This window comes from Achromobacter sp. 10T422 (assembly GCF_056394065.1).
Genome location: NZ_JBFTHD010000010.1, coordinates 1 through 56,748 on the forward strand (window position 1 = coordinate 1; position 56,748 = coordinate 56,748).

Below are 56,748 nucleotides of genomic sequence, written 5' to 3' on the forward strand. Positions count from 1 at the left end.
GACCCTGACGGTCACGATCACCGGCACGAACGACACCCCGACGCTGACCCCGGGCGTGACGCTCGACGATCAAAACAGCAACGACGGCCAAGCCATCACCCCGGTCGACATCTCTGGTCAATTCACGGATGTCGACACCGGCGATGTGCTGACGTACTCGGCAACGGGCCTGCCGCCCGGCCTGACCATCGACCCTGTCACCGRCATCATCACCGGCACGCTGGACCGCTCGGCGTCGCAAGGCGGTACGGATGGTGTCTACTCCGTCACGATTACGGCTACCGACAAGAGCGGTGCTTCGGTCACGCAAGACTTCTCGTGGGACGTCAAGAACCCGGCACCGACCGCTGTCAACGACGAAGGCGATACGGAGCAGGGCGCATCGTTGTCGGTTGACGCCGCGAACGGCGTACTGACCAACGACACCGATCCGGACGGCGACACGCTGACGGTCTCGCAAGTGAACGGCAATGCGGCCAACGTCGGCACCGCCATCACCGGTTCCAACGGCGGCACGTTCACGTTGAACGCCGACGGCTCCTACACGTTCAACCCGGGTTCCGCGTTCAACTCGCTGGGCGTTGATCAAACTGCAACGTCGTCGATCACCTACACCGTTTCCGACGGTGAAGGCGGCACGTCGACCGCGACCCTGACGGTCACGATCACCGGCACCAACGACACCCCGACGCTGACCCCGGGCGTGACGCTCGACGATCAAAACAGCAACGACGGCCAAGCCATCACCCCGGTCGATATCTCTGGTCAATTCACGGATGTCGACACCGGCGATGTGCTGACCTACTCGGCAACCGGCCTGCCGCCGGGCCTGACCATCGACCCGGCTACCGGCATCATCACCGGCACGCTGGACCGCTCGGCCTCGCAAGGCGGTACTGACGGCGTGTACACCGTCACCATCACCGCGACCGACAAGGCTGGCGCCTCGGTCACGCAAGACTTCTCGTGGGACGTGAAGAACCCGGCACCGACTGCCGTCAATGACGAAGGCGATACCGATCAAGGTGCATCGCTGAACGTTGACGCCGCCAACGGCGTACTCACGAACGACACCGATCCTGACGGCGACAATCTGACGGTCTCGCAAGTGAACGGCAACGCCGCGAATGTCGGCACGGCCATCACCGGCTCCAACGGCGGCACGTTCACGCTGAACGCTGACGGTTCCTACACGTTCAACCCGGGTTCGACGTTTAACTCGCTGGGCGTTGATCAAACCGCAACGTCGTCGATCACCTACACCGTTTCCGACGGTGAAGGCGGCACGTCGACCGCGACCCTGACGGTCACGATCACCGGCACGAACGACACCCCGACGCTGACCCCGGGCGTGACGCTCGACGATCAAAACAGCAACGACGGCCAAGCCATCACCCCGGTCGACATCTCCGGGCAATTCACGGATGTCGACACCGGCGATGTGCTGACGTACTCGGCAACGGGCCTGCCGCCCGGCCTGTCGATTGATCCTGCCACTGGCATCATTACCGGCACGCTGGACCGCTCGGCCTCGCAAGGTGGTACGGACGGCGTCTACACCGTCACCATCACCGCGACCGACAAGGCTGGCGCCTCGGTCACGCAAGACTTCTCGTGGGACGTGAAGAACCCGGCACCGACTGCCGTCAATGACGAAGGCGATACCGACCAAGGTGCATCGCTGAACGTTGACGCAGCCAATGGCGTGTTGACCAACGACACCGATCCGGACGGCGACACGCTGACCGTCTCGCAAGTGAACGGCAACGCTGCCAACGTCGGCACGGCTATCGTCGGCTCCAACGGCGGCACGTTCACGTTGAACGCTGACGGCTCCTATACGTTCAACCCGGGTTCCGCGTTCAACTCGCTGGGCCTTGATCAAACTGCAACATCTTCGATCACCTACACCGTTTCCGACGGTGAAGGCGGCACCTCGACGGCAACGCTGACCGTCACGATCACCGGCACGAACGACACGCCGACGCTGACCCCGGGCGTGACGCTCGACGACCAGAACAGCAACGACGGCCAGGCCATCACCCCGGTCGACATCTCCGGCCAGTTCACTGACGTGGACACCGGCGACGTGCTGACGTACTCCGCCACGGGCCTGCCGCCCGGCCTGACGATCGACCCGGCTACCGGCATCATCACCGGCACGCTGGACCGCTCGGCGTCGCAAGGTGGTACCGACGGCGTCTACACCGTCACCATCACCGCGACCGACAAGGCTGGCGCTTCGGTTACGCAAGACTTCTCGTGGGACGTGAAGAACCCGGCACCGACCGCGGTCAACGACGAAGGCGATACGGAGCAGGGTGCTTCGCTGAACGTTGACGCCGCTAATGGCGTATTGACCAACGACACCGATCCGGACGGCGACACGCTGACCGTCTCGCAAGTCAACGGCAACGCCGCGAATGTCGGCACGGCCATTACGGGTTCCAACGGCGGCACGTTCACGCTGAACGCCGACGGCTCCTACACGTTCAACCCGGGTTCGACATTCAACTCGCTGGGCGTTGATCAAACCGCGACGTCGTCCATCACCTACACCGTCTCCGACGGCGAAGGCGGCACGTCGACCGCGACCCTGACGGTCACGATCACCGGCACGAACGACACCCCCACGCTGACCCCGGGCGTGACGCTCGACGACCAGAACAGCAACGACGGCCAGGCCATCACCCCGGTCGACATCTCCGGCCAGTTCACGGATGTCGACACCGGCGACGTGCTGACCTACTCGGCAACCGGCCTGCCGCCCGGCCTGACCATCGACCCGGCTACCGGCATCATCACCGGCACGCTGGACCGTTCGGCGTCGCAAGGCGGTACGGACGGTGTCTACACCGTCACCATCACCGCGACCGACAAGGCTGGCGCCTCGGTTACGCAAGACTTCTCGTGGGACGTCAAGAACCCGGCTCCGACGGCGCTTGATGACGAAGGCAATACCAAGCAAAGCGCCACCCTGTCGGTTGACGCCGACCATGGCGTGCTGGTCAACGACACCGACCCGGACGGCGACACGCTGACGGTCTCGCAAGTCAACGGCAACGCGGCAAATGTCGGCACGGCCATCGCCGGTTCCAACGGCGGCACGTTCACGCTGAACGCTGACGGCTCCTACTCGTTCAACCCCGGCAGCGCCTTCCAGAATTTGGCGAACGGCGCGACGGCGACGACGTCGATTACCTACACCGTGTCGGACGGTGAGGGCGGCACGTCGTCGGCCACGTTGACGGTGACGGTCACGGGCACCAACACGGGTCCCACGTCCACCGCAATCGCCAACCAGAACGGCGAAGATTCGCAAACGGTCGTCAGCGTGGATGTGTCGAGCCACTTCAACGACGCCGACCTGGCGACGGGCGACAAGCTGACGTTCACCGCCACCGGCCTGCCGGCGGGGCTGAGCATCGAGCCGGAAACCGGCGTCATCAGCGGCAAGATCGACCATTCGGCGTCCCAGTTTGGCGGCACCGGCGTGCATACGATCACTGTGACGGCGACGGACTCGGCGGGCGCATCGACCGAGCAAACGTTCAAGTGGAACATCACCAACCCGGCGCCTGAAGCCGTGAATGATCAGGCCAATACGGACGAAGACACGTCCATCCAGGTCACCGATGTGACCAAGGGCGTGCTGGCCAACGACGTGGACCCGGACGGCGACGCGCTGCACGTGTCGGCGGTGGGCGGCGATGGGAACAAGGTGGGCCAGGCGGTTGCCGGCCTGCAAGGCGGCACGTTCATCATCTACGCCGATGGCACGTATTCCTTCGACCCGGGCGCTGACTTCCAGTCCCTGCCGGAAGGCCAGTCTGGCCAGACCTCGGTCTGGTACACCGTGTCCGATGGCGAGGGCGGCACCAGCCAGGCCTTGCTGACGGTCACCGTCATGGGCAAGAACGACGCGGCGACGATCACTGGATCGGGCGCCGACACCGTGTACGAAGACTCTGCCGTCTTCGCCAGCGGCAAGCTGACCGTGTCTGACCCTGACGCCAACCAGAGCTTCATGCAGGCGCAGTCCGGCGTGCCGGGTCTGTATGGCACGTTCACGGTGGACGCGAACGGCAACTGGACGTACCAGCTGAACAACGCGCTGGCCGCCGTGCAAAACCTGAAGGCCGGCCAAACGCTGTCGGAAAGCTTCAGTGTGGCGTCGCAAGACGGCACCGCGTCCAGCCCGGTCACGGTCACCATCGTTGGCACGAACGACGCCCCGGTCTCGGGCGATGCATCGGCGCACGTCAACATCAGCAGCAGCTACGTGTTGAAGGTTGGCGACTTCCCGTTCAACGACGGCGTCGAGAACGACAGCTTCCAAAGCGTCGTCATCACCCGCACGCCGGGCGCAGGCGAGGGCACGCTGACGTTCAACGGCCAGCCGGTTACCGCCGGCCAGGTCATCACCGTGGCGGATATCCAGTCGGGCAAGCTTGTCTTCACGGCGGGCAGCAATGGCGGCGATTCGTCGTTTGGCTTCTCGGTGCGTGATGCGGGCGGCACGGAACACGGCGGCAAGGACACCTCGGCCGAGCACACGTTCACGTTGTCGACCGACAAGCTGGTCTTGGGCAACAACAACGGCAACACGGATTTGAACGGCGGTGGTGGCAACGACATCATCGTTGGCGACCGCGGCGGTTCCGTGACGGCGGTGGAGCCCGGCAAGAACTACAACATCTCGTTGATTGTCGACGTGTCCGGCAGCATGAAGGACAAGATCGGCAACACCAACATGACGCGTATCGACTTGCTGAAGGCGTCGTTGACGTCGCTGGCCAACCAGTTGGCCCAGCACGACGGCATTGTCAACGTGCGCCTGATTCCGTTCGCGGACACGGCCAAGACGGGTGTCACGATCAACAACCTGAGCGCATCCAACGTCAAGCAACTGCTTGACGCCATCGACGCCCTGAGCGCCAGCGGGAATACGAACTACGAAGACGCCTTCAACAAGGCGGTCAGCTGGTTCAACTCGCAGGTGAACGGCGGCAAGGACGCAGCGCACAACTATCAGAACCTGACCTTCTTCCTGACGGATGGCGATCCCACCCGCTATGGCAGCAATGGCCAGTCGGGCAACATGAAGGAAGTGCTGCAGAGTTCCATCGACGCGGCCAAGCCGCTGGTGGACGGCTCTGGCGTGCTGGTGGGCGGCAACAAGGTGGTCATGTACGGTATTGGCATGGGTGCGGGCGTCAATAGCGACTACCTGCGCTTCTTTGACAACACCAATGCCACCGGCACCGGTTCGCAAGGGGTCGAGGTGAGCAGCGGTTGCAGCACCTCTACGCAGTACGTGACCGGCACGGTGGGCCAGCCGCAGATCGTCAACAACGCCAACGAACTGAATGCGGCGCTGCAAGGCGGCCATTCGTCGACGGAGCTGGCCGCGGTGGGCAGCGACACGATTCACGGTGGCGACGGCAACGACATCATGTTCGGTGACACCATCAACACGGATCACCTGTCATGGGCCGGCCACGCTCAAGGCACGCACGACGGCCAGGGCTGGCAGGGGCTGGTGGATTACCTGACGGCGCAGAAGGGCGGCGTGGCGCCGACCACGGCGGATCTGTTCTCGTACTTGCAGCAGAACCATGCTGAATTCGATAAAGCCAACGACACGCGCGGCGGCGACGACTTCCTGTATGGCGGCAAGGGTGACGACATCCTCTACGGCCAGGGTGGCAATGACTACCTGAACGGCGGCGAGGGCAACGACATTCTTTACGGCGGCACGGGCAACGACGTCCTGGTCGGCGGCAAGGGTAACGACATCCTGGTGGGCGGTTCCGGTAGCGATACCTTCAAGTGGGAACTCAACGACCAGGGTACGTCGGCAGCGCCTGCCGTTGACCGCATCAAGGACTTCTCCAACGCCACCATCGCCAATCAGGGCGACGTGCTGGACTTGCGTGATCTCTTGCAGGGCGAGCACACGGGCACCTTGTCGCAGTTCCTGGAGTTCAAGAAGCAGGGCAACGATACGGTGATCAACGTCAGCACCAACGGCGATTTGCAGCACAACGTGAACCAGAAGATCGTGCTGGAGAACGTGGACTTGACCAACAACGGGGCGCTGTCCAGCGCGCAGGTCATCAACGACTTGCTGACCAAGGGTAAACTGATCGTCGATCAATAAGCCTGCCCTTTCCCCCCACGCGATCCGGCCCAGCGGGCCGGATCGCTGCTATTTGAATTCATCCCATGCCCAAGCATTTTTTCGAGCGTGAACAGCTGCTGACCTGGTTCAAGGGGAACGCGGCTGCGGCGGACTACGTCGACATGGTGTGCCGCATCRCGCACTTGTGGGACGACCTGATCGACCGCGACAAGGACGTTCCTGATGACGACATCAACCACGGTTTCTTTGAAGCGCTGATACGGCTGCCGCGCAATACCTTCTACCGTGCGCACTTCGACCACCTGAACGCGGTGCTGATCAATGCCGTGTCGAATTGGCAGATCGCCACCAAGCTTGAACGCGAGGGGGGCAATTACGAGAAGAGCATCGCCTTTGTGTTGCGGTCGTCGTATGCCGACCTGATCACGCAATCGGCGCTGATCATCGGCGGCGAGAAGTGGGCGTGCCAGGTCGGTGAAGAAGTGCGCAAGGCGACGCACGGTGAAACCTACGAGGGCTACATCAAGAACCTGGCCCAGGAAGCCGCAGACCGCAGCAAGCAAAAGCTGGCGCGGCAAGCCAAGAGCTGATTGCCGAGGCCAGCCGGGTCAGGTTGCCGTCATTCACGTGGCGGCGCGTCGTTGCGCAGCGGGTGGATGGCCAGCGGATCAAAGCGCCAGTAATGGTCATACTGATCCGCGCAGCGCACGACGGTGTAGACGGGGTTGTCGGTGTAATGCCGGGGTCCGCCGCGCACCGTGCGCAAGCCTAATTCCCCGCCGCAAATCGGGCAATCGCCGCCAAGCTGCGTGATGAACACGTCACCTGACTCATTGGCTTCCAGGCAGGTGCTGCGCCACACACGGCCAAAGCGCACGCGGCGCAGGTCGTTGGCCGGTTTGAAGACCAGGCCAAAGACAAACAGCAGCGCAAACCAGAAATACCCCGAGCCTTGCCCCCACGCGTTGATGAAACCCAGCACCGCCAGCAAGCAGGCGGCAAGGCTCGGCCAATATAGCCAGTCGACCTTGACCTGGCGCCCTCGGATGACAAAGGGCTTGATGTCCACCCGGGTGAGATAAGGCGTGGACTGCGCCTTGTCGGTTTCTTCGCTGCGGCCAAACTGGCGTGCAAGCGAGGCGCCGCACTGGCCGCAATAACGATCTTCGCGCTCGCAGCCCGATCCGCACTTCATGCAAAGCATTCATTGACTCCAGAAATTGCAGTCTGACAGCATAAACGAAGGGCAAAACTCCCCCTGGCCGCTTCCCGCAGCCCAGGCGTATGATTTCAGGCTGAGGATCAGTCCCGGCCTGGCGCTGGGTGCTTAGCCCGCGCGCCAGTTTTGCATGTCACTGCTTCGCATTGCTCGCTCCGCTTGCCGCGCGGAGGGGCGTGGAGGCGTCGCGCCATGGACCATCTACCGCTTGCTGCCTACCCGGATTTCCCTGGCAGTGACGGCGCCGGGATTGCATCCCGATCACCGGCGGGTGATCACGATTTCCAGGTATTCACTGGGCACCACCATACCGGCGTCGCCAGAGCGATTGAACCGGTCTATCTGCGCTATGAGATCGCTTTCCAGAGCCGCTTGCCCGGCAGGGTCCAGCGCGGAAAACGCCTTGAGAAGCGGCCCGTAATAGGTTTTGAACACTTGCAGCCAATGCGCTGGCGAGCGGTAACGGAAGACGAAATGGCGCGGTTCCGCCTGGATTGCCGAAGCGTGCGCGCCGAACATCTCGTCGATGCGCGCCCGGGTACCCCACAGCGCGGGCGATTTTGCCCCGGCCGGCGGAGGCAAATATTTTCCAATGGTCTTGAAGATCTGGCCGATGAAGCCTTCCGGCGTCCAATTGGCCATGCCGATCTTGCCGCCTGCGCGGCACACGCGGATGAGTTCGGCGGCTGCCTTGTCCTGGTCGGCCGTGAACATCACGCCGAAGGTGGACATGACGGCGTCAAAGCTGGCTGGCGCAAAGGGCAGGGCTTCGGCATCGGCCTCCTGGAATTCGATTTTCAGCCGTTCGGCGGCGGCGCGCTCGCGGGCGCGGCTGAGCAATGCGGGGACATAGTCGGTGGCGACGACCTCGCACCACCGACGTGCGGCGGCCAGCGAGGCGTTGCCGTTACCCGCTGCGACATCAAGGACTTTTTGCCCGGCGCGGACATCAAGCGATTCGCAGAGTTGTTCGCCGACGATCTGAAGCGTGGTGCCGACAACGGCGTAGTCGCCGGACGACCAGGTGGCTTGCTGGCGGGCCTTCAGGGCGGCAAGGTCGGGCGGCGCGGGAGTCTGCGCTTGAGGGGCTGCGGTGGCGGAAATGGACATGGTCTGTCTCCATTAAGACGGGGGAAATGCGCTGGCGGGCATTGCCGGCGCGGCGTGGATGCACAGGCAGGGACGGAAGGGTTTCCGCACTTCCTGCGACCCGACCTCAACCGTAAGTCAGGCGCGTGGAGGCGAGCGTGGTAGCGGGCGTGGAATCTGCCGCAGCCGGGAATTCGGGTTTGCCCGAAGAGGCTGGCGCCATTCGTATTCGAATGCTGGGGGCCATGACGATCAGCCGGGCGGGCGCCACCGTGGCATTGCCGCCGTCACGCAAGTTACGTGCGCTGATCGCGTATCTTGCGCTTGCCCCGCACGCGGTCTCGCGCGCGCATCTGTGCGAGTTGCTTTGGGACATTCCGAATGACCCGCGCGGTGAACTTCGCTGGTGTCTCAGCAAGGCGCGAGCGTTGCTAGACGGGCCGGGCCTGCGCCGTGTCCAAGCCTTCCAAGAGACGCTGAGCCTCGACCTGCACGATTGCCAGGTCGATGCTGTCGAGGTTGAACAGGCAATGCAGCAGGGCATCAGCAGCGTAGGCGGCGAGCGGTTGCAAGCGCTCGCCGCGTTGTTCGCAGGCGATTTTCTGGACGGCCTGCAACTCAAATCCTGTCCCATGTTTGACAGTTGGCTGGTGGCGCAACGGCGCCGGTTCAGAGCCTGCCAGACGGCGATTATGGAACACCTGGCCGCGACGTTGCCGGCCGGTTCCGAAGCACGCTATGGCTGCCTGGACCAGTGGTTGCGGCTGGCGCCCTTCGACCGGCGTGCGCACGCATTGATGCTGCAATCACTGAACGACCGCGGGCAATTTCGCGAAGGCGATGAGCACCTGGCCGCCGCGATTCGCGCGTTTGAAGACGAGGGGCTGGATTGGCATCCCTTGCGGGATGCGTGGCGGCAACTGCGGCAGGCGCCGGCCGATCCGCCTGAAGCGGGGGCAAGGACCGGAGAGGCAGCGCTTGGCGCGCCATCGGAAGGGGGCAGGGAGCGGACCGGGCGTGCGTCGATTGCGGTCATGCCATTCACGGACGCGTCGGCGCGCAGCGGGGTGCGGGGCGGGCTGGGGGACGGCTTGGCTTACGACATCATCACCCGGCTGGCGAAGCTGCGCAGCCTGTTCATCATTGCGCAGGGAACCGTCTTCGCGCTGGACCAGCGCAGCGTGGGCCCAGAGGAGGCCGGCCGCACGCTGAATGTGGACTTCGTGGTCAGCGGTTCGTTGCGCCGGCACGCCAAGCGGATCATCGTGGACGTGGCCCTGGTTGAGTCGCGCACCGCGCGCATCGTGTGGGCGGAAACCTTCGACCACGCGATCGATGACGCCTTCGTGGCGCTGGATGAAATCGGCAACCGGATTGTCGCGTCGATCGACATCGAGATTGAATCTACCGAACGCAACCGGGCCATTCTCACGCCACCGAATTCGTTGGACGCGTGGTCGGCCCATCATCGCGGCCTGTGGCACATGTATCGCTTTAACCAAGCGGACAATTTGCAGGCACGGCACTTCTTCGAGATGGCGGTGCGGTTGGACCCCACCTATTCGCGGGCGTACGCGGGTCTGTCGTTCACGCATTGGCAGGACGCGTTCCAGCGGTGGGGCGAACAGAAACCGTCGATGGACCTGGCGCAACAAGCCGCGAGCCAGAGCCTGGCGGCCGACGACCGGGACCCCGCGGCGCATTGGGCGATGGGGCGGGCACTGTGGCTACGCGGCAACCAGGAATCGTCGCTGGCGGAATTGCAGCGCGCCGTGGACCTCAGCCCGAATTTTGCGCTGGGCCACTACACGTTGGGGTTCGTCCATTGCCAGTCAGGCGATGCGCAGGCCGCGATCGGTTCGGCCGACCATTCACGCCATCTGAGCCCCTTCGACCCCTTGATGTTCGGCATGCTGGCCGTGCGCGCATTGGCGCTGGTCCGGTTGGGGCGGATCGAGGAAGCCGCCGACTGGGCGGTCAAGGCGGCGATGCGTCCTAACGCCCATGTCCACATCCTGGCGATTGCCGCCTATTGCCTGGCCATTGCGGACCGAGTGGACGAGGCGCGCGGCTTTCTGGCGTTGATCCGCAAGTCGCATCCCGCCTACCGCGTCGGCGATTTCCTGGCGGCATTTCACCTGACCGACGACGCGCAAGCCTTGTTCAGGAAAGGGGCGCGGCGAATCGGGGTGGAGTGATGTCCGCCACAGGCCAGCTGCGAGGATAATGTCTGCTTTCTGACGTTTGCATACCCTTCGTGGAACGGATCGCTTGGGCAACAACCATTCTCCCGCCACTCCTGCGCTGACCGTCTCAACCGCGTTGACCCAGGCCTACGCGCATTGGCACGCCGGCCAGGCCGCGCATGCCGAACAGCTTTGCCTGCGGGTGCTGGAGACCGTGCCCGATCAGCCCGGCGCGCGTCATCTGCTGGGCCTGATAGCGCATGCCTACGGACACCAAGACATGGCGATCGAGCACCTTCGCGCCGCGTGCCGGTCGCCGCTTGCGCCCGCCATGTACCACAGCAATCTGGCGGAAATGTGCCGCCAGAAGGGCTGGCTGGGCGACGCGGAAAGCGCGGCCCGGCGTGCGGTGGCATTGGAACCCCAACTGGCCGAAGGCTGGAACAACCTGGGCATCATCCTGCAAGAGGCGGGGCAACTGGCCGCCAGCCTGGAATGCTTGCAGCGCGTGGCGGTGTTGTTGCCCGACAGCCCGGAAACGCATAACAACCTGGGCAACACCTGCCTGCTGCTGGGCGATACCGCACAGGCGCTTTTGCACTATGGGCGCGCGCTGGCGTTGAACCCCGATCACGCGCAAACGCTGTGTAATCAATCACTTGCCTTGAGCAACCAAGGCCGTCATGACGAGGCCCTGTCCGCAATCCGCCGCGCCATCGCCATCGACCCTTTGACCCCGCTTGCTCACCAGAACCTGGCACGCATTGAACAAGCACGCGCCGCCAAGGGTGCGGCTGGGGCGGGAGAAGTGAGCGCCACGGCGGCCACTGCCCACGCGGTAAGTGTGCAGGCGCATGCGCTTCGTACACAGGGCCACGTTGACGAGGCGCGCAAGCTCCTGGAACGCGCGGTGCGCGATACGCCCAGTGATACGAGCCTGCGCTTCGACCTGGCCGAGCTGTTGCTGCTGCAAGGCGACTTCGATGCGGGGTGGCGGGAATACCGTTTCCGTTACCGGATGGCGCATACCGCGATGCAGGCGCGCCATGTGCAGAAACCGCGTTGGGAAGGGCAACCCATCGCGGGCCAGACCTTGCTGATCCATGACGAGCAAGGGTTCGGCGACACCTTTCAGTTCTTGCGGCTGGTAGCGTGGGCGCGCGAGCGCAGCGGGGCGCGCATCATTCTCGACGTCAATGCCGACTGCCACGCCTTGGCCGAACGCAGCGGCGGTTTTGACCAGATCATTCGTGCCGGCACGATACCGCCGCCGTTCGACGTCCATTGCGAACTGATGAGCCTGCCGATGGCGCTGGGGTTGCGACTGGGCGACTTGCCGGTTCGCACGTCGTACCTGCACGCCGATCCGCAGCGCGTCGAGCAATGGCGCAAACGTCTGGCGCACCTGCCGCGGCCGTGGGTCGGGCTGGTGTGGGCGGGGCGGCCCAGCCATCCGAACGACGCGCAGCGGTCGTTGGCGCTGGCCGATCTGGCGCCCCTCGCGCAAGCGGGCGTGAGCTTCATCGGGCTGCAAAAGGGCGCCGCCGCCGACCCAGCCGCCACGCCGCCGGCGGGCATGACGATGCTGTCGCTGGGCCATGACCTCGGCAGCTTCGACGACACCGCCGCGCTCATCACGCTGCTTGATGTGCTGGTGTCGGTGGATTCATCTCCCGCGCATCTGGCCGGCGCGCTGGGCTGCCCGGTCTGGGTCCTGCTGCCGTTTGCGCCTGACTGGCGCTGGCTGCTGGGCCGCAACGACTCGCCGTGGTATCCGTCGATGCGGCTATTTCGCCAACCCGCCCCGGGGCAGTGGGGGCCGGTGCTTACGGATGTGGCTGCGGCGTTGTCAGCGCTGGCGCCGCGATAAGCGCCAGTCCCGCGCAGAAAGCCACGTGGGCAGGCGTGTATCAGCCGGATCGGACGGTCGGGGTAGGCGGACTGAGCATGGGCTGCGCTGCTAAGTAACGGCAACGCCACTGGCCGGCACGTTGCGGCGGCGGGAAAAGTCGCAGACTTCGGCGGCGCGCCGGGCGATGTATTCGTTGCGGCCGTCCAGCGTGCCTTGGTGGAAAACGGCGTTGTAGACCATCGGCGGGGGCATGGGAACGCTGTGCACAATTCTCAGCAGGCCCGCATCCAGCTCCGGCCGGAAATACGCCGGGCATAGCTGGCTGATCCCGAAGCCGTCGATGGTCAATTCCCCCAGCACTGCCAGGCTGTTGCTGGCGAAGACGCGGTTGAACCGAAAGCCGTGTTCTTCCAGCCAGGGCCGGTAAAACAGGCTCTTGCTGGAATCGTGGGACTGTTCCAGAAAGGGGTAAAGCGCGAAATCCGCCGGCTTCAAGGCGCCTTGCGGCACGCCCAGCGCAGGGCTGGCCATCCAGACGTTTTCAACGACGCCTACCGGCACCAGTTGAAACTCTTCGCCCCAGTACGTGCCTGGCACAATCGCCAGGTCCAGCTCATGTTGACGCAGTTGGTCGATCAGTTGCAGGCCGGGCGCCACGCTGGGCTCCAAGGTCAAGCCGGGGCTTTCCTTGACCACGGTGCTGATCAACAGCCCCAGCCAGCTGAGCGCCGTCAGTTCGGTCACGCCAATACGGACCCTGCCTTCCAGCGGCGCCGCGCCGCCCGCGGCTTCTGCCATGCGCAAGCGCAGGCGCAGCGCCTCTTCGGCCATGGGAAAAATGCGTTCGCCATCGGGGGTCAGCACAATGCCCGTTACGCCGCGGTGGAGCAGGCGCTTGCCCAATTCGGCTTCAAGGTCGCTTACGCGCTTGGAGATGGCGGATTGCGTCGCGTGCAACGTCGTTGCGGCGGCGCTCAGGCTGCCCAGCTTGGCGCTGTGATAGAACGCCTCGAGTTGTTTGAAGGTTGGATTCATTGCGACGGATGGCCTGGGTTCCGTGATGACCTGGAAGCCCATGCCAATCTGGAATGACGGGGTATGCCGATTACTCGCTACCCCTTGGAAACCGATCGTATCCATAATCGATCCACTGTTCAATAGACTCCTGGATCACCCATGCAAACCGCCGCAAGACTTCAGCGTATCAAGCCTTCTCCCAGTTCAATGGCGGGCCAGCATGCCCGCATGCTGCGCGCGCAGGGCAGGGACATCGTGAGCCTGACGTCGGGTGAACCGGATTTTGATACGCCCGCACATATCCGGGATGCCGCTTATCGCGCCATGAACGACGGTCAAACGCGCTACACCGATGTGGGCGGCACCGCGGTGTTACGCGAAGCCATCCGCGCCAAGTTCGCCCGCGACAACGGGCTGGACTATGGCCTGGATGAAATCATCGTCAGCACCGGGGCCAAGCAGATCATTTTCAACGCCATCATGGCTACCGTCGATACCGGCGACGAAGTGATCGTGCCGGCGCCGTACTGGGTGTCCTATCCCGACATCACCTTGCTGGCCAACGGCACGCCCGTGATCGTCAACACGCGCTCGGAAAACGGATTCCGTTTGCAGGCGGAAGAGCTCGAACGTGCCATCACGCCTCGCACGCGGTGGCTGATTCTGAATGGCCCGAACAATCCCAGCGGCGCCAATTTCACGAAGGCCGACCTGCAAGCGCTGGCGGATGTCTTGCGCAAGCACCCGCACGTCTGGATCTTGACCGACGACATCTACGAACACCTGCTGTACGACGGCCGCGTGTTCTACACGCTGGCGCAAGTGGCGCCCGACCTGAAGGACCGCACGCTGACGTTGAATGGCGTGTCGAAGGCCTACGCCATGACCGGATGGCGTATCGGTTATGCCGGCGCGCCGGTGGCGTTGATCAAGGCGATGACGAAGCTGCAATCGCAAAGCACGTCCAACCCTAGTTCGGTGAGCCAGGCGGCCGCGTTGGCGGCCTTGACCGGTCCGCAAGACTTCGTGGCGCAAAGCCGCGAACGCTTTCAGGCGCGGCGCGATCAGATCGTGCAGGCCTTGAACGCCATTGACGGCATCCAGTGCGCCAGCCCGGAAGGCGCGTTCTACGTCTTCCCGCAGTGTTCGGACCTGTTCGGCGCGACCTTGCCCGATGGCAGCAAATTGCAAAACAGCGAGCAATGGGTGCTGCATCTGCTGAACGCGCAGAACCTGGCGGTGCTGCAAGGCTCGGCCTATGGCGTGGACACCCATTTCCGAATTTCATTTGCCGCCAGCGACGCCGTGCTGGAGGAAGGTTGCCGTCGTATCGCGCAGGCACGGGCGCAGTTGGCCTGACCTGCCGCACTTTAAAAAATCACAAGGGGAAAATCATGATTAAAAAACACGTTCTGAAGCGGGGCATCACCCAAACCGTTGCCGTTGCCGTTGCGTTGATTGCGTGCGCGCCGCTGGCGCACGCCGCGGATTACCCGAACAAGCCCGTGCGCTTGATCGTCGGCTTTGCGCCGGGCGGCTCCAACGACATCATCGCGCGCTTGCTGGCGCCCAAGCTGGAAGCGGTGTTGAAGCAGTCGGTCGTGGTCGAGAACCGCCCCGGCGCAGCAGGCAACATCGCGGCGGACGCGGCCATCAAGGCGGCCGCCGACGGGCACACAGTGTTCATGTGTACGACGGGCACGTTGTCCATCCAACCGTTCCTGCCGCAACGCATGCCGTTTGACGTCGATACCATCACCCCCGTCACGCAGATTGGCAACACGCCTTATCTGATGCTGGTCAGCAAGGATCTGCCGGTGTCGACGGTCAGTGAATTCTTGGAGTACGCGCGCGAGAACCCCGGCAAGGTCAACTACGCGTCGTCCGGCAACGGCACCACCGCGCACCTGGCGGGCGAAATGCTGCGCGCCAACGCCAAGATCGACATCGTGCACGTGCCGTACAAAGGCGCGGGCCAGGCCATGGTCGACTTGAACAGCGGGCGCGTATCGCTGATGTTCGACCAGGCAGTCAGCTCGCTGTCGTACATCCAATCGGGTTCGTTGAAAGCGCTGGCGGTCGCGAATAGCCATCGCCTGCCGGGCTTGCCGAATCTGCCGACCACCGACGAAGCCGGCTTGAAGGACTTCAACCCCACACCGTGGACCGGACTGTGCGCGGGCCCGGGCATTCCGCCCGAGGCCGTGAAAGCCTTGCAACAGGCCACCGCGCAAGCCTTGGCCGACCCCGAAATACGCGAACGTTTTCAGCGTGACGGCATTGAACCGGTGGGCAGCACACCCGAGGAATTCGCCGCATTCCTGAAGGCCGACCGCGCCAAGTGGGGCGGCCTGGTCAAAAACGCGGATGTGCAGCTCTGATCATCAGGTCTGCATTTGCCCTGCATTTGCTCCGCATTGACCTTATTGCCACCAGGAATGCTTCGACCATGAGTTCTCCGTCTTCAGCCATTCAATGGCCGGCGGGTTACAGCATCAACCCGCGCCAGCAGGGCGCGGATGCTGACACCATCGCCGCTTTTTCTTCACTGCCCGTCGCCGCCATCGGCGACGCCATGAGCCGCCACATCGGTGCGATCGGACTACGCCAATACCACGCGGATCTGACCACCGTGCTCTGCGGCAACGCCTTCACGGTGCGCGTGCGGCCGGGCGACAACCTGATGATTCACAAAGCGCTCACCATGGTGCAGCCCGGCGACGTGCTGGTTATCGACGGTGGTGGGGATCTGACCCAGGCGCTGGTCGGCGGGCTGATGCGCACCACCTGCATCGCGCAAGGCTTGGCCGGCCTGGTCATCGACGGCGCCGTCCGCGACGTGGTGGAGTGGGCCGAGGGCGGCATGCCGCTCTTTGCCAAAGGCCACACGCATCGCGGTCCCACCAAGGAGGGCCCGGGCGACATCAACGTGCCTATCGCGTGCGCGGGCTTGCATGTGGCGCCGGGGGACGTGATTGTTGGCGACGCGGATGGCGTCATCGCCATTCCCGCCGCACAAGCCCGCGACATCTTGCAGCGCACGCATCGTCATCTGGAAAAAGAGGCAAGGATTCGTGAAGAAAACCGTTCGGGTACGTCCGACCCGGAACGGTTCGATTCGATTCTGCGGGCGAAGGGTTTGCCGGTTTGAGGAATTAGGTGTCAGACTGCAATTCTCGAACGATATTGCAGTCTGACACCTAATTTAAGGGCTGGCGCCCAGCGCATCCCCGGCGTTTTGAACAGGAGATCATCGCTTATGCAGACCTATCAAGGATCATGTCATTGCGGCGCGTGCCGCTTTGAAGTCGACATGGATCTGGACCACGTCCGAAGCTGTAACTGTTCGATCTGTAAGCGGCGCGGTGCGCTGATTCACCGCGTTCCGAAATCTGCGTTGCGCCTGTTCACGCCGCTGGAAGCGTTGAGCGTTTACGCGTGGCACTCGAAGACGGCAAAGGATTATTTTTGCCCGCACTGCGGCATCTTGCCGTTCCGGATACCCAGCGATCCCACGCCCGAAGAGCGCGCCGAAGGCAAACTGCCATTCGTGGGATGGGCGGTCAACGTCCGTTGCCTGGAAGGCGTGCAGCTGGAAAATATTCCTGTCGTCACCATCAACGGCGCGGCGCTGAGCTAGGCGTTGGGCGGGTTCGTGCCCTTAGTCCGGCTTGCCGTCATGGTCGCCCAGCGGTCTGGCAGGCCAGTCCACCCAGCGGTTCTTGCGAGTCCGTTCGTAGCCTTCGTTCAGCGGAAAGCGAACCCGATTGTCAGCGCGCGTTGGTTCACCCACCACCATTAAGCGCACGTCGTCCTGCGTATTGTTGATGAAGGTGTGGCAGATGCCGGTGCCTGCGGGAAACGCTACCGAATCGCCTTCGGCCAGGGGATGCAGCACGCCGTCAATCCAGACATCGGGCGTGCCGTCCAGCACGTAGACATATTCCTGCTCGGTGCTTTCAGCGTGCGGATACGACGTGCGTCTGCCAGGCAGCAGCCTGACGTGATGGATGCCGATACGTGTAATGCCCAGGGCGGCTGAAAGCGGTGCGTCCAGCGCCATGGGCTCGGTATCGCCCTGATAGGTCTGCGCATCCGTGGCTTCGAGTTCAGTCCAATGCTTGATGAAATGCGGCCGGCTCATCGGCTGTTCTCCTTTATCGCTATGGCTGTTCCAGCGGCCACACCTCAACAACGCCGTGTGCGACCGCGCATGGGGTGCGCGACACCATGTCAATTGCCTCGTCCAGATTGGCGGCCTCGATGATGGCAAAGCCTGCCACGGGCAAGGGCGATGTCATATACGGGCCGTTCGTCGTTTCGACCTGAGCGGTCTCAGGGTTACGGACCTGCACAGGCGCGCCCGCAATGCCCATCAAGACGCCGCGCCGTTGCAGCGCGGCGTCGTGCGCGTGGGCGGCATCGCGCAGCGTTGCCGGCGTGCGGTCGTAACCGGCTTGATCTCCGTATCCTATCGTCAAGAATTTGGGCATTGGGGGGCTCCTGACATCAGGCGTCTTCGTCCGCGCCTGGGTGTGGGGCGCGGGAAGGCCGCGCCAACCGTCTTCAATGAACCTGGTCTGAACCTTCAGGCTGCAACTGAGCCAAGCCATTCCACTCGGGGTCCTTGAACACGCGCAGTTGTAGCGGGTAGACGGGATGCCCCGCCAGACACGCATTGAACGCGTCCATGAAAGCGTCGACGTCATGGGTGTAGAAGCGCCACTCCTTCAGATGGTTGCCCGTCAGGCAAACCACCTGTACGCCAACATCGGAGTTCTCGAAGGCTTGCTCGATGGCCTCTTCAACGCGATTGGTGCTCGCCTTGTCTTCGTCATTGGGCATGCCGGACTCGATGCCCGTATACGGCCAGGAGATAATGATCAGGTTTTCGTTTGCCTGACGAACCGTCACCGGCGGAAGCCCGGTACGAAAACGAACAATGACCGACAGACCGTTGATGCGGGTTTCTCCCACCGCCCACAGATCCCCTGGAAAAATGCTGCTCATTAAATCAATTCCTCTGTAAAAGCCGAACCCACGGGTTCGGCGGCCGTTAAGTCTATCTTCAAATTCACCGGCTTTTGGCAATTACACTGCTCATGTACTGGTTCAAATCCCGAAAATCCCGGACCGTCCAGGTGTGCGGCGGGATCTTGACACCATTCTCTCGCAACGTTCTCGGGATCAGGTCTCCGTTGGGACGCAGAATCACCGACGACACAATCACGCCCGGATAATCATTGAGCCTTTTCTTAAAGGCCGCGGTCGTCAGGTCGGGGGTGGGAGGATTGCTTTTCTTGGCCAATGGCCCCGTACCTTTGATGTCCGCACCGTGGCACATGGCGCAGCGCTGCGTGAAGAGATTTTTTCCATTGATATTCTGAGCGACGGACAGGGGTGCTTGAGTCAGCAGCACAGCGCCCAACGAAGCCACGCACAAGGCTCTTACTTTCATTTTGTGTTGTTGTAGGAATTAAATAACGTGTTGGAGAGAAACCCGGGGAGCACACCCGGGAGAAAACTCGGAAGCACACCTGGAAGCGCACCTGGAAGAACATCTGGAAGCAAACGCGGGACAACTCCCGGAAGCAAACGCGGGAAGCGGCCGGCGCGCCGGGGGCGGTCAAGGCAGGGCAGAGCCACGCTATCACCGGCAACCTCCACAGCGAAAAATGGGAGCCGCTGGCTCCCACTGACTGCGCGCGGGGGCGTGCGTGGTGTCATGGCATGTGCGCTTCTGCCCAGACAACTTGCGACAGGCGGAGCGTCGACAAGTCGCTTGCGCCGCGCCTAAGGGTCAGCCGTGCTTGCCGAAGCCGCCGCTGGCCCACTCTGATGCGCGCTGCACGGTCAGCTTGTACGTCGGCGCAACCTGGGTTTGCGCCAGCTGTTCACCCAATTCATCGTAGGCGCTAAGCACGGCATAGGGCTCGTCTTCGTCGGGAACGATATCCAGCTTGATGGTCAGGCGGCCCGCGGCAGCGTCGATCTTCACGCTCTTGTGCAACGTCGCGTGCAATTGCTGTTCGTGGCGGCGCAGCACTTCGTTGGCGGTTTTGACCAGGGTCGAAAAGGCGGAAGAATCGAGCGGCTTGGGGTTCTTTTTGTCACGCCCCATGGTCCAAGGCCCGACCAGCGCCGGTTCGGCTTGCCCGTCCAGCGTCATTTCCACGGCCCAGCCGTCGTCGTCTTCGTTCTTGATGACGCGCGCGGTCCAGCCGTCATCGCGCCACAGCCTGGGCTCTTGTTCCTTTCTGTCTTCGGCGATGTCGGTGTCCGGTGTGTGGGTGTCATTCACTGCTGGTCTACTCCTGAATTCATTTGCTCGCAGCCTTGCCGCTGCGGCGCCATCAGCACTGTAGCCGAATGGTCGCGGGTCGCGCTTGCTGGCGGCCATGGGCGGCCATGGGTGGCCATGGGTGGCCGGCTTATCGAAGGATGAATGGTTAAATCGATAAATATTGTTGCATTTTATTGGGGACGGTATAAAGCGGCCTGCGGATAATCCCGGCACCATTTGCAAAGGATGTTTATTTTGAAGTTGAAAGCCGCTCTCCTGATTTCCGCACTCAATGCCTTGGCGCTTGCCCCCGCGCACGCAGCAGCCCCACGGTCGGTCGATGCCCGGACCTTCGATATCGCCGGGGTCAAGACGGGCATGGACTATGACGAGGCGGTTGCCGCCGCCGCCAAGAATTTCAATGTCAGCAAGAGCGAAATCAAAGCGGGATACGCAACGGTAGACCCCGTCACGAACACGAAGACGCCGAAAGATTTCAGCTATAGGAAGGACGGCGTCGAGCTGGTCGTTCACTTCGAACCGCGTGTGCCCGTCGATAAGCAACGGCCGCTGGTGGTGTCGCAGATCAACTACGAAATGCCGTGGACCCCGGCCAACAAAGACGCCATGGCGCAGGCGGTGGTGCAGAAGTACGGAAGGCAGTCGAACTACCCGAACGACCTGAGTTTGGAATGGTGCACCAAGCCGAGCTCGAATCCGGGAATGGGCTGCTCGACCGATATGACCCAAGCCGTTTTGAAGTACTCCGGCGTGACGGTCCATCTCTATGATCCGGCGTGGACCAACGCGCGGATGGAATTCATGAATCAATCGAACGCCAGGAAGCCCAGCTTTTGATTCGGCGGCAGCGCAAACTGCAAATGCCCGAAGCGCAGTGGGCGGCAGTTGCCGGGCAACGGTCACATTGATGGGCGCAAACCGCTGACGCCGGCCCCCTACAGCGAGTAAGGTACGCGGTATAGGCCTTGATTGCCCGGCACTTCGGCCTGTGCCGCCAGCGGGAAGCAGAACATCATGAGAATTTTTCGTTTAGCACTGCGGTCAGTCCTGGCCGCAGTGGCGTGCGCGTCAATTGCCGCCTGCGCGAATAATCCACCCCAGCAAACCGATATGGAATATCGGACCCGGTCATCTGAAAAGGCAAAGCCTGCGGCCAGCGCCCCGGGTTCCTCGGGCCAACGCTTGACCATACAGTCCGGCGAGGGGGAAAAGTTGAATCTTCCGTGGTTCATCCAGGACACCCAGAACTGGATCAACAGCAACTGACCGCGGACCGCTACGCAATGCAATAGCCGTGCGCGCGCCGCGTCGTGCTGTTGCGCGCATCTGAAAAAATGTCAGCGATCCATTTTTGTTTACGGGATGGCTGTCTGACACACCCCAGGGAACCATCATGTCGGTATTTCAGATCAAGCATTTGGATCATGTCGTCCTCAGGGTTCGGGACATGGAGCGCAGCGTGGACTTTTATACGAACGTCCTGGGTTGCTCGATCAGAAAGAAGAACGAAAAGTTAGCGATGATCCACTTGGGCGCGGGCGGGTCCATGATTGATCTGGTGAATGTGCAAGGCCCCCTGGGCGCCGCGGGCGGGCAAGCCCCTGGCAAAGAGGGGCACAATGTCGACCACTTCTGTCTGCGCGTCGATCCGTTCGATGAAACGGCCATTCTCAAGCATCTGCAGGCGTTCGGCGTTGCGGCGGACAAGGCCGTGATGCGATACGGCGCAGAAGGCGAAGGGCTGTCGATCTATTGCCTGGACCCAGACGGAAACCAAATCGAACTGAAAGGGCCGGCGATCTAGCGCGCATCCCTTTTTCAACCCAGCCCGTTTTTGCCCAGCCAGACCATGACGCTTCTGAACGAATTGCCCCCGCCCGATGCGCTGCTCATCAAGTCAAAGGCGCTTGCCATTCTGGACGCCATCTATTGCCAAGATTGGACCATGCGTTATTTCAGTCATAACGCCAGATGGGCCGATGATCAGCAGATGAGCTCGATGCGCAACGGTGAGGGCGATGATTACTTCGTCATTCACGCGCCCTATGGTTGCGCCGTCAAAGGCTGTTTTTCGGATAGCAGGGCGGCGGCAGGCGGCGCTTTTCTTGACAGCGTGGCGCAGAAAATTCCCTCGCGCTTTGCTGAATTCATGGCCGAACCCGCGTTCTCCATGGAGCAAGCGACCTTCGTGCTGTGGTTCGATGATGACGCGGCGGGTTGGCGTGCCGTGTCGTCGCGCGATGCCGACGAAGGCGGCCAAGCGGCGCTGCTCAAGTGGCTTTGCAATGGGCCGGAGCTTTACCGGTCTTGGGCGCAGGAGTACTACGAGGTGGACGTAGACCCGACATTGGTGAGTCATGCGTTCAACCACCAAGTGCTATCAATCGGCGCCATCGAATCGCTAGGCATTCCGATTGACCGCGACGCCCTTATCGCTGACTTCGAAGAGATCGGCTATCCCTGGGTTGCCTAGTGCGAGGAGGGATCGGGGCCGTTTGGGAAGTCGGGCAATCAGACTGCATTTTCTGAAGTCGGGCAATCAGACTGCATTTTCTAAGAAGTAGGGCAGTCACGGAGATATTGCAGTCTGACTGCTTATTTCTGCACAATCACCATCTTTCATTCAATGCTCTGGAAACCATGAACGTACAACGTCCCGGCAAGCTGGAAGTCAGACGGTTAGCGCCGCTTGAATGGCGTGATGCCTATCCGGTTATTGCGCAGCTTCGAACGCTTGATGAAGCGGAATTTCTGGCCCGCGTTCGCCGGCAATCGCATTCAGGTTACGAGCTGGCCGCCGCCTTTCTGGATGGAAAGATGATCGGTGTGCTGGGCATGAGACCCGTCCACACCTTGGCGCGCGGCGCGCACCTGCATGTGGACGACCTTGTTGTGGACGCGGCGGTGCGAGGCAGTGGGGCGGGCCGATCGTTGTTGGAATTTGCGGAAAACGATGCGCGTGCGCGGGGCATGACGGCCGTGTTCCTGGATGCACGACCGGATGCAGTGCCGTTCTATGAACGAGCGGATTACCGGCTGCATCCCGCCCCATCAATGAAGAAGGTGCTGGAGGCCTGACGGGGGCATACGCTGTGCTTGCTTTCTGGAAGTGCAGTCTGAATGCAATTTGCTTTAGTCCTGCAGTCTGACTGCAATTTATCCTCCGTATCGCCTAGTCGCGCAGGTGATGAAACTCCGCGTCTGACGCACTTCGCCACGCCGCGTCTCATTATTCCTATCGATCTGTCTCATCTGCCCGGCGATTACCGCTTGTCCTAAAGGCACCGGTGTAAATTCGCCAACGGTTTCACATCGAAGACGGCTTGCAACGTTCAAGCGTCCGCACGTGAAGCGTTCAGAACTCAGATGGACAGTGAAGATCGTATGCTTTTAAAGACTCGCGGTAAGGCAGCCAGCGTTTTCCTTGTTGTGCTTGGCATGACCCATGCGATGTCGTACGCGGCGGGCAATGCCGATGGCCCTGCGGTCACCGATCCGCACTTTGAACTGGCGCCTGGCTATATCCCTAAAGATCGCTTGCCCAATAGCCTTGAGCTGCTCGGGCCGCCGCCTGCTGCCGCCAGCGCCGCATACGCGCGCGATGAAGAGGCAAGGGCTGCAACGGTGCCATTGCGGGGTTCCGCGCGCGCCACGCAGGCGCGTCTGGATGCTGATTTGCAGTTTCCGCAACCTGCCAAGAATTTTTCGTGCGCGATGGGTGTCGATATCACCGAGGCGCAAACTCCGCACCTGTATCGCTTGATGCAGAAGGTGCTGACCGATGCCGGGCTGTCTACTTACGGCGTCAAGAACACCTATAACCGCGTGCGCCCGTTCGTGGTCCACAACGAAGGGACGTGTTTCCCCGAGCAAGAGTCTTTGCTGCGCACGGATGGTTCCTACCCGTCGGGCCATACGGCGGCAGGGTGGGCGTGGGCGCTGATCCTGGCTGAAATCAATCCTGATCGCGCCAACGCGCTCTTGCGGCGCGGCCTGGAGTTTGGACAAAGCCGAGTCGTCTGCAACGCGCATTGGCAAAGTGATGTGGATGCCGGCCGCACGATGGGCGCGGCAACCGTGGCCCTATTGCAAAACTACGCCGAGTTTCGTGCGGATGTGGACGCGGCGCGTCAGGAAGTGCAGGCAGCCAAGGCAAAGCCGCAGGCAGTGGGGCTGGACTGCGGGGCAGAGGCACTGGCGCTTAAGCCATAGCGATTGCGCCGCCCGTTCTCTTGCCCAGTTCTACGACGCCGCATCTTCGAGTATTCATGAAACGCTTTTCTGCTTCGCTGGTTTTTTCTTGCCTGCTGTTTACCGCAAGCCACTCGGCCTGGGCCGACAACATGCTGCCGGTCAGCCCTCTTTTGAAGAACGAAGGCGGCAGTTCCGATGCTTGGAGTGTGAGTGTCAGCCCCTATATTTGGGCGTCCGGCATCCGAGGCAAGGTGGGGCAGTTCGGGCAGCCGCCGGCCAGGCTCAATTCCAGTTTCAGCGACGTCATGAGCGAGCTGGACCTGGCCTTCATGGGCGCGGTCGAAGCGCGCCACGGGCGCTTCAGCCTGTTGGGCGACGTGATGTACAGTCAGCTGTCCGCCGACGGCAGTACGGATTACGGCATTCTGAGCCGCAGCGTCGAGGTCAAGTCGAAGTCATTCTCTGGCTTTTTTGGCGCGGGATACACCGTGCTGGAAAGCGATAACGGGCATCTTGACGTCATCGGCGGCGGACGGCTCTGGTACGCCAGCACGGAAATCGCCTTGAAGGGCGGGGCGCTTGGCGGAAGAAGCCGAACCGACAGCGCAACCTGGGTGGATGCTGTGGCCGGATTGCGCGGGCAATACGCCTTGAACGAGCACTGGTATCTGACCGGCTGGGGCGTTGTCGGCGCAGGGCAAGCCAAGCTTGACTGGGACGCCACGGCGGCGCTTGGCTATCAGTTCAAGTCCAACCTGTCGGCGATGCTCGGTTACCGCGCGCTTGGCGTCAATTTCAATCGCAACGGCTTTGTGTACAACGTCATCCAGCAGGGTCCGATTCTAGGATTCGCTTACCGGTTCTGACACGTCCGGCCGACACGCTCGGCTGACACGCCCGGTCGACACGCTCGGCCGACACGCTCGGCCGACACACCCGGCCGACACACCCGGCCGACACACCCGGCCCATCATGGCGCCCGTGCCGTTCGCTCTGTTTACGCCGCCCGCAACCCCGGGCGGTGCGCGGCAAAATGCCGGGATAGCACATCGTTGCTGTCCACCGGCGGCGAGACGTTTCGGGCCCATTCACTGGCGTCTTCGGGCGCTACGCCAAAGCGTGCCACGAACGCCTTGCGAAAGCGTTGCACATCACGAATGCCGAAATCCGCGGCGATCTGGCTGACAGGGCGCGGTGCGCTCCTTGGGTCGACAAGGCGGGCGTAAGCGGCGTCAAGGCGCCGATTCTTGATGGCATGGGTGACGCCGCCAAGGTCCGAAAAGATGCGATAAAGATGGGCCCGTGACACCCTGAATCGCTGCATGAGCAGATCCGGGCCCAGCGCGGGATCAGAGAGATGATCATCAATATAGGCAAGCGCACGCGCGCGCAGCGCCTGGCCCAACACGGATTTCGGCTCGTCTTGCATGGGCGCGGCGTCTGACAGACCCGCTGACAGCAGGGTGACCAGCGCGTCTTGCACCGCGACGTCTTCGCTTGCGGAAAGTTGCCCCGCCACCGCGTGAAAACCGCACAGGTAATCCACCAGCAGGCGCGTCATTGGATGACCGGCCTGAAGTACGAACCCGTGAAGGTCGCGCTGGCCCAGCAGCTTGTCGATGCCGGCGCGTGGAATGGTCATGGCCAATCGTTCGCCGGCATCCACCTTGCATTCGTAAGGCCGGGCCAGATCAATGATGCATATGCCGCCCTGAGCCGCCATGACGTTGCGGCGGTCGAAGTCGCCGTGGATGGTGCCGGCGGTCAAGACATGGACCAGATAGTGATCGAGCCCGCTGCGGGCAATGGTGGGCTTGTCGCGTTTGTAGCGTTGCGCGTTGAAGGTGGTTGAACCCAGCGTCAAGCCGCCAAGATGACGCAGCCGCATGCTGCCTTCCAGCGTGGCCGTGCCGTCCGTCGAAGCGGGGGAGGTCTCGCAAAAGGGCCGCGTGACCTCGCGCCAGTATTCGTCACGCAAGGCAGGCTCGATTGCGTCGGTGGAAATGAACGTTTCTGGGCAGCTCATGGTGACGTCTTACCTTGCTTCGCGTGGTGTGCAACGATAACCGACGGCTACGGCTGGGCCTGCGGCTGCGGAAAGCGCCATTGACCATTCAGGATGCTGGCGTCCGGCTGATACAGCCTGACCGTATAGTTCCAACCCGGCGTGATGGGCAGGCAATTGGCGATTTTGCCATCGCAGCCGCCGAACTGAATGGTAATGGAACCGTCCTGGCTCTTCTTGGCGGTCAGGTTATTGATCGAATAGGCGTCGTACGCATTCTTCTGGAAGTAGCCGTCTGCGTTGTAGACGCTGACCGACCAGAAGCTCTTGACCGGCACTTGGCCCACGTGCAGCCGATACACGGTCTTGCCATCATTCTGGGGAATCGCGCCGCTAAGGTAGGTGGCGTCTTTGCTGGGATTGCCGCCCCAGCCCGTGGCGGTGCCGAGCAAATGCTGAATCGGGTCCACCGCGTCTTTCGTGCCAAACGCCAGGTTGTAGTCGGGAAGCGTCGAACCCAGAACGAGCAGGGCGTCGCGCATTTTTTTCTGGCTGGCCTGATCCCATTTCGGCACCACGAATTCCCCGGGCTTGGCCTGGGTGACCTTCATGGCGTCTTGCAGCTGGTGAACCTGCTTCAGGTCTTTGGGATCGGTGGGATCGACAAGCGTGCGGATCGCCACAAACACATAGCGCGTGCCGATGTCCTGTTTGGTCAGCGTATGGCTGCCGGCGCCGTAATACACGGCGGGCACATAGTGGTTCTCGTCAACGACCTGCATCGACATGAATCGCTGGCCGGCCTGCGGCAGCTCGACCGTGACAGGCCCGGCATCCAGATCAAATACGGCCGACGAGTACAAGGTGTCACGGTTCATGCGGATGACGTTCTGCGCGTCAATGGGCACCGGTTCGCGGCTATGAACAAACTTGCCCAGGCCACCGTCGGCCACCATCTTGCCCATGTAGAGATCGGATTCGGCACGGACGAAATTATTGACGCCCACGGGCACTGCCGCATCGGGGGCGGGCTGGGCGTGTACGTTTGCAAAGGTGGCCAGCGTCAGGGTGGCGATGCTGGACGCGGATAGATAACGCATGTGAATCCTTGTTGAGGTAAGTCTGTTCCATTGCACGGCGGCTGGCGTCTCGTGTGCGTAGCGCGGCACGTTGCGCCGGCAGGACACGGCGTCGGATGCGCCGGACTCTACTGGACGGCGGCGTGGCTGGCTTGCCTTTCGATGCCAAAACCAACGGGCTACGCGGCCGCGGCGCGAAATTGTGTTGGGGTATTCCCCGTCCAGCGCTTGAACGCGCGCGTGAAGTGGGCGGGGTCGCTGTAGCCGACCATGTAGGCGATTTCGGTGGCCGAATATCTGCGCAGGGCAATCAACCGCAGCGCCTCGCTGCGACGCGTCTCGTCGCGCAATGCCTCGAAGTCGACGCCGGTGGATTTCAGGCGCCGCTGTAGCGTCCGGGCAGACGTGCCGATCTCTTTGGCCACCGATCCGAGCTTGATTTCAACCTGGTCCGACATGCGGTCGACAAGCAGGCTTGCGGTAGCGATCGTCGATTGCAACGCCTGCGTGATCGTTCGTGCGTCGTCCGTCAAATGCTTCAGCGGGCGCTCCAGCAGGTCCCGGTCGAACTCGATCATGTCGTATTCGGCGCCGGTTTCGATGTTCGGGCCCAGGGCGGCTTCAAGCGCGTCATCGCCCCGGGTTCGTGCCGTCTTTAAATGCACGCGTATCGCGGACGGTTCACCCGCCATGAGCGGCACCTTGCGCAGCACGGCCAGGCTTCCATAGATGAATTGGCGGGGATCGGCCTCTAGCTGCCCGGTAAATTGGTGAATCAGCCGGGTCTTGCGGCCTTCGGTGACGATGTGGACGTGTCCGCCTTGATGCAGCATTTCTGAGTTGGCCGCAGCCCGGGCGCATGCCTGCGCCACATTTTCCGAGCGCAGCACCAGATGCCCCCATGCGCCCAATGAAGGCAGCGCCATCAAGCGGCCCACGTGGGCCCCCGCGAACGGGTCCTGCGAAATAGCCGCCATCTCGTTGGCAATGCGAAAGCACATCGCGCGGGGAAACCAGGTATCGGGCGTCTGGAAAATGTTCGGCGACACGCCCACGCGCTGGAAGAACTCAAGCGGGGAAACGCCCCGGCTCGCCAGGTAGGGAGCCATGTGCAAAAAGCTTCGAAGCTTGATCAAGGGGGCGGGATTCTGCATGGCATTCAGCGATACCGGCAGTCAACTCGCGGGCCGATTCACCCCCAGAAACCTGCGCTGCCCGATGTCGTTTGTGATTGAAATCGTTGCCGAATTTACACCGCGGCCCGAGGAAGGATGCGCAAGAATCGGCGGGCTGAGACAGATCGGCATGAATAATGAGACATTTTTCGCTTTGGCCTCGTCGGTGGCGTTGGGGCCAAGGCGCGCCGCATCGGAAACACCGATATCCCCATCAGACATTCCTGGTGGCACCCAGCAGGGCGTCGCGCCACCATCGCTCATTCCAAACACCTATTCAAGGGAATGAGCATGGGCAACAGTCTTGCAGGACAACGCGTTGTGGTCGTGGGCGGTAGCTCTGGCATGGGGCTGGCGGTCAGCGCGCAGCTGCTGCGGCGGCATTGCGACGTGCTGATCGTGGGCCGGTCGCGCGACAAGCTTGACGCGGCGCGCGAGCAGTTAGGTGCGTTTGGTGACCCGCACCTGCATCAAGTGGATGTGACGAGCGAGGTGCAAGTGCAGCGTTTTTTTGAAGCAGCCGGCCCGGTGGACCATGTGGTGTGCACCGCAGCCGACATACGCGGGGCGTACGAGTTGCTGCCGGAATTGTCCTTGGACGCGCTGGACCGCGCCATCCGCTCGAAGGTCGTCGCGCCGATCTTGCTGGCCAAACATGGGGCCGCGCGTATGGCCGCGCACGGCTCCATGACGTTGACGTCCGGTATCGCCGCCTACCGGCCCCGGCCGAAGGGCGTTGCCGTGGCGGCGATCAATGCCGCGCTGGAAGGGGTGGTGCGGGCCATGGCCATCGAGCTTGCGCCGTTGCGGGTCAACGCCGTATCGCCGGGGTGGGTACGCACGCCAATCTGGAATGACGTGGCCGGCGCTGACAGTGAAACGCTCTTGGCATCGATGGCCGAACGGCTTCCGGTGGGCAGAGTCGGCACCGGCGACGATATCGCCGACGCCATCGTCTTCTTACTTGGCAACGGCTATACGACCGGCACCGTGCTGCACGTGGATGGCGGGCATCGGCTGGTCTGAGCGTGTTGCCGCCAGCCGGAGCATGTCAATAAACGCGGCTACATGACGCGTGGGCGTTTGCTGCACGGTAAGCAGGCAGATGGGAAGGCCGTCTCCGCTTGTCAGCAGCGGCCGCCACGCGACGCGCGCCGCCGTCGCGGCGGGCTCCATGGCCATCTGCGGCAAGATCGACACCCCAAGGCCCGCTGCCACCATCTGCATCAAGGCGGGCACGCTGTCTGCAACGCCGCGAATGTTGGGCCTGACGGGCGCTTCCTGCAACAGGGCCTCCAGGTATTCGCGATACCGGCAGCCTTCCATCGTGACAATCAGTGGAAACGCCGCAAGCGATTCTGGGCTGATTTCATCTGCCTGGCTGAGGGGATGGCCCGGGGGCAGCACGACCACCGGCAGGTCTCGCGCGATGACTTCCACGCGCAGCTTGGCGTCGTTCGCCGGCCAGCCGTGTACCAGCCCCAGATCGGCCGTTCCATCGAGCACGGCCTGGGCCGTCGCCATGGAGTTTCGTTCCTGCACGGCGACCTGCGTGTCGGGATACTTGCCCGCAAAATGCAGCAGTTGCGGCACCAGCACGCTGGTGCACAAGGTCTGCGGTGCGGCGACTCTTATCGCGCCGGGGGTGTCGCCTACGGCGTCGCGCACCTCGCGCAAGGCATCATCGGCCAGGGCAAGCAGCTCGCGCGCGCGAATGGCCAATTGCTGTCCGGCCGGGGTGAGTTGCAGGCGGTTGTTCTGGCGGTTGAACAGCGTCTGGCCGACGCTTTCTTCCAGCGCCCGAATCTGCTCCGTCACGCTGGGTTGCGACAGGTGTACCCGTTTGGCGGCCTGGGTGAAGCTCAACGTTTCCACTGCCGCGATGAAGATCTTCAGTTGCCGTAGTTGAAACATGTGAAACCCCCACAGACCGATGGTGATGGGATCAGTGCACCGCGAACCAGTCGCGCGCCAGGCTGCCGTTCATGCCGCAGAAGGGCGGGCCGAAACCGTCTTCTTCGACACCAGCGGGCGGCGTTACGGTGGTCACCAGCACGGCGCCACGACGCTTCAGCGACAGGACCCAGGGTGGGCCGTCTTGATAGGTGACTTTGAGGGTGTCGCCGGAAGCCACCGCGTTGCCGCTCAGGTCGCAGACCCAGCGGCCGGTGTAGGGCCGCGACGAGTTGGCCTCCACAAACAGCTTGCCATCGGCGGCTTGCGTGATCTTGATTTCACCTTCGATGTTTTTCCACGACCCGACAAAGCCGGCTGGCGGCTGCGGATTGATCGACTTTAGAAAATCCAGCCGATGCCGCATGCTTGTGCTGATCTCTTTGAACGGCGTGCTTCCGGTGTAGGGTTCGGCATAGATGTCGTCACGCACGCCCAGGTAATAACGCTGGTCAGCCGTTAGCGATTTGGCCGCCTCGGCGTCAAGCTTGCCCCGCACTGCCTTGTATTGCTGCGCCATGGCCGCGTCTTGGTCGCCCAGGACCAAATTGCCGCATAGGGATTTTTCGACCGGAGTCGTCGCCTTGGCGCAGTTGAAGGAGGGGGCAGCCGCAGCGCTGCCTGCCACGGCCAGCGATGCAGCAAAGACCAGACGACGAATCATGGTGGGTAGCTCTCAGGATGATGTGCGCGTTCAGCCAGCCCGTCCGCGCCGAGATAATCGCGCAGTTTACCGGCCTGATCTGCATTCATCCAGAGCAGGGTTTGGATTGGAATCAGCCCTTACCCGTTTTACGCGTCGTATAGATTGCTGAGCGACGCTTTGAGAAAGCCGCCGTCCACCACGATGTCTTGCCCGTTAACGTATAGAGACGCGTCGCTGGCAAGAAAGGCTACCGCTTGCGCGATGTCTGCGGGAAGGCCGATACGCCGTGCGGGGATGCGTGAAACGCGCTTTTGCAGCACGGATTCATCGCGGTAGTGCCGTTCGGATAGCGGCGTGCGGATCATCCCGGGGCTGATGGCGTTGGCGCGGATGCCGCGCGGGCCCCATTCGACGGCCATTTGGCGAGTCAGGGCCTGTAACGCCGCCTTGGTCGTGCCGTAGGCGCCGAGCCGGGTTGGCGACTGGGCCGATATCGACGCCACGTTGATGATGCTGCCCGCCTGTTGATCCCGCATCAAGGGAAACACGGCTTGCGCGCACAGCAGGGCGCCGCGCAGATTGACGCGGAAGATGCGGTCCCACAACTCGATCGAGAATTCCTCCAGGCCGACCGGCGCCGCGCTGATGGCCGCATTGTTGACAAGCACGTCGCACCGGCCGAAGCGCGCGCGAACCTGCCTGGCCATGTCGGCAACCGAGTCGGGGTTGGAGATATCGCAGCGCACATTCAGCACGCCATCCGTGTCGGCAGGGGTGTCGGGCGCATTGATATCCACCTGCGCCACGGCCGCGCCCATCGTGCGCAACTGCTGGCATATGGCCAGCCCGATGCCGCCGGTGGCGCCCGTGACCACGGCCACGCGGCCCTGCAAAGCGTGGTGAGAAAAAGGGAGAGCAGAGGAGGGCATGTCCATACGTTTTACCTGATGAAAAGAGGGGGCAACGGAGTGTGCGCAGGCCTACTTGTTCTTCAGGTCAGCCACGTTTGCCAGCCCTTGCCAGATGACGGCGTCGCGCTTGATGGAAGACGCGAACTCTTGCGCTGACAGGTTTGCAGGCACGATCATGTTCTGGCCTTCGATTTTTTCGCGGACGTCTGGGGCGTGCTGCGCGCGGTAGATCTCGGCGTTGAGCCGGTCGATGATCTCGGGCGGCGTTCCCGCCGGGGCAAACACGCCATACCAGCCGTCCGCTTCAAAGGTGTAGCCTTGCTCGGCCAGGGTCGGCACGTCCATCGTGGCGGGCCAGCGCCGCGAACCCGTCTGCCCCAGCGCAACCAGCTTGCCGCTGCGCATGAACGGAATCGGCGAAGCAATATCCATGAAGCCGACGCTGATGGTGTTGGCGATCAGGTCGGTGCTTTCAGTGACCAATTGCTTGTAGGGAATATGGGGCATGTCCAGACCGTAATGGGCCTTGATGCCTTCCATGGCCAGGTTGCCGGATGAGCCGGTGCCCCACGACCCGTAGGCGAGCTTGCCGGGGTTGGCCTTGGCATAGGCGACCATGTCCGCCAGGTTCTTGAAGCCGGTGCTGGGGTTGGCGACCAGCAAAATCCCCGCCGCTCCGACTTGAGCGATGGGGAGCAAATCCTTTTCCGTGTCGTAGGGTATCGACGGGAGCACAACGGGGTTCAGCAGGATGGCGGACGAGGGCGCGAACAGCAGCGTGTAGCCATCGGCTGCGGCCTTGGCCACCGTGTCGCACGCGATCATGCCGTTGGCGCCCGGCTTCGATTCCACAACCACCGGTTGCTTCAGGGCCTTGGACAGGAACGGGGAGATCAGGCGGGCAAAAATGTCTCCGCCGGCGCCGGGCGATCCGGCGACGACAAGCCGAATAGGGCGCTCGGGCCAGTTGCTGGGGGCGGCAAAGGCGTTGACACCCAAGCCCATCAGCACGCCGCCAAGCAGCACGGCGCGCCGCGTCAGAAATGAGGGGTTCATTTCATTGTCTCCAGAATTTTTGAATTATTAGGAAGCTCTAAATTCTAGGTAGCGCGACCAGATTGCCTATAGCTGAAACCGCAGATCAGAACTGCACGAAGCGACAGAGTCATGGATACGGCCGTGGCTGATGGCGCGTGCCGTGTGCTGCATTTTTTGCAGGAGACTTCTTCAGGATGTGGGGGGAATTGGTGAGCGGGCGATCGATACACTTTCGGCGAGACAACTGAAAAAGAGCAAAACATGCCATTCGCCATTCGCCGCCGCGCGTGCTCTGGTCGTGCAGGATTCGGTGTTGCAGCATTCGGTCGCGCAGGATTCCGTCGTGCAGGATTCAGTCGCGCAGGATTCGGTGTTGCAGCATTCGGTATTGCCGCATTCGCCAGCGCATTGAGCGCACTGTTCCCGGTTGCCGCTGTCGCCGAAACGAACTATCCGTCCAAACCCATCCGGCTCGTCGTTCCGTATCCCCCAGGCGCCGCCACCGATGCAATTTCGCGCGCATTCGCCCAACAGTTGGGGTCGATCATGGGGCAGACCGTGGTGGTAGAGAACCGGCCCGGCGCCGGTTCGGCCATTGGCATTCAGGCTGTCAAAAGCCGGCCCGCCGACGGGTACACCTTGCTGGTCCATGCCGAAGGTTTCTACAGCGCCAAGTTCACAACGCCCGGCGCGGGCTACGAGTTCTCGGACTTTGAAATTCTTGCGCCGCTGGCCCAGAGCAGCTACGCCTTCATCGTGCCCGCCGACCGGGGCTGGAACCGGCTTGACGACCTGAAGGGCTTGAAGCGGGAATTGGATATCGGCACCGCCGATCTCGGCGTGGGCACCTATTCCACGCTGGCGGCAAGGCTGGCTTCCGGGCTGGGCGCGACGTATCGCGCCATTCCCTTCAAGGGCGGCGCGGAAGGGCTTACGGCAATTCTTGGCGGCCAGATTGATGGCTACTTCACCACGATTGGAACCACGCAGAGCGTCAAGGACAATCCGCATGTGAAAGTGCTGGCCTACACGGGCCGGCCGGGAAGCACCAGCCATCTGCCCGGCGTCAAAACGTTCGCCGAACTCGGGGTGCCCGACATGGTGTTTCACAGCAGCTACAGCGTGGCCGTGCGCACCGGCATCCCCGAGCCTGTGAGACAGCAGCTGGCGAATTTCGTCCGGCAGGCCGCAACGTCTGAAGCGATGGACAAGGCGCGGCGGGATCTTTATCTGGATGCCTACCGCGGCAGTCTGGAAGACTACAAGCAAGAGCTGATGCGCTTGGCCCATGATTTTGAAGCAAGCGCAAAAGAGCGGAAAAACGAATGACGGGTTAGCGCACCGGCAGCAGATACGTCAGACCTTGCATGAAGCCACGCGGCGCGACAGTGAGATGGTCTTCATTGTTCAGGACCTCTGACTTCAGCTTCAAGCTGGGATACCGCCGGGTCTGCAACGCCTTCTCAAGCGCCAGGTTGTCGGCGACCATATCTACGGTTTGGTTATAGCGCTTGTCCCCTTTGCGCAGCGCCTCATACTCGCCGACATACAGATAGATATTCGCCGCCAGGTCCTGATGCTGCTTGGCGTAGCGCGCCTCAAGCTTCAAGGCGTGCCGCTTGTCATACCAAAGAGACGGACTGCCAAGAATATAGCTGTTGAACAGGCCCGGCTCGGTGAAAAGGATTTGTGTGGCAAGCAGGGCGCCGTAGGAATGGCCGTAGAAAATGGCGTTGGCCGGATCGGTGCGATATCGCTCAGTGACGAAGGGCTTTACCTGATCGCGCAGATAGTCTTGATAGGCGCGCGCTTGGCCATGGACGGCATTGGCAGGCGCGGTACTTGGGCCGTTCGGGGTTGGCGTGTAGTCACGTTGACGGCTGACCCCGCCGTCCTCACCCTTTGCATAAGACAGGCCGACAAGAATGAACTCCTCAATCCGTGGCCCTTCAACGTTCAGGCGGCGCGCCAACTGCCGGATGATCGGGAACGCATAGTCGGCATCGGTCACATACAGCACCGGGTAGCGCCGTTGCGGCGATTTCGCATACGACGGCGGCAACGCCACAAACACCTGGTAGCCGCGCCCCGACACCGGGTCGGGCACATCCCATACTTCGCTATCGGCGATCTCGTAGGGCCGGCCTTCGCCCGGCTGCACCTTGGGGGGCGGCCGGGTTTGGGCTTGCGTTGGAGCGACGGGGAGACTGACGCTGGCGATCAGGGCAATCAGTAAGGCGTTCAGGAAACGTGGTCGCATGTGAAGGTGAKGGCGTCGCCGGCGAAGGGGAGAGATAATAATTATGGCATTCAGACTGCAATATCACCGTTGAATTGCAGTCTGAATGCACGCCTCAGCGCCATTGAGCCGGATGATCAGGTCAACATCAGCGCGCCTCGCTCGCGCGGCATGGTCGCATCATTGCGCCGTGTGGCGTCCTCGCTCAACCGGAAAACCCCAACCGCTTTCACCAATGCGTGGGCTTGATCCTGCATGGAGCCCGCCGCCGCGGCGGCCTCTTCAACCAGCGCGGCGTTTTGCTGGGTTACCTCGTCCATCTGCGAGACGGCGCGGTTAACCTGCTCGATACCGCTCGCCTGTTCTTGGGATGCCGCAGCGATCTCGCCCATGATGTCCGTCACACGCTTCACTGAAGCAACCACTTCCTGCATCGTGCTGCCTGCGTTTTCCGCGTGTTCCGCACCCTCGGCCACTTTGCCCACGGACGCTTCGATCAACACCTTGACCTCGCGAGCGGCCTGCGCACTGCGTTGCGCCAACGACCGCACCTCGCCCGCGACGACCGCAAAGCCCTTGCCCTGTTCGCCCGCCCTGGCCGCTTCAACGGCGGCGTTCAGCGCCAGGATGTTGGTTTGGAATGCAATCCCATCAATGACCGAAACAATCTCGGAAATCTTGCGCGAACTGGCAGAAATATCCCCCATCGTGCTCACCACTGCCGACACGACGGCGCCGCCCCGCTGGGCGATTTCGGAAGCGCTTGCCGCCAATTGATTGGCCTGACGCGCGTTGTCAGCATTTTGTTTGACCGTCGACGCCAGTTCTTCCATCGATGCTGCGGTTTCTTCCAGCGACGCGGCTTGCTCTTCCGTCCGGCTGGACAAGTCTGTGTTGCCGGCTGCGATTTGCCCCGAAGCGCTGGAAATGGTTTCGGACCCCGCGCGAATAATCCGAACAGCGCCGGCCAGCTTCTCCTGCATGTCATGCAGCGCGCGCATCAGCCGGCCGGTTTCATCCAGGGTGTTGGCGTGGATGGGCTGGCCCAGGTCGCCACGCGCCACGGTTTCCGCCACGGTGACGGCTTGAGCCAGCGGCACGGTAATCGACTTGCTTACCTTCCACGCAAAAAATCCACCCAGCACGACGGCCAGGCCCGACAGCATCAGATTCATGCGACCCGCGCCTTCGATGACCTGCTGGCTGGCGGCGCCAGCGTCCGCCATCTCGATAGATTGAATCCGGGAAATCTCGATAATGCGGTCTTGCAGGCTGTCCAGAATCGGCAGGGTTTCCTCCAGCAAGCGCTGGCGAGCGGCATCGCGCTCACCACCCTTGAGCAGTGCACCCACTCCCTGGAATGACTTCACATAGCGGCCGCGCACCTCTTCCAACAACCGCAACTTCTGGCGTTCATCGTCGGTATCGAACAACGGCCGCATCGTGGCAAGCGCCTGATCAATGACTTTCCGATTCGTGTCGATGCGGGCCAGCAACGGTTCGGCGGCGCGGGGGTCCGTGTTGACGATGAGTTCGAGATTCGTGCGCGCATTGGCGCGCGTCGTGACATCAATGGTGTTGATGGCATTCGCTTTGGCCCACGTCTCTTGCGTGATCGCCCGGTTGATGCCGCCGATGTGAGTCAGCTCGTACTGAGACAGGCCAGTCAGCGCCAGTAATAGCGCGAGTACGACGCCAAATCCCAGCGTCAGCCGGGTTCCGATGGATAGATTGCCAATAGTGAAGCGCGAGAGCATGAATTTGTATTACGTCTAAGGGAAAACCCGAGTATAAAATTCATGACACATTAAGCAACGAATTTGTAATGAAAGTTTGCGATTGCACAATAGGACGAAAGATAGCCTGGCTGCCTGAGCCTTCTCGAAATCCTGGAACGCTTGAAAGGGGTGAAATTTCCCAAGTCGTCGGGAGCCTGCGCCTGCGCATGGGTCAACATCCGTGGCGGCTGACCCTGAGCAACGTAAAATGTCGGGTCTTCAGCCTTTACATGCTTTCCTAATGAACCTTGACCGACTGCGTCGCGAATTTCCCGACTACGACATCACAACCCTGCCGACCATACCCGAAGGGTATGTCGACGCGTCGAGCTACATCGATGCGGCTCCTTCATTCGAGAACGCGGAGCGCGGTTTGAAAGTGTTTGTTGACTACGCCAACTATGCCGACCGCGAATCCGGCCGTAGCCAGCGCTTCTGCGTTTCGCGCTACGACGAGGAAGCTGGCGACTACGAGGACGTTGACCTGTCGACCAACGATTGGGACGAAGTCATTCGCTTCCTGAGCGCCTGAACGCTGGTGCGATAACGGATGCAATAGAAGTCACTGCACCGGCATAACCCCCCGCGCGTTACGCGCTTAGGTGCGTCGTGGGGAACCATGCCGTCGCCGGGGTCGAAGCGCTCGGCTCGGTTTGGCCGGGCTCGCCGATTGCGTGGCGGATCGGATGGCCTGCGGCCGCCCGATCCGGTCCACGCAATGCAAACGCCGCGTTAGTTCCCCGACGGCATTGGCAGATTGAACCCTTCTTTGGCCAGACCGTCCCGTATGTGCTGGAAGCGCTCGTACTGCGAGAGGGTGATCGGCCCGTCATAGACCTCGCTTTGCGCCTTGCGCGGGGGGTACTTCACATACGTCTTCATCAGGTCGGCGGCGGCCGCGTTCATCGAGACGATTGTCCATGTGCGTTCCGTGACATTGCTCATGAAGATGTCGTAGCGCTCTTGGGGGTCCGCCCACAAGTCAAATACCTGCGGAACGGCCGCGACATATGACTCAGCTCCTTTCCAGCCCAGGTTGGTGTCAACGGCCAGGCCTCCCGTTTTCACGCCGTCGTCGCCTCGAAGATTGAATACCGCCTTGTAGTTGCCAACGCGAATGGCGCCCGGAGACAACTCGTTTTCCGTGAAATAGAACCACGACTTCCGTTCAGATTTGCCCGTGCCGAACAGCACCGGCGACATGTCGTAGCTATCGAACACAATAGGCTTTTCCGCCCGATCGTTAACGGGCAGTTTGATGCCCGCCATCGACGCGAAGGTTGCCATCAAGTCAAGGCCGCCCAAGATGCTGTGGTCCGTCGACGCGGGCGCGATCTTGCCCGGCATCCAGGCGATGGCGGGAACGCGATTGCCACCTTCGCGAACGGTGCCCTTGGTACCGCGGAAGGGGGTGTAGCCCGCATCGGGGTAGACGTCCTGCCACGCGCCGTTGTCGGTGGTGTAGAAGACCAATGTGTTCTTGTCCAGGCCCAACTCTCGAACTTTGTCCATGATCCGCCCGATCCGCGCATCCAGCTCTACGACCGAATCTGCATACTTGCTCTTGGACATCGACTTACCCTTGTAGTCGGGGTCCGGCATATTGGGCTGGTGGACCTTCATGAAATTGATGTTCATGAAGAACGGCTGCTCGGATTTAGCGTTGCGGTCCAGATACTCGAGCGAGGCCTTTTCAACGTAGCGGTCGAAGAAGGGGATACCAACCACGCCTTCCTTGCCGTTCACGACGGGCGTATCGACGTACTGGCCATTGATCTTGAATTCTTCGCGCGCCGTTTCACCGGCGTTGCCCGACAGGGCGCCGCGTGTCACCTTCTGGAACATCGCGCGGAGTTCAGGGTCCATATCCGGGAACCAAGTTGGATCCGCATAGGTATAGGCATTGAGATGGTATAAGCCGGCGTATTTCATCTCGTCGTAGCCTTGGGCGTTTGGCAACGAGTAGTCCGCTTCGCCCAGGTGCCATTTTCCGCTGAAGAAGGTCTTGTAGCCGCCCGTCTTCAGCACTGACGCCAATGTCCATTCCTCCTTAGGCAAGCCTCCGCCTTGTCCTTGGAACGCGACCGTCGTCATGCCGCTGCGATTTGGGATGCGGCCGGTTTGCATGGCAGCGCGCCCTGGCGTGCAACTGGGCTGCGCATAGAACGAGAAGAAGGTCATCCCCTCTTTGGCAAGCCGGTCGATATTAGGAGTTGGCATTCCGCGTCCTACACCGCCACCGTAGGGGCCGAGGTCACCGTAGCCCGTGTCGTCCGATACGATCAGAATGATGTTTGGTTTGCGCGGTTCCTGCGCTATCGAGGGTGTAGAGAAAACCGCTGTGGCTATAAAAAGCGCAGCAGCACCCGAAGAAAATGCTCGTTTGGTCGTCATCTTCAACTCTCCGCTGAAAGATAATTTGATCGACCGCACGAAGCTTCAAACCGCGCGGCGCACATGGCATACGGGTTTACTTTGGCATACGTACTGGAGTTCAAAGGCAGGCACTATCGCGCCCTTGAGTCGGACTTATTTTCACCTTCTCTAAAGCGCTGTCAATCGGGATATGCCGCTGGAATGCGGATCGTGCGAGCCATTTGATCCGTCCGCACCGGCGTGATCGCACTACACCTCGAACCCACGCCGTGCCATGTGACGCGATGCCCGACGTCACGAAGTGCTGGCATGGGACCCGACGCGTTTGGACGAACGCCTGCGTCCCTACGCTTGGAAGAATCGATGGGGACGGCAGGGTTCAAGGGCGCGTGATTGCTTGCCTTCCAGGATTTCCTCGCTGGCAAGACGGCCCACGATTGCCGCCAGCGTAACGCCGGGGTGCATGGCGCAAACGTATACGCCGGCGATTTTGGGTAAAAAACCAATGATAGGGACGCCATCGGCAGGTATGGGTCTGTACCCCACGCAGGCCACTTCCGGAGCAAGTTCAGCAACGCCATGGAGTTCGTTCTGAATCGCCTTGGCCGTTCGTCGCGCGATCGCTGCGGGCTGGTTTTCCACGGTGTCGTCCACGTAATCTTCCGCCGCCAGCAACGCGCCGTCTGAACTTTGCCTGACTTCCATTTCCGAGTTGGAGATCAAGGTTTGGACAAGGTTGCCGGGTGACTGATAGCGAATGAAAATCGCAGGAGACGCTTCTATCGGAAGCGGCACTTCAAGCATCTCGGTCAGCTTCGTGATGCCTGTCCCGGCTGCTAGTACGACAATATCGGCCTCGATGATGCCGTTGGAGGTGTTCACTCCCGTCACCGCATCCTGGTGTGCAAAGCCGAGTACGCGTGTGTGAGTCAGAACCTTGGCCCCATGCGCCTGGGCGCCTGCGATCAACGCATGCGTGGCTTGCACCGCGTCCAGCGCCCCTTCGTCGGCAGCGTACGAAGCAGATTCCGGAGGATGCTTGAGGTTCGGCTCCAGGTCGATAATCTGCGACCGGGAAACCCCATTTTTCGAAGCCGGGTTACCCGATTCCGGCAACGCTTCTGTGGAGCTCGCGCGGTAGGACAAAGCCCCTGTCCATCGGACTTTCAGGCCAGGCAGCTGCGTTTCAAGGTGACGGTATTCGGCAATGGCAGCACCGCGCAATGGCGCGATGGGGTCGGCTTCGCCATGTGTGGCGTTGATCCATGCGAACGAGGTTCCGGTTACGCCTGAGGCGACACCGTCCGCCTCAACCACGGTGACCTTCGCGCCTTTACGAGCCAGGTGATACGCCAGTGACGCGCCCACGATGCCAGCACCGATGACGACGACGCGTTTGTCCAGATCGTTTCCCACTGCAACCTCTGTTCTATGAATCAGGGGTGGATGGTACACAGCGGGGATGTTTTATGACATGAGCACCAGACGGTTCGATGACGCTGTTGAGCGACGACTCGTTAAAGTGGCCGCGCGTCGGAAGAGGGCTCCCAACCACCGCCCAGCGCTTTGAATGCGGCGATTGCCGCGCGCGCCGCGCCTGTCTGCGCCTGAACGCGATTATCGGAGGCGCGAAGCAAGCTGTCGTCGGCTTGAAGGACTTCAATAAGGCTCACCACGCCTTTCTCGTACGCCGCAAACGAAGCCGTGCGCGCTCGCGTCAGAGAATCCACCCCACGGGCAAGCACGCTGGCTTGGTCCTCGCGTTTGACCAGCGCCGACAGGGCGTTTTCCACGTCCTCGGTCGCATGCAGTACGGCGACCCGATAGGCAGCCAGCATTTCCGCTTCTTGCCCCTTGGCCAATTCGATCTGTGCGTTGATGCGTCCGAAGTCGAAAAGACGCCAGCGCAAGCCCATGACGCCGGCAGATTGGCTGGCGCCACTGGTGAACACGTTGCCGCCCGAAAGGGACGTCGCGCTGCCGATCAATCCACTGAGAGAAAACTTGGGGTAGTACTCGGCAATGGCGATACCGATACGAGCATTCGACGCGGCCAGCCTGCGTTCAGCCACGATCAGGTCAGGCCGGCGTCTTAGCAAATCTCCGGGCGAACCCATGGCGCCGATTTGCGGGGGCGTGGGAATGCCTGGTGCGGATGCCAACTCCGTGCGATGGGTGCCGGGTACCGCTCCAAGTATTACGTCGAGCGCGTTCATGGCCGCGTTCAACCCGTCTTCAAGCACCGGCAGGGATGCCTGAACTTGAGCTAAAGCGCCCTCGGCTTGCTGAACTTGAAGCTCCGCCGCCAAGCCCTTGCCGTAAAGCAGCTTGATCGTTGAAAGCAATTTTTCCTGCGTTTGCACCTGGCGACGGGCCACGTCAATGCGAGTTTGCAGCCCGCGGATGCTGATGTAGATGTCAGCGGTCTGGGCGGCGACGGCCAACCGTGTTGCGGTGGCGGCGGCTTCCGAGGCCTGGTATTCGGCCAGCGCCGCTTCTTGTCCACGGCGCAGCCCGCCGAACACATCGATCTCCCAGCTTGCATTGAGATTCGCCTCATAGGCATTGCCGTAGCGGTCAAAATCCGGCGTCGAGTTCAATACTTGCCCGAGAGGCGTGTCAACTGACTGGTAGGTTCTGGCAGCCTGGCCACTGACGCCGCCCGAGGGCAGAAGGGCGGCGTTGGCCGCGCCGAGCCCCGCGCGCGCCTGTCTGACGCGGGCCGCCGCTTGCGCCAAGTCCAGGTTCTGATCCAACGCCAGCTCGACATAGTGCGCCAGCTGGGGATCGCCGAACGCCGTCCACCAAGTGGCAACGTCGGCCCTGGCGTCGGCGTGCCGCTGGTCCACCGCAGGCTGACCGAGGTACGCGGCAGGCAGGGACGTGTCTGGCCGGACGTAGTCGGGGCCGACAGCACAACCCGCCAAGGTGATGGCGGTGGTCAGAATGGCGAGCGAACGAGTAGGAAGCATGGACTTCTTCTGAGGCAGAAGGAACGAAAGAGAGGTGACTATAATACTAAACAGTCACTCGTTGTCGACTTTTTAGCAGGGGGGTAAGCTTCATCCCATGAACAAGACCACCTCTTATCCCGTTTCCGCCCGCGGCCCGGCGGACCATGATGTGCGCGATCAGATCGTGACGGCGGCCACTGAGCATTTCAGTCTGTACGGGTATGAAAAAACGACCGTATCCGACCTTGCCAAGGCCATTGGCATTTCCAAGGCCTACATCTATAAGTTCTTCGTTTCCAAGCAAGCCATTGGCGAGATGATTTGCGCCAACTGCTTGCGCGAAATTGAGGCAGAGGTCAGGGCGGCAGTGGAAGAAGCCGACCGGCCCCCCGAGAAGCTTCGCCGCATGTTTAAGGCCATTGTGGAGGCGAGCCTGCGGCTGTTTTTCCGGGATCGCAAGCTCTACGAGATTGCAGCGTCCGCAGCCACCGAGAACTGGCAGTCGGCCGTCGCCTATGAAGGCCGCATCCGGAAGCTGCTTCAAGACATCTTGCAGGAAGGGCGCCAGTCTGGGGATTTCGAGCGCAAAACGCCGCTGGACGAAACGTCGACGGCGATCTTCCTGGTCATGCGGCCGTACCTCAATCCGCTGATCTTGCAGCACAGCTTCGACTACACCGATGAAGCGCCTGCTCAACTGTCCAGCCTGATCCTTCGTAGCCTGTCCCCGTAAGAAAATTGTATTGTGACCGTTGACTAAAATAGTCACTAGAACCAAAATGGGAGCCCTGTTCATTTCGTCGATGGGACTCCCATGCTCCGGCGCCTTTCTATTTCCACCGCCATCTGCTCGTTGCCGCTTGTGCTGGCCGCGTGCGGTGACACCTCTCAAACCGATCCGCGCACGGAAGCGCCGTTAGTACGGGTAGCCGTCGTTCAAGGGGCGGGGGCTGTGGAGCGCTCGTTCACGGGGGCCGTGGCGGCCCGGGTGCAAAGTGATTTGGGGTTTCGTGTTTCGGGCAAGGTGCTCGAACGGCTGGTCGACACGGGTCAAACCGTCAAAAGGGGTCAGCCGCTGATGCGCATCGACCCTGTCGACTTGAAACTGGCCGCGCAAGCGCAGCAAGAAGCCGTGACGGCGGCGCGGGCGCGCGCGCAGCAAACCGCACAGGACGAACTTCGTTATCGCGATCTGCGGGGAACGGGCGCCATATCGGCCTCTGCCTACGACCAGATCAAAGCCGCGTCCGATTCCGCCAGCGCTCAGCTCAAAGTGGCGCAGGCGCAGGCAGAAGTCGCCCGCAACGCGATGCGGTACACGGAGCTGTTGGCCGATGCGGACGGCGTCATCATCGACACGCTGGCTGAACCTGGCCAGGTGGTCAGTACCGGGCAGGTGGTGGTTCGTTTGGCGCATGCAGGCAGCCGCGAAGCCATTGTCCAGTTGCCGGAAACCCTGCGCCCCGAAGTGGGCTCCACCGGCCAAGCGACGCTTTTTGGCAAGGAGGGGGTGACGGCGCCGACGACGCTTCGGCAACTTTCTGACGCCGCAGACCGCCTGACCCGCACGTTCGAAGCCCGATATGTGCTTGAAGGGGCACTTGCCAATGCCCCGTTGGGAACGACCGTCACGATCCAGATCTCGAATGGCGCTTCCTCGGCGCTTAGCGCGGTGCAGGTGCCCATGGGTTCCTTGTTCGATGCGGGCGCCAGCCCGGGGGTGTGGGTCATCAAAGGCGAGCCAGCCAAAGTCACCTGGCAGCCGGTCACGGTTCAACGGCTGGAGGACGATAGCGCCCGGGTGACCGGGGAGCTCAAGCCGGGAGACAAGATCGTCGCGCTTGGCGCCCATCTGTTGCGCGAAGGCGAATTGGTGCGGGTCGGGGGCCAGGCCACTGCCGCCGCCGCGGGAGCGCGTCCGTGAGCGAAGGCCGTTTCAACTTATCCGCGCTCGCCGTACGTGAACGCTCTGTCACCCTGTTTCTGATTTGCCTGATATCGCTGGCGGGGCTCATTTCTTTCTTCAAGCTGGGCCGTGCCGAAGACCCTGCGTTTACGGTCAAGGTGATGACCATCGTCACGGCCTGGCCGGGCGCCACCGCGCAAGAAATGCAGGATCAAGTCGCCGAGAAGATCGAAAAGCGCATGCAGGAATTGCGCTGGTATGAGCGCACCGAAACCTATACCCGACCTGGGCTGGCGTTCACGACGCTAACCCTGCTTGACAGCACGCCGCCATCGGAAGTGCAGGAGCAGTTCTATCAGGCCCGCAAGAAGGTAGGGGACGAGGCCGCCAGCCTACCCCCTGGCGTGATCGGCCCCATGGTCAACGATGAATATGCCGACGTCACGTTTGCGCTGTTTGCGCTCAAGGCCAAGGGCGAGCCGCAACGCATGTTGGTACGCGAGGCCGAGACGATGCGCCAGCGGCTGCTGCACGTGGCCGGTGTGAAGAAAGTCAACATCATTGGCGAGCAGGCCGAACGCATCTATGTCGAGTTCTCGCATGAGCGGCTGGCCACGCTGGGCCTCAGTCCGCAAGATGTGTTTGCTGCGCTCAATAGCCAGAATGCCTTGACGCCCGCGGGCTCGGTGGAAACCAAAGGCCCGCAGATATTCATTCGGCTTGATGGCGCCTTCGACGAGCTGCAGAAGATCCGCGATACGCCGGTGATGGCCAATGGCCGCACGCTGAAACTGTCGGATATCGCTAACGTCGAACGCGGATATGAAGACCCGTCGACGTTCATGATTCGCAACGGCGGTGAACCCGCTTTGCTGTTGGGCATTGTCATGCGCGACGGTTGGAACGGATTGGATCTGGGCAAGGCGCTTGACCGTGAGGTAGGCGCCATCAATGCCGAAATGCCGTTGGGAATGAGCCTCTCGAAGGTGACAGACCAAGCCGTGAACATCAGTTCGGCGGTCGACGAATTCATGATCAAGTTCTTCGCCGCGCTGCTCGTGGTGATGCTGGTGTGCTTTGTCAGCATGGGGTGGCGCGTGGGGATCGTCGTTGCGGCCGCCGTGCCGCTGACGCTGGCGGCCGTCTTCATTGTGATGGCGGCAACGGGCAAGAATTTTGACCGCATTACGTTGGGCTCACTGATCCTGGCGCTAGGGTTGCTCGTGGACGACGCCATCATCGCCATTGAAATGATGGTCGTGAAAATGGAAGAGGGCTTCAGCCGTCTGGCGGCCTCGGCCTATGCGTGGAGCCATACCGCGGCGCCCATGCTGTCTGGCACGCTGGTCACCGCCGTGGGCTTCATGCCCAATGGCTTTGCGCCGTCTACCGCCGGGGAATACACCAGCAATATGTTCTGGATCGTCGGCATTGCGCTGATCGCATCCTGGGTGGTCGCGGTGGTGTTCACGCCGTACTTGGGGGTCAAGCTGCTGCCCGAGATGAAAAAAGTGCAGGGCGGTCACGATGCGCTCTACAACACGCCGCGATACAACCGCTTTCGTCGGGTGCTTGCGCGCGTCATCGCCCGCAAGTGGCTGGTCGCCGGGGCGGTGGTTGGCCTTTTCGTTTTATCGGTGCTTGGCATGGGCGTGGTGAAGAAGCAGTTCTTCCCGATTTCTGACCGCCCCGAAGTGCTGGTCGAAGTGCAGATGCCCTATGGCACATCCATCGCTCAGACCAGTGCCGCGACCGCCAAGGTGGAAGCGTGGCTGGCCCAACAGGAAGAATCGAAAATCGTCACCGCCTACGTCGGCCAGGGGGCGCCGCGTTTCTATCTGGCCATGGGGCCGGAGCTGCCGGATCCCTCGTTCGCCAAGATCGTGATCCGTACAGATAGCCAAGACGCGCGGGACGCATTGAAGATGCGCTTGCGCCAGGCCATAGCGGGGGGGCTCGCATCCGAGGCCCGAGTGCGTGTCACTCAACTCGTATTCGGTCCATATTCGCCATTCCCGGTGGCCTATCGGGTTACCGGTCCTGACGTCAATACGCTGCGTGGCATTGCGGCTGACGTGCAGCAGGTGTTGGCGGCCAGCCCGATGATGCGTACCGTTAACGCTGATTGGGGCACGCGCACCCCAACCATGCACTTCACCTTGCAGCAAGATCGTTTGCAGGCGTTGGGCCTGACGTCCAGCGCGGTGGCGCAGCAGCTGCAATTCTTGCTAAGCGGGGTGACGGTCACCGCGGTTCGTGAAGACATCCGCTCGGTGCAGGTGGTGGCTCGCGCTGCCGGCGGCATCCGGCTTGACCCGGCCAAGATTGCGGACTTCACCTTGGCGGGCGCCAATGGGCAGCGCATCCCGCTGTCGCAAGTGGGCGTGGTGGATGTGCGCATGGAAGAACCGATCATGCGCCGCCGCGATCGCACGCCTACGATTACCGTGCGCGGCGATATTGCCGATGGCCTGCAACCGCCGGATGTGTCCGCCGCCATCACCCAGCAGCTACAGCCCATCGTGGACAAACTGCCAAGCGGCTACCGCATTGATCAGGCCGGGTCGATTGAAGAGTCAGGCAAAGCGACCAAAGCCATGCTGCCGCTATTTCCCATCATGCTTGCGATCACCCTGATCATCATCATCTTTCAGGTGCGGTCGATCTCGGCAATGGTCATGGTGTTTCTGACCAGCCCGCTTGGTTTGATTGGCGTGGTGCCAACGTTGATTCTCTTTCAGCAGCCCTTCGGCATCAACGCGCTGGTCGGCTTGGTGGCACTGTCAGGCATTCTGATGCGCAACACCTTGATCCTGATTGGGCAGATCCACCATAACGAGCAAGAGGGCCTGGACCCGTTCCATGCGGTCGTCGAAGCGACGGTGCAGCGAGCGCGCCCGGTTGTCTTGACGGCGCTGGCGGCCATTCTGGCGTTTATTCCGCTGACCCATTCCGTCTTCTGGGGAACGCTGGCTTACACGCTGATTGGCGGCACGCTGGCGGGAACCGTTCTGACATTGGTATTCCTGCCAGCCATGTACTCCATCTGGTTCAAGATCAAACGCCAGCCGCCCACAGCCCCTATTTCATGTACTTGAACTCGGGCAGCGCCTTCAGCGTGTCCTTGGTTGCCTCCGGCAGCACCAACTGATCGTCGGCAACCTGCATTTGTGCCAAGGGCACCGTGACCAGGTGATTACCCACGCCGAGTATGCCGCCGACCGACAGGACGGCGTACGGCACCCAATCCGGAGGCCCCAGGATCAGGTCGTCGACGGTGCCGATCTTTTCCTTCTTGCTGTTGTAGACGGTGGAGCCGCTCATCTTCGATGCGCGGTATCCCGCGTCCACCTTCGCAACATCCACGCGGACTTCGGTTACCGACTGCGGCGCGCCCTGCGCCAACGCGGCCGGCACGTTTGAAAAGACGCCAAGCAGGACGGCCAAGCCTAACAATGCAGTTTTTTCGCTCATCGCGGATCTCCTTTGGAATGTTGCCTTCGGCACGTTGTATTGCGCGCGGCAGTCGTCTTCCGTGTAACGGAAGGACGATGACTGCAGAGTGGGCCAGAGGGGGTTCCCCCGCGGGGGCCGTGGCTGTGGCTCTGCTCAGCAAGCCTTATGCCTAAGGGCAGCGCATTCCGCTCGTAAGTGCGGCGTGGCGGCCACACCTTCCAAAACGATGCTGTTCCCGTGCGGATCGTGACAAAATGTCAGGCACGTGCAACCCGGCGGTACCGGTGAATGCCGTATTGATCAGGCCCTGAAATGCCCGTTACCGGTGATCCGTATGTAACCCCACCCCCTGGCGATCGCGCGGACGGCGCGCAATGTGAACCTGACGGCTCGCTAGCCCGGTTGGCGCGCTTGGCCCGGCGGCTGTTTAGTGTGGACATGGCCATCCTTGCGTGCACCGATGCAGATGCTGCATGGCAGGCGGTGGACGGCACGCCGCCCGCGGACTCCCAACCCTGGTCCATCGAATGCCCGGTGCGCGCCGCCGATGGGCGCCTGCTTGGCGGTTTGCGACTGCTGCACGGGCAAGCGCGCGACGTTACGGATGAAGACAGCCTGGCCTTGAAAGACCTGGCTGGCTTGGCGGCCACGGCGATCGAACAGCGCCATGCGCTGTCGGGCGAGCGCGAGGGCGAAGACCCCTGGCGCGAAGAGGCCCGAAAGTTGTCGCTGGCCATCGCGGGCAGTGGCACGGGCGTCTGGGATCGCAATGTGGTGACCGGTGAAATCACCTATTCGCCCGGCTGGAAGGCCTTGCTTGGCTATTCTGAATCGGAGCTGACGACGCGCATCGAAGACGCCTACACCCGCCTGCACCCTGACGACCTGGACTACGTGCGCGCCGTCATGCAGGACCATTTCGACGGCAAGACCGACAGCTACGAAGTTGAGCACCGCATCCGTTGCAAAGACGGCAGCTACAAGTGGATTTGCAGCCGCGGCAAGGTGATCAGCCGGGACAACGCGGGCAAGGCGCTGCGGATGATGGGCACCACCACCGACATCAGCGCGGTGCGCGCCATGTCGGAGCGGCTTAAACAGACGGCCGACCTTGTCGTCAACCTCACCGACGCCGTACCCGGCCTGGTCTTCCAGTGCCGGCCGGTGCCCGAGGGCGGCTCGTTGTTTTCGTATGTCAGCGCTGGCATCTGGGACATGTTCGAACTCACCGCCGACGATGTGCGCGCCAGCACCATCGCGATCGAACAGCGCATCCACCCCGAAGACCTGGCCGCCTATCGCTCGTCGCTGCAGAAGGCAGCCGCTGCGCTGACGCCCTGGCACATGGAGTTTCGCGTTTGCCTGCCGGAGCAGGGCGTGCGGTGGCGGCAGGGCGACGCCAGCCCGCGGCGGGACGCCGACAGTGGCGTGGTGTGGCACGGGTTCGTCACGGATATCACCGACCGCAAGCGCGCTGAACTCGAACTGCGCGAGCTCGCCGCCACGGACGCGCTGACAACCTTGCCCAACCGGCGCCATTTCATGTCGCGCATCGCCGCAGAACTCACGCGTATCAAGGGCCACGGCGGCCTGGGGTCGGCGGTGCTGATGTGCGACCTGGACCACTTCAAGCACATCAACGACACCTGGGGCCACGCCATCGGCGATGGGGTGCTCCAGCATTTTGCGAATATGCTGCGCGCCCAGTTGCGCGACACCGATCTGGTGGGGCGCATCGGCGGCGAGGAGTTCGCCGTCGTGCTGCCCGATACCGACATCGAACACGCACACCTGTTCGCCCGAAACGTACAGCGCCAGATCGCCGATACGCCGTACTCATCGGGTGGGCGGCACATACCGCTGACGGTCAGCATCGGCATTTCCGCGCTGCATACGAAGGACGAGGATGCAGAGCTGGCGCTCAGCCGCAGTGACCGCGCGCTGTATTACGCCAAGCAACGGGGACGCAATCGGATTGAATCGGTGTCTTATCGATAGCACGACCCGGCGGGGCCTGGTTTTGGGGCAAGGGCGGCTTTTCGAAGACCGGACAACGTTGCTCCCACGCATTCATGGTGAAAGCCCTAAGCCGCGCCCACCGTGACGGCGTGCGCCGGCAGGATGCTTCAGCGAGGTCGCCACAATAAATGTGAATCGCGGAGTCAGACTGCAATATCATTTTGAAATTGCAGTCTGACACGCTATGCGGCGGGCAATTCCAAATTGCAGTCTGACACGTTATTCCTGGGGTTTGCTTGACGAGATAGCTTCATCGTTCCCACGCTTCGGAGGCGCCATGTCGTTCCGTCTAATTGCGCTGGCGCTGTCCGCATGTTTGCCCCTCGTATCCGCAGGCGTGTCCCACGCGGCCGATCCGCCATCCAAGACCGATCCCCTGACGCTGGCCTATAACATCAAGCCTTGGACGGGCGACCTGGACGGGATGATTCAGCGCCGGCAGATCCGCGTGCTGGTGCCCTACAACAGAACCCTTTATTTTCTGGACCAGGGCGGCACCCAGCGCGGCATCATTGCTGAAATGATGACGGCGTTCGATAACGACTTGAACCGGCAACTGAAGAACAAGAACGTCCGGGTTCACGTCGTCTTTCTGCCCACGTCCCGAGAACGTCTGATCCCGGATTTGCTGGCAGGAAAAGGCGACATCATCGCCGCCAATCTAACGGTGACTGAAGAACGTCAGAAGCAAGTKGACTTCAGTACGCCCCTGGCAAAGGGCGTGCCCGAAATCATCGTCGCTGCGCCCGGTGCGCCGGCGTTGACATCGCTGGACGACCTTGCCGGGCAGGAACTCTTCATTAACCCCGCCAGCAGCTATTACGGCAGCGTCAAAAAGCTGAACACGGATTTGGAAGCCAGGGGCTTGAAGCCCGCCATCGTCCGCGATGCGCCTGGCGTGTTCGAAACCGACGACATTCTGGAAATGGTCAGTGCTGACTTGGTGAAGTACACCGTGTCCGACCGCTATCTGGCGAATTTCTGGAAGCAGATCTTTCCGCAGATACGGGTGTATGAAAACCTGGAAGTGGCTACGGGCAATGACATCGCCTTCGCCTTCCGGAAGGGTTCGCCCAAGCTGGCCGCCACGCTGAATCCCTTCATGGAGAAGAACCGCGTTGGCACGTCTTTCGGCAACCAGCAACTGACCAAGTACTTGAAGTCCGTTCAGTGGGTGGAGGGCGCGACGGACCCGAAGGAAATCGATAAATTCCACCGGTTGGCAGAGTTCTTCCGCAAGTACAGCGATCAGTACAGCATTGACTGGCTGTTGATGATGGCGCAAGGCTATCAAGAGTCGCGGCTGGATCAACAGGCCAAGAGTTCGGTGGGCGCGGTGGGTGTCATGCAGATCATGCCCGCCACGGGCAAAGACCTGGACGTGGGAGACATCCGCCGCGAAGAAGAAAACATTCACGGCGGCGTGAAATACATCCGTTTCATGATTGACCAGTACTACGCCAAAGAGCCCATGACGGAACTGAACAAGGGCTTGTTCGCGTTTGCTGCCTATAACGCCGGACCCGGACGGATCAGTCAGCTGCGCAAGGAAGCTGCCGAAAAAGGACTGGACCCGAACGTGTGGTTCGACAACGTGGAACGCGTCGCCGCCCAGCGCATCGGCCGGGAAACCGTTCAGTATGTCAGCAACATCTACAAGTACTACATCGCCTATTCGCTCGTGCGGGCGCAGGGCGCTGCGAATTAAGGAGTCTGACTGCACTCCGCGACAGCACGACAACATGTCGCCCTTGAAACGCGATATTCAATTTGGCGAATCAGTCCGCGCTTGCCGCTTCCCGCAACGCGCCTATGAGCAACTCGGCCGGTCTGGACAGCGAGCGGCCCGCCCGCCGCAAGATGCCGATGTATCGATACAGCGGAGGATCTTCGATCGCAATGCGCCGCAGGCGCGTGGTGTCGTCTCCTCGCACCACCAGCTCTGAAAGGATGGCCACCCCGAGCCCCTGCGCCGCCATCGCCGTGATGGTCGAGTTATAGACGGCCTCGTATGCCGCGGGCAGCGAAATCTTGTTCTTGTCGGCCGCGGCCTCAATGTGCATGCGGATGCTGCTTTCCCTTACCGGCAGAATAAGCGGCGGGCCGGCCAGGTCCTTGAATTTCACAGAGTTCCGCTTCGTCCACGGGTAATCCGGCGCCACAAAGGCGCAGAAGCGGTCGGTCATCAACTTCTCCCAGACCAGCTCCGGATCGCGTTTAACCGGGCTGCCAACACCAAAATCGACCTCTCCGTTTCGGATCATGTAGGTCAGGCGAGCGGCCACGGTGTCTCGGATACGGACGGTAATGCGGGGATAGTCGCGATTCAGCCGATGAATCGCACGGGGCAGCAGGCCTGCAGCCACCGACGGCAGGGCCGCCACCGTCACGGTGCCACGATCGGGATCGGTTGCCTCTCGGGCATGGGTGACCAGGTCTTCAATTTCAGCGACTAAGCGTTCGATTCGCGGGAACAGTTCCTGGCCATGCGGCGTCAGCGTCACGCTTCTGCGATTGCGGTCGAACAGTTCCGTGCGCAAGTGCTTTTCAAGCTGCTGGATCTGGATGGTCAGCGCCGACTGGGAGATGTGCAGTTCGTAGGCGGCCCGGGTGAAGTTTCCCAGGCGGGCGATCGCGAGGAAGGCGCGCAACTGCTTGAGATCACCCAGCATTACCGGTCTMCGTGTTGGTACGCCAACTGACGAACTATTGATATTTTTGAAAACTCTATTCGTTTCTTTGAATTTTACCAATCGCTACCGCCTCTGTAAATTGTGGTGCAGCAGTTGACCAGGCACCTAACCAGGAACAAGCGATGAGCAGCATCAAAAAAGTGGTGGTGGTGGGCGGAGGAACCATGGGTTGCGCGGTGGCCGCCATGTTCAATGTGGCGGGGTGGCGCGTTCATGTTGTCGAGTCGGATGCGGCGGCGCGGCTTGCCTTGCCCGGAAAAGTGGAAGCTGCCGCGCAGGCGCTTGGCACCGATGGGCGTCAATCACCGCCATCCATTCATAGTGCGCTGATCCATGTGGACTGGGCCGATGTCGATATCGTCATTGAATGCGTATTCGAGGATCTCGCACTCAAGCAGGCAGTCTTTGCCGAACTCGAAACGCTGTGCCCAGCCCCGATTCCATTGACCAGCAATTCATCAAGCTTTCCCATCAGCCAGATCGCGAAAGGCCTGGCGACCCAGAGCCGGATGCTCGGGCTGCACTTTTTCATGCCCGCCCATCTTGTGCCGGCAGTGGAGGTGGTTTGCAGCGAGGCGTCCGATGCGTCGACCGCCGATGACGTCAGCGCCATCATGCTGGCGGTCGGCAAAAAGCCGATCCGCGTCAAGCGCGATATCCCGGGTTTTCTGGCCAACCGCATTCAGCATGCGCTGATGCGCGAGGCAATCGCTCTCGTCGAAGAGGGCTTCGCCTCGGCGCAAGACGTAGACGCTGCCGTGCGCTATGGGTTCGGCTTTCGGTACATCGCGGCCGGCCCGCTGCTGCAAAAAGATCTGGCGGGTATCGACATCCATTGCGCGGCGGCGACGACGATGTATCCGTACTTGCGCACCGACCAGGAGCCCAGCGCCTACATGCGCAAACTGGTCGCCAACGGCGACATCGGCGTGAAATCGCCTTCGTTGCGCGGCTTCTACCAATGGACGCCCGAGCAAGTGGCGGTCGAACAGCGACGTTACGAAACGGCACTGCTGAAAGCCGCGCGAATTCTGGCGGATGAAGAGGTGGCCCACTGACACCCCATACCCAGCAAGCGCGGCATTTATAAATGACGCCAACAATAAAAATCTGCAATGCAGTTCCCTGCCAAAAAAAAAGGGGAGAGGTGATGAGACAAGACAAGCAACACGGGGAGGCACGATGAACGAACACTCTGCATCCCACAGCACGTTCCGGGCGGTGCAACGAACCATGGAGTCCATCAACAACGCCGCAGAAAAAGTCGCCGGGCTTTTTCTCTTCGGCATGATCGTTGCCGTTTCCATTTCTGTTTTAGCCCGGCTGCTTTACACCTACACCGGCATCTCGGTGTCCACGCCATGGGCCGAAGAGCTTGCGCGCTTCCTGATGGTCGGAAGCGTCTTCATTGGCGGCGCGGTGGCCGCCTACCACCTGCGCCTGATCGGGGTCGACGTCTTCGCCAGCCTGGTCCCCGAGCGGCTTGCCCGCTGGCTGCGGTTTGTGTCCCATCTGCTGACCCTGGCGCTGGCGGTGCTGCTGGTATGGAAATCCACACGGCTGATTGAACTGGGCATGAAGCAATGGTCGCCCGCGATGGAAATGCCCATGGCCTATGTCTATGCATGTATGGCGATCGGCTGCCTGCTCATGTGTGCGAACACGCTGACCAATGCGGCCAAAGAGCTGCTGAATGTGGAATCGCCACAACGTGAATCAGCGGAAATGGAAGAGGCCATGGAAATCAAGAACAGTGTCGAGGGGGCAATATGATTCTCGTGCTTGGCTTGTCGTTTTTTCTGATCATGCTGATCGGCGCGCCGATCATGACCGCGCTGGGGCTGTCTGCGGCGATGGCATTGCAATCGGGTGACCGGTCGCTACTGATGGTGGTGCAGATGGCCTTCCAGGCGCTGGATTCATTCAGCCTGATGGCCGTGCCATTCTTCATTCTTGCGGGCCATCTCATGCAGTCGGGCGGCGTCGCGCGAAGGCTGGTTCAGTTGGCCAATGCGTTCGTCGGCTGGATTCGAGGCGGCTTGGGCGCCGTCGCCGTGCTCACGTCCTTGCTGTTTGCCACCGTGTCCGGGTCGTCGTCCGCAACCACTGCGGCAATTGGCTCGGTGCTGATCCCCGAAATGGAGAAAAAGGGCTATCCACGAGCCTTCGCCGCGTCGATTGCGGCGTCGTCCGGGGAACTGGGGGCCATCATCCCGCCGTCCATTCCCATGGTGGTCTATGCACTGACGGCTAATGTGTCGGTCGGTGCGCTGTTCATCGCGGGCATTCTTCCGGGGCTCTTGATTGCCTTGTCGCTGATCCTGACGGTTTGCGTGATCGCCAGCATCAAAGGCTTTGACGCCGTGCGTGTGATGAGCCTGAAGGACTGGACAACTGGCGTGCTGACGGCCTTGCGGGACGCGATGTTGGCACTGATGATGCCCGTCATCATTCTCGGCGGCATCTATGGCGGCTTGTTCACGCCTACCGAAGCCTCTTGCGTTGCGGTGCTGTACGGCCTGGCGCTGGGGATGTTCGTCTACAAGGAAATCACCCTCAAGAATTTGCCCATCATCTTCGGCCGGGCCGCGGTGATGTCCGCGATCATCTTGCTGATCGTCGCTTTTGCCGCGGTGTTTGCCTACCTGCTGACCATTAACCAGGTGCCGCAGCGCGTTGCCGCCATGCTGGGTTCGATGACCACCAACCCCATCGTTTTCCTGCTGCTGGTGAACGTCATGTTGTTCGTCGTCGGCATGTTCATCGAAGCGCTGGCGGCAATCCTGATCATTGTGCCGATCCTGGCGCCCATCAGCGTGGCCTTCGGCATCGACCCGATCCATTTCGGCATGATCGTGATCACCAACCTGGCAGTTGGAATGGTGACGCCGCCAGTGGGCGTGAATCTGTTCGTGGTGTGCGAGGTTGCCCAGCTGAAGATGCATCAGTTGGCCCGCTACCTGGTCCTCTTCCTGGCGGTGTTGGTCGTGGACATCATGATCATTTCGTACGTGCCCATCCTCAGTACCGCGTTTCTGTAGGCAGCCGCACCGGGCCGCCGCCCGGTGCGAATTAAAAAAAATCATAAATCTGGAAGTCACCCAGGAGACAAAAATGAGCATGCTCAAGAAGATCATTGGTACGGGAGCCCTCAGCCTGTTGCTGCTGTCGGCGCCCACTCATGCATTGAACATGGATGTGGGGCACACACTGACCACGGACAGCCCGTTCCATGTCGGCACCCAGAAATTTGCCGATATCCTCAAAGAGAAATCGAACGGCAAGATCAACGTCACGGTGTTCCCGCACTCACAGTTGGGCGGGGAACTCACGATGATTCAAGGCGCCGTGGCCGGCGCGACGGACCTGTTCGTTACCGGGCAACCGGCCCTGAACAATGTGGTGAAAGAGTTCCTGGTTTTTGACACGCCGTTTCTGTTCGACAACGTCCAGCAAGCCAATGAGATCCTGGCCGGACCCGTTGGCGACAAGTTCATGGCCATCCTTCCCAAGTATGGCCTTGTCGGCCTGGGCTGGTTTTCCGCCATTGAACGCAACGTCTTTGGCAACCGTGCCATCAATTCCGCTGGCGACTTGAAAGGCATGAAAATCCGCGTCATCCAGTCGCCGGGATACGTCGAAAGCTACAAGACCCTGGGCGCACAGGCCACCCCGATGGCGTATTCCGAGCTGTACCTGGCGCTGCAGCAGAAGGTGATCGACGGCGGCGAGACCACGCCGGATCAATTCGTGTCGGACAAGTTCATCGAGGTGTCCAAGTACTTCAACATGACGCACATCAATATCCATCCGGCGCTGCTGGTCATGTCGAAGACGCGTTGGGATTCCCTTTCCGAGAACGACCGGAAAATCGTGAAGGAGTCTGCCGATGAAGCCATGGCCTATGCCCGCGACTATTACAAGAAGGTCTACGACGACGGGATGAAGACCATGGCGGCAAAGGGCGTCACGGTGGTTCATCCGAGCGACATTGACTCCCTGGTGCAGGCAACCCGGCCCGTCGTGAAAAAGCTGGTCGGCGATGCGCCGGGCGGCCAGGCGCTCTATGACGCCGTGATCGAAGCCAAAGCCAACACCAAAAAATGATCCACGACTCCGCCCCGCCGGAAAAAACAGGAAAGCCGATGACTCATTTCAACCAACCTGAAAACCTGCGGGTGCTGATCACGGGCGCGGCAGGGAACATAGGCAAATGCCTGCGCGCACATCTGCGCGGCCGCTATGCCTTGCTGCGCCTGGCCGATATTGCCGAACAGGAGCCCGCGCAAGCAGGCGAGGAAATCTGCACGATCGATGTGCGCGACATGGATTCGGTTGCGCGTTGCATGGAAGGCATCGATTGCGTCGTCCACCTGGCCGGGATTCCCGGCGTGGACACGTGGGACAAGATTCTGCCGATGAACATCGACGGCTGCTACAACGTGTTCGAGGCGGCTCGCCGCCAACACGTGCCGCGCGTCATTTTCGCCAGTTCGAACCATGCCGTGGGTTAC

52 protein-coding genes (1 of these 52 only partly in view) are annotated in these 56,748 nt (G+C 61.5%); 30 read left to right on the forward strand and 22 right to left on the reverse strand.

Going from position 1 to position 56,748, the window contains the following annotated elements; all coding sequences use genetic code 11:
• A partial coding sequence (locus AC1DB0_RS25175) for an Ig-like domain-containing protein (protein WP_476758768.1) occupies positions 1-6,163 on the forward strand: 6,163 nt, incomplete at its 5' end.
• A gap of 65 nt (positions 6,164-6,228) precedes the next feature.
• A complete protein-coding gene (locus AC1DB0_RS25180) occupies positions 6,229-6,735 on the forward strand; it encodes a hypothetical protein (RefSeq protein ID WP_476758769.1) in 507 nt (168 codons plus the stop codon).
• Positions 6,736-6,764: 29 nt separating this feature from the next.
• Here AC1DB0_RS25180 and AC1DB0_RS25185 read toward each other — a convergent pair whose 3' ends face one another.
• Complete coding sequence (locus AC1DB0_RS25185; RefSeq protein ID WP_175168497.1) at positions 6,765-7,349, reverse strand: hypothetical protein; 585 nt, start codon at positions 7,347-7,349, stop codon at positions 6,765-6,767.
• Between the two features lie 276 nt (positions 7,350-7,625).
• On the reverse strand, positions 7,626-8,474 hold the full coding sequence (locus AC1DB0_RS25190; RefSeq protein ID WP_054428054.1) for a class I SAM-dependent methyltransferase: 849 nt from the start codon (positions 8,472-8,474) through the stop codon (positions 7,626-7,628).
• 149 nt (positions 8,475-8,623) lie between these two features.
• Here AC1DB0_RS25190 and AC1DB0_RS25195 point away from each other — a divergent pair, with 149 nt between their 5' ends.
• Together AC1DB0_RS25195 and AC1DB0_RS25200 are read left to right on the forward strand one after the other, a co-directional pair.
• Positions 8,624-10,651: a tetratricopeptide repeat protein gene (locus AC1DB0_RS25195; protein WP_476758190.1), complete on the forward strand. Its 2,028-nt coding sequence runs from the start codon at positions 8,624-8,626 to the stop codon at positions 10,649-10,651.
• 73 nt (positions 10,652-10,724) lie between these two features.
• Complete coding sequence (locus AC1DB0_RS25200; RefSeq protein WP_476758770.1) at positions 10,725-12,509, forward strand: tetratricopeptide repeat protein; 1,785 nt, start codon at positions 10,725-10,727, stop codon at positions 12,507-12,509.
• A 90-nt stretch (positions 12,510-12,599) separates the two neighbouring features.
• Here the strand turns inward: AC1DB0_RS25200 and AC1DB0_RS25205 are convergent, their stop codons facing one another.
• Positions 12,600-13,526, reverse strand: coding sequence for a LysR family transcriptional regulator (locus AC1DB0_RS25205; RefSeq protein WP_054428052.1), 927 nt, complete (start codon positions 13,524-13,526; stop codon positions 12,600-12,602).
• 141 nt (positions 13,527-13,667) lie between these two features.
• Between AC1DB0_RS25205 and AC1DB0_RS25210 the strand changes: the two genes are divergently transcribed.
• From AC1DB0_RS25210 to AC1DB0_RS25225, 4 genes are all read left to right on the forward strand, one after another.
• Positions 13,668-14,867 (forward strand): pyridoxal phosphate-dependent aminotransferase, encoded by a 1,200-nt coding sequence (locus tag AC1DB0_RS25210; RefSeq protein ID WP_476758192.1) that lies wholly within the window; start codon positions 13,668-13,670, stop codon positions 14,865-14,867.
• Positions 14,868-14,902: 35 nt separating this feature from the next.
• On the forward strand, positions 14,903-15,889 hold the full coding sequence (locus AC1DB0_RS25215) for a Bug family tripartite tricarboxylate transporter substrate binding protein (protein ID WP_476758193.1): 987 nt from the start codon (positions 14,903-14,905) through the stop codon (positions 15,887-15,889).
• A gap of 68 nt (positions 15,890-15,957) precedes the next feature.
• The gene (locus AC1DB0_RS25220) at positions 15,958-16,659 is read left to right on the forward strand and encodes an RraA family protein (protein WP_054428049.1); all 702 of its coding nucleotides are present in this window, start codon (positions 15,958-15,960) and stop codon (positions 16,657-16,659) included.
• Between the two features lie 108 nt (positions 16,660-16,767).
• A complete protein-coding gene (locus AC1DB0_RS25225) occupies positions 16,768-17,148 on the forward strand; it encodes a GFA family protein (RefSeq protein ID WP_441372071.1) in 381 nt (126 codons plus the stop codon).
• Between the two features lie 21 nt (positions 17,149-17,169).
• On the opposite strand, the gene AC1DB0_RS25230 is transcribed toward AC1DB0_RS25225, so the two are convergent.
• From AC1DB0_RS25230 to AC1DB0_RS25250, 5 genes are all read right to left on the reverse strand, one after another.
• A complete protein-coding gene (locus AC1DB0_RS25230) occupies positions 17,170-17,652 on the reverse strand; it encodes a cupin domain-containing protein (protein ID WP_054428047.1) in 483 nt (160 codons plus the stop codon).
• A gap of 19 nt (positions 17,653-17,671) precedes the next feature.
• Entirely contained in the window at positions 17,672-18,001 is a 330-nt protein-coding gene (locus AC1DB0_RS25235; RefSeq protein ID WP_476758194.1) for a YciI family protein, read from the reverse strand.
• A gap of 73 nt (positions 18,002-18,074) precedes the next feature.
• Positions 18,075-18,518, reverse strand: a complete 444-nt coding sequence (locus AC1DB0_RS25240) for a DUF695 domain-containing protein (RefSeq protein WP_054428045.1) — start codon at positions 18,516-18,518, stop codon at positions 18,075-18,077.
• A gap of 64 nt (positions 18,519-18,582) precedes the next feature.
• On the reverse strand, positions 18,583-18,966 hold the full coding sequence (locus tag AC1DB0_RS25245; RefSeq protein ID WP_476758195.1) for a cytochrome c: 384 nt from the start codon (positions 18,964-18,966) through the stop codon (positions 18,583-18,585).
• A 342-nt stretch (positions 18,967-19,308) separates the two neighbouring features.
• Positions 19,309-19,809: a hypothetical protein gene (locus tag AC1DB0_RS25250; RefSeq protein ID WP_346551988.1), complete on the reverse strand. Its 501-nt coding sequence runs from the start codon at positions 19,807-19,809 to the stop codon at positions 19,309-19,311.
• A 228-nt stretch (positions 19,810-20,037) separates the two neighbouring features.
• On the opposite strand from AC1DB0_RS25250, the gene AC1DB0_RS25255 reads away from it, so the two are divergent.
• From AC1DB0_RS25255 to AC1DB0_RS25285, 7 genes are all read left to right on the forward strand, one after another.
• Entirely contained in the window at positions 20,038-20,649 is a 612-nt protein-coding gene (locus AC1DB0_RS25255) for a hypothetical protein (protein ID WP_254600390.1), read from the forward strand.
• Positions 20,650-20,826: 177 nt separating this feature from the next.
• Positions 20,827-21,078: a hypothetical protein gene (locus AC1DB0_RS25260; protein ID WP_454668757.1), complete on the forward strand. Its 252-nt coding sequence runs from the start codon at positions 20,827-20,829 to the stop codon at positions 21,076-21,078.
• Positions 21,079-21,205: 127 nt separating this feature from the next.
• Positions 21,206-21,616 (forward strand): VOC family protein, encoded by a 411-nt coding sequence (locus AC1DB0_RS25265; RefSeq protein WP_476758196.1) that lies wholly within the window; start codon positions 21,206-21,208, stop codon positions 21,614-21,616.
• Between the two features lie 45 nt (positions 21,617-21,661).
• Entirely contained in the window at positions 21,662-22,285 is a 624-nt protein-coding gene (locus AC1DB0_RS25270) for a hypothetical protein (protein ID WP_476758197.1), read from the forward strand.
• Positions 22,286-22,392: 107 nt separating this feature from the next.
• Positions 22,393-22,890, forward strand: a complete 498-nt coding sequence (locus tag AC1DB0_RS25275; RefSeq protein ID WP_476758198.1) for a GNAT family N-acetyltransferase — start codon at positions 22,393-22,395, stop codon at positions 22,888-22,890.
• A gap of 360 nt (positions 22,891-23,250) precedes the next feature.
• Entirely contained in the window at positions 23,251-24,024 is a 774-nt protein-coding gene (locus AC1DB0_RS25280; protein ID WP_346551985.1) for an acid phosphatase, read from the forward strand.
• Between the two features lie 131 nt (positions 24,025-24,155).
• A complete protein-coding gene (locus AC1DB0_RS25285) occupies positions 24,156-24,872 on the forward strand; it encodes a hypothetical protein (RefSeq protein ID WP_476758199.1) in 717 nt (238 codons plus the stop codon).
• A 131-nt stretch (positions 24,873-25,003) separates the two neighbouring features.
• Here the strand turns inward: AC1DB0_RS25285 and AC1DB0_RS25290 are convergent, their stop codons facing one another.
• The 3 genes from AC1DB0_RS25290 to AC1DB0_RS25300 all read right to left on the reverse strand — a co-directional run bounded on the left by AC1DB0_RS25290 (position 25,004) and on the right by AC1DB0_RS25300 (position 28,199).
• On the reverse strand, positions 25,004-26,032 hold the full coding sequence (locus AC1DB0_RS25290; protein ID WP_476758200.1) for an AraC-like ligand-binding domain-containing protein: 1,029 nt from the start codon (positions 26,030-26,032) through the stop codon (positions 25,004-25,006).
• A 47-nt stretch (positions 26,033-26,079) separates the two neighbouring features.
• Positions 26,080-27,111, reverse strand: a complete 1,032-nt coding sequence (locus AC1DB0_RS25295; protein WP_476758201.1) for a DUF1254 domain-containing protein — start codon at positions 27,109-27,111, stop codon at positions 26,080-26,082.
• Between the two features lie 158 nt (positions 27,112-27,269).
• Positions 27,270-28,199, reverse strand: coding sequence for a helix-turn-helix transcriptional regulator (locus AC1DB0_RS25300; RefSeq protein ID WP_254600394.1), 930 nt, complete (start codon positions 28,197-28,199; stop codon positions 27,270-27,272).
• Positions 28,200-28,242: 43 nt separating this feature from the next.
• On the opposite strand from AC1DB0_RS25300, the gene AC1DB0_RS25305 reads away from it, so the two are divergent.
• Together AC1DB0_RS25305 and AC1DB0_RS25310 are read left to right on the forward strand one after the other, a co-directional pair.
• A complete protein-coding gene (locus AC1DB0_RS25305) occupies positions 28,243-28,554 on the forward strand; it encodes a hypothetical protein (RefSeq protein WP_476758202.1) in 312 nt (103 codons plus the stop codon).
• A 2-nt stretch (positions 28,555-28,556) separates the two neighbouring features.
• On the forward strand, positions 28,557-29,291 hold the full coding sequence (locus tag AC1DB0_RS25310; protein WP_476758203.1) for an SDR family oxidoreductase: 735 nt from the start codon (positions 28,557-28,559) through the stop codon (positions 29,289-29,291).
• On the opposite strand, the gene AC1DB0_RS25315 is transcribed toward AC1DB0_RS25310, so the two are convergent.
• From AC1DB0_RS25315 to AC1DB0_RS25330, 4 genes are all read right to left on the reverse strand, one after another.
• Positions 29,226-30,179: a LysR family transcriptional regulator gene (locus AC1DB0_RS25315; protein WP_476758204.1), complete on the reverse strand. Its 954-nt coding sequence runs from the start codon at positions 30,177-30,179 to the stop codon at positions 29,226-29,228. The genes AC1DB0_RS25310 and AC1DB0_RS25315 overlap by 66 nt on opposite strands.
• Positions 30,180-30,210: 31 nt before the next feature.
• Entirely contained in the window at positions 30,211-30,882 is a 672-nt protein-coding gene (locus AC1DB0_RS25320) for a lysozyme inhibitor LprI family protein (RefSeq protein ID WP_342065714.1), read from the reverse strand.
• Between the two features lie 128 nt (positions 30,883-31,010).
• Positions 31,011-31,793 (reverse strand): SDR family NAD(P)-dependent oxidoreductase, encoded by a 783-nt coding sequence (locus AC1DB0_RS25325; RefSeq protein WP_420865353.1) that lies wholly within the window; start codon positions 31,791-31,793, stop codon positions 31,011-31,013.
• Positions 31,794-31,844: 51 nt separating this feature from the next.
• A complete protein-coding gene (locus tag AC1DB0_RS25330) occupies positions 31,845-32,831 on the reverse strand; it encodes a Bug family tripartite tricarboxylate transporter substrate binding protein (protein ID WP_054428025.1) in 987 nt (328 codons plus the stop codon).
• A gap of 130 nt (positions 32,832-32,961) precedes the next feature.
• On the opposite strand from AC1DB0_RS25330, the gene AC1DB0_RS25335 reads away from it, so the two are divergent.
• Together AC1DB0_RS25335 and AC1DB0_RS25340 are read left to right on the forward strand one after the other, a co-directional pair.
• Positions 32,962-33,225 (forward strand): hypothetical protein, encoded by a 264-nt coding sequence (locus AC1DB0_RS25335; protein ID WP_476758205.1) that lies wholly within the window; start codon positions 32,962-32,964, stop codon positions 33,223-33,225.
• Entirely contained in the window at positions 33,222-34,142 is a 921-nt protein-coding gene (locus tag AC1DB0_RS25340) for a tripartite tricarboxylate transporter substrate binding protein (protein WP_476758206.1), read from the forward strand. The genes AC1DB0_RS25335 and AC1DB0_RS25340 overlap by 4 nt, the downstream gene beginning before the upstream one ends.
• Before the next feature lie 4 nt (positions 34,143-34,146).
• Here the strand turns inward: AC1DB0_RS25340 and AC1DB0_RS25345 are convergent, their stop codons facing one another.
• Together AC1DB0_RS25345 and AC1DB0_RS25350 are read right to left on the reverse strand one after the other, a co-directional pair.
• Positions 34,147-35,073 carry an alpha/beta hydrolase gene (locus tag AC1DB0_RS25345; protein WP_082387322.1) on the reverse strand — a complete coding sequence of 309 codons (927 nt, stop codon included), beginning with the start codon at positions 35,071-35,073 and terminating at the stop codon, positions 34,147-34,149.
• Positions 35,074-35,189: 116 nt separating this feature from the next.
• On the reverse strand, positions 35,190-36,809 hold the full coding sequence (locus AC1DB0_RS25350) for a methyl-accepting chemotaxis protein (RefSeq protein ID WP_476758207.1): 1,620 nt from the start codon (positions 36,807-36,809) through the stop codon (positions 35,190-35,192).
• A 262-nt stretch (positions 36,810-37,071) separates the two neighbouring features.
• Between AC1DB0_RS25350 and AC1DB0_RS25355 the strand changes: the two genes are divergently transcribed.
• The gene (locus AC1DB0_RS25355; RefSeq protein ID WP_054428022.1) at positions 37,072-37,362 is read left to right on the forward strand and encodes a hypothetical protein; all 291 of its coding nucleotides are present in this window, start codon (positions 37,072-37,074) and stop codon (positions 37,360-37,362) included.
• A gap of 200 nt (positions 37,363-37,562) precedes the next feature.
• On the opposite strand, the gene AC1DB0_RS25360 is transcribed toward AC1DB0_RS25355, so the two are convergent.
• From AC1DB0_RS25360 to AC1DB0_RS25370, 3 genes are all read right to left on the reverse strand, one after another.
• Positions 37,563-39,224 carry an arylsulfatase gene (locus AC1DB0_RS25360; protein ID WP_476758208.1) on the reverse strand — a complete coding sequence of 554 codons (1,662 nt, stop codon included), beginning with the start codon at positions 39,222-39,224 and terminating at the stop codon, positions 37,563-37,565.
• A gap of 327 nt (positions 39,225-39,551) precedes the next feature.
• Positions 39,552-40,622, reverse strand: a complete 1,071-nt coding sequence (locus AC1DB0_RS25365; protein WP_476758209.1) for an NAD(P)/FAD-dependent oxidoreductase — start codon at positions 40,620-40,622, stop codon at positions 39,552-39,554.
• 101 nt (positions 40,623-40,723) lie between these two features.
• Positions 40,724-42,178: an efflux transporter outer membrane subunit gene (locus AC1DB0_RS25370; RefSeq protein WP_476758210.1), complete on the reverse strand. Its 1,455-nt coding sequence runs from the start codon at positions 42,176-42,178 to the stop codon at positions 40,724-40,726.
• A 97-nt stretch (positions 42,179-42,275) separates the two neighbouring features.
• On the opposite strand from AC1DB0_RS25370, the gene AC1DB0_RS25375 reads away from it, so the two are divergent.
• The 3 genes from AC1DB0_RS25375 (at position 42,276) to AC1DB0_RS25385 (ending at position 47,164) form a co-directional block, all read left to right on the forward strand.
• Positions 42,276-42,893 carry a TetR/AcrR family transcriptional regulator gene (locus tag AC1DB0_RS25375; RefSeq protein ID WP_447981548.1) on the forward strand — a complete coding sequence of 206 codons (618 nt, stop codon included), beginning with the start codon at positions 42,276-42,278 and terminating at the stop codon, positions 42,891-42,893.
• A gap of 81 nt (positions 42,894-42,974) precedes the next feature.
• A complete protein-coding gene (locus tag AC1DB0_RS25380) occupies positions 42,975-44,084 on the forward strand; it encodes an efflux RND transporter periplasmic adaptor subunit (protein ID WP_175168519.1) in 1,110 nt (369 codons plus the stop codon).
• On the forward strand, positions 44,081-47,164 hold the full coding sequence (locus tag AC1DB0_RS25385) for an efflux RND transporter permease subunit (RefSeq protein ID WP_476758211.1): 3,084 nt from the start codon (positions 44,081-44,083) through the stop codon (positions 47,162-47,164). The genes AC1DB0_RS25380 and AC1DB0_RS25385 overlap by 4 nt, the downstream gene beginning before the upstream one ends.
• Here AC1DB0_RS25385 and AC1DB0_RS25390 read toward each other — a convergent pair.
• Entirely contained in the window at positions 47,148-47,540 is a 393-nt protein-coding gene (locus AC1DB0_RS25390) for a PRC-barrel domain-containing protein (RefSeq protein WP_054428017.1), read from the reverse strand. The two genes, AC1DB0_RS25385 and AC1DB0_RS25390, sit on opposite strands and share 17 nt — an antisense overlap.
• A 420-nt stretch (positions 47,541-47,960) precedes the next feature.
• On the opposite strand from AC1DB0_RS25390, the gene AC1DB0_RS25395 reads away from it, so the two are divergent.
• Both AC1DB0_RS25395 and AC1DB0_RS25400 read left to right on the forward strand, forming a co-directional pair.
• Positions 47,961-49,520, forward strand: coding sequence for a sensor domain-containing diguanylate cyclase (locus AC1DB0_RS25395; protein ID WP_476758212.1), 1,560 nt, complete (start codon positions 47,961-47,963; stop codon positions 49,518-49,520).
• 298 nt (positions 49,521-49,818) lie between these two features.
• Entirely contained in the window at positions 49,819-51,249 is a 1,431-nt protein-coding gene (locus AC1DB0_RS25400) for an MltF family protein (RefSeq protein ID WP_476758213.1), read from the forward strand.
• Positions 51,250-51,319: 70 nt separating this feature from the next.
• Here the strand turns inward: AC1DB0_RS25400 and AC1DB0_RS25405 are convergent, their stop codons facing one another.
• Positions 51,320-52,213 (reverse strand): LysR family transcriptional regulator, encoded by an 894-nt coding sequence (locus AC1DB0_RS25405; RefSeq protein WP_054428012.1) that lies wholly within the window; start codon positions 52,211-52,213, stop codon positions 51,320-51,322.
• Between the two features lie 143 nt (positions 52,214-52,356).
• Here AC1DB0_RS25405 and AC1DB0_RS25410 point away from each other — a divergent pair, with 143 nt between their 5' ends.
• The 5 genes from AC1DB0_RS25410 to AC1DB0_RS25430 all read left to right on the forward strand — a co-directional run.
• The gene (locus AC1DB0_RS25410) at positions 52,357-53,292 is read left to right on the forward strand and encodes a 3-hydroxyacyl-CoA dehydrogenase family protein (RefSeq protein ID WP_476758214.1); all 936 of its coding nucleotides are present in this window, start codon (positions 52,357-52,359) and stop codon (positions 53,290-53,292) included.
• Between the two features lie 124 nt (positions 53,293-53,416).
• Entirely contained in the window at positions 53,417-54,007 is a 591-nt protein-coding gene (locus tag AC1DB0_RS25415; RefSeq protein ID WP_054428010.1) for a TRAP transporter small permease, read from the forward strand.
• Positions 54,004-55,275, forward strand: coding sequence for a TRAP transporter large permease (locus AC1DB0_RS25420; protein WP_346551964.1), 1,272 nt, complete (start codon positions 54,004-54,006; stop codon positions 55,273-55,275). The genes AC1DB0_RS25415 and AC1DB0_RS25420 overlap by 4 nt, the downstream gene beginning before the upstream one ends.
• Before the next feature lie 73 nt (positions 55,276-55,348).
• Positions 55,349-56,341: a TRAP transporter substrate-binding protein gene (locus tag AC1DB0_RS25425; RefSeq protein ID WP_476758216.1), complete on the forward strand. Its 993-nt coding sequence runs from the start codon at positions 55,349-55,351 to the stop codon at positions 56,339-56,341.
• 38 nt (positions 56,342-56,379) lie between these two features.
• A protein-coding gene (locus AC1DB0_RS25430) for an NAD-dependent epimerase/dehydratase family protein (protein ID WP_476758217.1) crosses the window boundary here: on the forward strand, positions 56,380-56,748 show its beginning. It continues 465 nt past the right edge of the window; only the first 369 of its 834 coding nucleotides appear in the window; it begins with the start codon at positions 56,380-56,382; its stop codon lies off the right edge, out of view.

What these genes read in the sequence shown, in the direction of transcription:
- AC1DB0_RS25185 (WP_175168497.1), bottom strand. Translation starts at nt 7,349, where the DNA reads ATGCTTTGCATGAAGTGCGGATCGGGCTGCGAGCGCGAAGATCGTTAT.
- AC1DB0_RS25190 (WP_054428054.1), bottom strand. Translation starts at nt 8,474, where the DNA reads ATGTCCATTTCCGCCACCGCAGCCCCTCAAGCGCAGACTCCCGCGCCG.
- AC1DB0_RS25205 (WP_054428052.1), bottom strand. Translation starts at nt 13,526, where the DNA reads ATGAATCCAACCTTCAAACAACTCGAGGCGTTCTATCACAGCGCCAAG.
- AC1DB0_RS25210 (WP_476758192.1), top strand. Translation starts at nt 13,668, where the DNA reads ATGCAAACCGCCGCAAGACTTCAGCGTATCAAGCCTTCTCCCAGTTCA.
- AC1DB0_RS25215 (WP_476758193.1), top strand. Translation starts at nt 14,903, where the DNA reads ATGATTAAAAAACACGTTCTGAAGCGGGGCATCACCCAAACCGTTGCC.
- AC1DB0_RS25220 (WP_054428049.1), top strand. Translation starts at nt 15,958, where the DNA reads ATGAGTTCTCCGTCTTCAGCCATTCAATGGCCGGCGGGTTACAGCATC.
- AC1DB0_RS25225 (WP_441372071.1), top strand. Translation starts at nt 16,768, where the DNA reads ATGCAGACCTATCAAGGATCATGTCATTGCGGCGCGTGCCGCTTTGAA.
- AC1DB0_RS25230 (WP_054428047.1), bottom strand. Translation starts at nt 17,652, where the DNA reads ATGAGCCGGCCGCATTTCATCAAGCATTGGACTGAACTCGAAGCCACG.
- AC1DB0_RS25235 (WP_476758194.1), bottom strand. Translation starts at nt 18,001, where the DNA reads ATGCCCAAATTCTTGACGATAGGATACGGAGATCAAGCCGGTTACGAC.
- AC1DB0_RS25240 (WP_054428045.1), bottom strand. Translation starts at nt 18,518, where the DNA reads ATGAGCAGCATTTTTCCAGGGGATCTGTGGGCGGTGGGAGAAACCCGC.
- AC1DB0_RS25245 (WP_476758195.1), bottom strand. Translation starts at nt 18,966, where the DNA reads ATGAAAGTAAGAGCCTTGTGCGTGGCTTCGTTGGGCGCTGTGCTGCTG.
- AC1DB0_RS25255 (WP_254600390.1), top strand. Translation starts at nt 20,038, where the DNA reads ATGTTTATTTTGAAGTTGAAAGCCGCTCTCCTGATTTCCGCACTCAAT.
- AC1DB0_RS25260 (WP_454668757.1), top strand. Translation starts at nt 20,827, where the DNA reads ATGAGAATTTTTCGTTTAGCACTGCGGTCAGTCCTGGCCGCAGTGGCG.
- AC1DB0_RS25265 (WP_476758196.1), top strand. Translation starts at nt 21,206, where the DNA reads ATGTCGGTATTTCAGATCAAGCATTTGGATCATGTCGTCCTCAGGGTT.
- AC1DB0_RS25270 (WP_476758197.1), top strand. Translation starts at nt 21,662, where the DNA reads ATGACGCTTCTGAACGAATTGCCCCCGCCCGATGCGCTGCTCATCAAG.
- AC1DB0_RS25280 (WP_346551985.1), top strand. Translation starts at nt 23,251, where the DNA reads ATGACCCATGCGATGTCGTACGCGGCGGGCAATGCCGATGGCCCTGCG.
- AC1DB0_RS25285 (WP_476758199.1), top strand. Translation starts at nt 24,156, where the DNA reads ATGCTGCCGGTCAGCCCTCTTTTGAAGAACGAAGGCGGCAGTTCCGAT.
- AC1DB0_RS25290 (WP_476758200.1), bottom strand. Translation starts at nt 26,032, where the DNA reads ATGAGCTGCCCAGAAACGTTCATTTCCACCGACGCAATCGAGCCTGCC.
- AC1DB0_RS25295 (WP_476758201.1), bottom strand. Translation starts at nt 27,111, where the DNA reads ATGCGTTATCTATCCGCGTCCAGCATCGCCACCCTGACGCTGGCCACC.
- AC1DB0_RS25300 (WP_254600394.1), bottom strand. Translation starts at nt 28,199, where the DNA reads ATGGCTCCCTACCTGGCGAGCCGGGGCGTTTCCCCGCTTGAGTTCTTC.
- AC1DB0_RS25305 (WP_476758202.1), top strand. Translation starts at nt 28,243, where the DNA reads ATGGCATTCAGCGATACCGGCAGTCAACTCGCGGGCCGATTCACCCCC.
- AC1DB0_RS25310 (WP_476758203.1), top strand. Translation starts at nt 28,557, where the DNA reads ATGGGCAACAGTCTTGCAGGACAACGCGTTGTGGTCGTGGGCGGTAGC.
- AC1DB0_RS25315 (WP_476758204.1), bottom strand. Translation starts at nt 30,179, where the DNA reads ATGTTTCAACTACGGCAACTGAAGATCTTCATCGCGGCAGTGGAAACG.
- AC1DB0_RS25320 (WP_342065714.1), bottom strand. Translation starts at nt 30,882, where the DNA reads ATGATTCGTCGTCTGGTCTTTGCTGCATCGCTGGCCGTGGCAGGCAGC.
- AC1DB0_RS25325 (WP_420865353.1), bottom strand. Translation starts at nt 31,793, where the DNA reads ATGCCCTCCTCTGCTCTCCCTTTTTCTCACCACGCTTTGCAGGGCCGC.
- AC1DB0_RS25330 (WP_054428025.1), bottom strand. Translation starts at nt 32,831, where the DNA reads ATGAACCCCTCATTTCTGACGCGGCGCGCCGTGCTGCTTGGCGGCGTG.
- AC1DB0_RS25335 (WP_476758205.1), top strand. Translation starts at nt 32,962, where the DNA reads ATGGCGCGTGCCGTGTGCTGCATTTTTTGCAGGAGACTTCTTCAGGAT.
- AC1DB0_RS25345 (WP_082387322.1), bottom strand. Translation starts at nt 35,073, where the DNA reads ATGCGACCACGTTTCCTGAACGCCTTACTGATTGCCCTGATCGCCAGC.
- AC1DB0_RS25350 (WP_476758207.1), bottom strand. Translation starts at nt 36,809, where the DNA reads ATGCTCTCGCGCTTCACTATTGGCAATCTATCCATCGGAACCCGGCTG.
- AC1DB0_RS25355 (WP_054428022.1), top strand. Translation starts at nt 37,072, where the DNA reads ATGAACCTTGACCGACTGCGTCGCGAATTTCCCGACTACGACATCACA.
- AC1DB0_RS25360 (WP_476758208.1), bottom strand. Translation starts at nt 39,224, where the DNA reads ATGACGACCAAACGAGCATTTTCTTCGGGTGCTGCTGCGCTTTTTATA.
- AC1DB0_RS25370 (WP_476758210.1), bottom strand. Translation starts at nt 42,178, where the DNA reads ATGCTTCCTACTCGTTCGCTCGCCATTCTGACCACCGCCATCACCTTG.
- AC1DB0_RS25375 (WP_447981548.1), top strand. Translation starts at nt 42,276, where the DNA reads ATGAACAAGACCACCTCTTATCCCGTTTCCGCCCGCGGCCCGGCGGAC.
- AC1DB0_RS25380 (WP_175168519.1), top strand. Translation starts at nt 42,975, where the DNA reads ATGCTCCGGCGCCTTTCTATTTCCACCGCCATCTGCTCGTTGCCGCTT.
- AC1DB0_RS25390 (WP_054428017.1), bottom strand. Translation starts at nt 47,540, where the DNA reads ATGAGCGAAAAAACTGCATTGTTAGGCTTGGCCGTCCTGCTTGGCGTC.
- AC1DB0_RS25395 (WP_476758212.1), top strand. Translation starts at nt 47,961, where the DNA reads ATGGCCATCCTTGCGTGCACCGATGCAGATGCTGCATGGCAGGCGGTG.
- AC1DB0_RS25405 (WP_054428012.1), bottom strand. Translation starts at nt 52,213, where the DNA reads ATGCTGGGTGATCTCAAGCAGTTGCGCGCCTTCCTCGCGATCGCCCGC.
- AC1DB0_RS25410 (WP_476758214.1), top strand. Translation starts at nt 52,357, where the DNA reads ATGAGCAGCATCAAAAAAGTGGTGGTGGTGGGCGGAGGAACCATGGGT.
- AC1DB0_RS25415 (WP_054428010.1), top strand. Translation starts at nt 53,417, where the DNA reads ATGAACGAACACTCTGCATCCCACAGCACGTTCCGGGCGGTGCAACGA.
- AC1DB0_RS25420 (WP_346551964.1), top strand. Translation starts at nt 54,004, where the DNA reads ATGATTCTCGTGCTTGGCTTGTCGTTTTTTCTGATCATGCTGATCGGC.
- AC1DB0_RS25425 (WP_476758216.1), top strand. Translation starts at nt 55,349, where the DNA reads ATGAGCATGCTCAAGAAGATCATTGGTACGGGAGCCCTCAGCCTGTTG.